A 52,884-nucleotide genomic window follows, 5' to 3' on the forward strand; every position below is an offset into this window, starting at 1 on the left:
CAGCTTCGGGAACAGGTGCCGTGCCCCTGCGGATCCGGCTGGGACGAAGACCAGGCGTACTGCCTGGCCGTTGGCGTTCCGCGCCGGTCGCTGTGCGGCCAACCACCCCTTGAACCGCCGGCAGAGGCCGCACTGCGCGTCGTACAGAACCGTCAACTGTCGCATCGGTCAGTAGCCCGACGGCATCGGCTGCTCGGTACCGGTGAGCGGGGGCGGCGTGAAGCCGTTCGGCGCGACCGGCGGGTTGGTCATCTCGTCGATCCGGCTGCGGCGGCGGATCGCGTTGAAGATCCACACGTTCAGCAGGTGCAGGACGCCGAGCACGACCATCACGATGCCGAGTTTCACGCTCAGCTGCTCGATCAGGCCGCGGGCGTCGATCACGGTGTCGCCGGTGCGCAGGAACAGCGTCACGAATCCCAGGTTGACCAGGTAGAACCCGACCACCAGCAGCCGGTTCACCGCGTCCGCGAAGTCCTCGCTGCCGTGGAACACGTCGACCAGGAAGATCCGCCCGTTCCGGCTCAGCGTGCGCGCCACCCACACCGTGAGCGGCACGGAAACCAGCATGTAGATCAGGTACGTCGCCACCGTCATGGCTTGCCTCAGCTTTCTTGAACACGTTCAAAACTCTGGCACTGCGAGACTAGACCTCAATTTTGAACATGTTCAAGTAGGGGCCCGGGTGAGCTGGGTCTCAGCGGATCGGGGTTTGTCCACAGGGAGGAAATTGCTGCGAAGAGTCCGGGCGTCAGGCTCGTATCTTCTCTGGTGACAGGCAGACAGCTACGATCTGGAGCAGGCACTCAGGGTGCCACCGGTCCGCGGGAAGGGCTCAGCCCACCTGAACACGAGAGTGTGCGACCCCTGGCTCACCTCCTTTCTCGCCTGACGACGCGGACAGCAGGCACACAGAGAGGAGGTCGCTATGCCGACCCGAAGACTCCCCGACGACCCCAACCTGGAACACCTGCGCAACCAGGCGAAAACCCTGCTCAAGCAGGTCCGCTCGGGCGATCCGTCAGCCGTTGCCCTGGCCGGCGAGTTCCATCCGGTCGACAACCTGGCCGACGCGCAGCTGGTGATCGCCCGCAGCTACGGCTTCCCGAGCTGGCCCCGATTGGGCCGCCACCTCGCTCTGGTCGACCAGTACAGCCGCTCGCCGCACCGGCAATCCGTCGGCGGACCATTGGAGACACCTGGCCAGCGCGCGGACGAGTTCCTCAAGCTGGCGACGCTGCACTACGGTCAGGACGATCCCGCCCGGCAGACCTCGGCCCGGCGGCTGCTGGACGAGTTCCCTGAAGTTGCCTTGAGCAACATCTACACCATGGTCGTCGCGGGCGAGCTGGAGACGGTCCGGGATGCGTTGGACCGGCAGCCGATTCTGGCCGGCCGCGAAGGTGGTCCGTTTCGCTGGGAGCCCTTGCTCTACTTGACATATTCGCGTCTCGAAATCACGCCGGGCGCCTCGGTGGAGATCGCTCGGCTCTTGCTGGCGCGGGGTGCCGATCCGAACGCGGGTTATCTCTGGCAGGGCCCTGCCGTCACCCTTCACCGCGTTGACCGGTGTCTTCGGGCGAGGCGAGGGCGACCAACCGCCGCATCAGGACCGGCTCGCACTGGCCCGCCTGCTGTTGGAGGCCGGCGCGAATCCGAACGACAGCCAGACGATGTACAACTGCGGGCCAGGCTGCCCACCGCCGTACGAGGACGACCATCTCGAGCTGCTGTTGGAGTTCGGCCTGGGACGTGGTGACGGTGGTCCGTGGCATGAACGCCTGACTGTGGCGCATCAGACCCCGCAGCAATTGCTCGAAGACGAACTGGTCTTCGCGTCGTCAGAGGGTTTGCTGCATCGGGTCGAGCTGGTTCTCGAGGCCGGCGTCGACGTCGAGGGTCGCGGCACCGAACACCCGATCTTCTGCGGTCACCGCGCCTACGAGTTGGCCGCGGTCACCGGTCACACCGAGATCGCCACCATGCTCCGCGAGCGGGGCGCGCCGCCGCTCGACGACGTCCATGAGGTCTTCGCGGCAGCCATGCGCGGCGAACCGGCGACCGCCTCACCAGAGCTCGCTCGTCGCGCGGTGGACCGCAACCCCTACCTTCCGCTCCGCGCGGCCGAGCTCGGCCGGACCGAGGCGCTCCGACCGCTGAAGGACCTCGGCTTCAACCTGAATGTTTGCGGCATGACCACCCCACTCCACCAGGCCGCCTTCCATGGTCACCTAGCCACAGTCCGCACGCTGATCGAGCTCGGCGCCGACCCCACCACACGAGACCCCCAATACAACGGCACCCCACGCAGTTGGGCCGAACACAACCACCAACAGGAGGTAGTCACCTACCTGGCCTCCCTAGAAGCCACCACCTCAGAACCCACCACCTCCTGACGCCACCAAGCGGCCCTCACGTCGCCGGCGGATCAGCCGTAGTGGTGGAACCTCGCCGGGAGGATCAGCCGTGGTGGTGGATTTCGAGCATGGTGCAGCCGTCGTCGGTGCGGTAGGGGCCGTGGGGCATGCCGGGGCGGCGGGCCGCGTAGTACCCGACGGTGAAGGTTTGGCCGAGGGTTAGGTCGGTGATCGAGCCTTCGAGCAGGTAGACCTCCTCGAAGTACTCGTGCCGGATCACCTCGTCGGTGGTCTGGGTCCCGGGCGCCCAGCGGGCCAGCCTGGTCAGCGTGCCGTCCTCGGGGTCATTGCTCAGCAGCCGCTGGGTGATCCCGGGGCCGGCCTCGGTCCAGGGGACCTGATTGATGGCGAAGAACTCGTGTTCCGACTTCACGGGCTCACCGCCAGGAAGACGAAGGAGCAGAACACCATCAGATGCACGACACCCTGCAAGAGCGTCGCCCGCCCGGTCGCCAGCGTCAGCATGCTGATCACCACGATCAGCGCGAACAGCACCAGCTCCTTGCCGCCCAGACCGAGAACCAACGGACCGCTCAGCCAGATCGACGCCACGGCGATCGCGGGGATCGTCAGCCCGATGCTCGCCAGGGCGGACCCGAGCGCGAGGTTGAGGCTGTTCTGCAGCCGATTCCGAAGCGCGGCACGGACCGCCGCAACCGTCTCAGGAAGGAGCACCAGCAGCGCGATGATCACCCCGACCACGGCCAGCGGAGCACCCGCCGATTCGACCGCGGACTCCAACTTCGGCGACACCGTCTTCGCGAGCCCCACCACCGCCACCAGACAGAGGAACAACAACCCAAGACTGCTCAGCGCCACCTTCCCACTCGGCGCCGCCGCAGGCGTCTCCTCCTCCTCCACGTCCTTCCCCTCGTCCCCCTCCACCGCGGCGCCGACCTCATCACTCGCCGCCGCTTTGGGCTCACCTCCCGCCGCGGTCTCGGACTCGTTGGCGCCTGCAGTTCCCACGACTGCCTGCGACGGCTCCACGGGGAGGAAGTAGTCCCGATGCCGAACGGTCTGCACGAACACGAACACGCCGTACATCACCAGCGAGACCACCCCGGCGAACGCCAACTGCGTCCCACTGAACGTCGGCCCCGGCGTCGAGGTGGTGAACGTCGGCAGCACCAGACTCAGCGTCACCAACGCGACCATCACCGCCAATGCACTCCCCGACGCATGCACGCGGAAGTTCTGCGTCCGATGCCGCAGCGAACCGACCACCAGCGACAACCCGAGGATGCCGTTGCAGGTGATCATCACCGCGGCGAACAAGGGTCCCGCGCCAGCGAAGCAGCCTTGTCCCCACCCGACGCCATCAGCGTGACGATCAGGGCGACCTCGATCACGGTCACCGCGAGCGCGAGGATCAGCGTGCCGAACGGTTCGCCGACGCGATGGGCGACCACCTCGGCGTGGTGCACCGCCGCGATGACAGCCGCACCGAGACCGGCACAGACGAGGATGAGGAGTACCGCCCCGAGATCACGACCCCAGGACAGCACCAGGACGACGAGAGCGAGCGGGGGCACGGCCAGACTCCAGCGCGGCAACCCATGGACAACGGTGTTTGTCATCCCCCGCGAGTCTATTCGGCCGGACCGCAAACCAGTTGGCATTCTCCGCTCAGAGCGTGATGCTTTTCGCACTCGCGCTGCCGCAGAACTGCCCGTACTGCGGCCGGAGTGCTCTTGTGCGATTAGGACCGGAGAGGGTTTGTGGAGATCAGGAACGCGACCGCGGACGACTGGCCGGCGATCTGGCCGTTCTTCCACGAGATCGTCACTGCCGGCGAGACCTACGCCTACGATCCGGCCCTCACCGAGGAACAAGCCCGGTCGCTCTGGATGTCACCCTCGTCAGCGGTACTGAGCCGGACCACCGTCGCGGTCGATGCCGACGGCACCGTTCTCGGCAGCGCGAACATGTACCCGAACCGTCCCGGCCCCGGCGCCCACGTCGCCAGCGCCAGCTTCATGGTCGACGCCGCCAGCCGCGGCAAGGGTGTCGGCCGCGTACTCTGCCAGGACATGATCGACTGGGCCACCCGGGAAGGCTTCCGCTCCATCCAGTTCAACGCCGTGGTCGAGACGAACCACTCCGCGGTCAAGCTCTGGCAGGACCTCGGCTTCCAGATCATCGGCACCGTCCCCGAAACCTTCCGCCACCCCACCCACGGCTACGTAGGCCTCCACGTCATGTACCGCCCACTCTGACCGGCCCACTCCCCGACGATGGTCAGCGCGGGGACCGGGGCCGGCGGCCGCAGACGTCAGCGGGCGCGGGGGCCGCGGAAGGTTACGTAGAGCAGGGAGACTCCGGCTGCGGCGATGATCGGGCCGGCGATGGACCAGAAGCTGCTGCCGGTCATCGAGCTGCCCTCGAGGTAGCCGAGTCCCTGCAAGGTAAACACCACCCCGGACGCACTCAGCAGCACCCCGAGCGCGACCAGCACAACCTTCTTCATCAAAGTCCTTCCAGCCACAGCCGGTATCAGTTGGTGGTGAGACGGGCGGCGATCAACTCGATCGCCTTGGCAAGATCTTCGCCCTTCGGCGCCTGAGCCGGATCGAACATCCACAGCGCGACAACCCCGAGCAGCAGCGCCTGCAGAAACGACCCGACCTGCTGGACAGTAACGGGATCCGTGTCAGAATCCACCGCCCCGAACAGAGTCGCCACGCCCTCCCGCGCCTCGGCCTGCATCGACGACAGCTCCTTCAACAAGTCGGGCATGTGCGCACCCTGACTCAACACCTCGAACTGCGTGGACCACAACGCCCGCGCACTCGGGTTCGACAACGTCCCCACAGCCAACCGCCAAGTCGCCACGAACCGATCCCGGGCAACACTGCCCGCCGCCCGAGCTCGATCCCCCTCAGTGTCCTGGCCGACGGTCATCGCGGTGGCGACCTGTTCGCCCCACTCGTTCAGCGCTTGCCGCATTGCCTCGTTCAGCAGCGCGTCCTTCGAGCCGAAGTGGTACCCGATCGCGGCCAGGCTCACCCCGGCGGCGGTCGCGATGTCTCGCGCCGTGGTGCGCGTGTACCCCTTCTCCCGCAGACACGTCTTGGCGCCCTCGATCAGCGCCTCCCGGTTGCCCATGGCCGGGATCCTAGTCGAAACGAACGTCTTGCACGTCCGTCTAAGACACCTGTACAGTCGACGGCATGACGACGACTCTGATCTCAGGTGCGAGCGTGGCCGGCCCAGCGCTGGCCTACTGGTTGCGGCGGTTCGGCTTCACCCCGACCGTCGTCGAACGAGCCCCGGCGCCCCGGCCCGGCGGTTACGCGGTCGACTTCCGCGGCGCGTCCTTGACGGTGCTCGACCGGATGGGCCTGCTCCCCGCCGCCCGGGCACGCGCCACCCGCATGGGCGGCATGGTCTACGTCAACAAGTCCGGCCGGCCCGTCGCCACGACAGCACCCGAGGCGTTCAGCGGTGAGCTCGAGCTCCTCCGCGGTGACCTCGTCGAGATCCTGTACGCCGCGACGCGGGCCGACGTGGAGTACCTCTTCGACGACTCGATCGCGTCGCTCGAGCAGGACGAAGACGGCGTACAAGTGGTTCTCGAACGCGGTGGGTCGCGCCGGTTCGACCTGGTGATCGGCGCCGACGGACTGCACTCGAACGTGCGCGCACTCGCCTTCGGTCCCGAGGAGACGTGCAGCCATCAACTCGGCTACTACGCGTCCGTCTACACAGTCCCGAACCACCTCGGCCTCGACCACACCGGGCGATTCCTCACCGTGCCGGGCAAGACTGTCGGTACCTACAGTGCCCGCGACAACACCGAAGCGAAGGCGATGTTCTACTTCGCCTCCCCGGAACCGGCGGTCGATCGGCGATGCGGGCTACTGTGCCTCACCGCTGTCGGGCATGGGTACCAGTCTCGGGATCGTCGGCGCCCAGTGCCCCGCGTCGGATGTCATTTGAGTGATTGCGGTGTCCAGGTGCGTGCATCGCAAGGCGGAGAAGCGTCCTCGATGCGGGGTTCATCGTGGATGCTTCTCCAACGCGGCGAGGTGCGTGCCTGGGCGCCGCAAGCGCCAAATGACATCCGACGCGGGGCACTACGTCCTGGCCGGCGAACTCCACGCGGCCGGCGGCGACCACAGGCGGGCCTTCACCAAATACGACGAGGTGATGCGCGGGTTCGTCGCGGCATCGCAGAAGCAAGCCGTCAACGGCGCCCGCTGGTTGATTCCTGGCAGCAGGGCATTCCTCGCGGTCCGGAATCTCACCTTCCGGCTACTGCCCTACCTGCCGTGGCGACGACTGATCGACGAGATGCCTTTGAAAGTAGGCAATGCGGTCGACCTCAAGGAGTACGAAGCCCTGCCTCCGCAGCCTGCAGCACCGCGTCGGTGAAGGCGGCCAGCACCGGCGAGTCGAGCTTCCAGTGCTGCCAGTACAGCGGCACGTCCACATACTTGCCCTTGGCAACCTCGACCAGGCGGCCGGCAGCCAGGTCGTCCTCGACCAGTTCCTCCTCGATCATCCCCCAGCCCAGCCCGAGCCGGATCGCGCGTACGAACGGGCCGGACGCCGGGATCGAGTGCACCGGCGGATCCAGCCGGCGCCGGGTGACCTTGCGGAGCAACCGATGCTGCAACGTGTCCTTCGAGTTGAACACCGTCATCGGGGCGACCGCGAGAGCCTCGGCGAGAGGCCGGCCGGCCAGCCAACGGTCGGCGTACTCGGGGGTGGCGATCGACAAGTACCGCATCCGTCCGAGCGCCTGCACCCGGCAGCCTTGAACCGGCCGCGGATCGGCCGTCACCGCCGCGAGCACCGTGCCGTCGCGGAGCAGTTCGGCGGAGTGATCCTGATCCTCCTGCCGCAGGTCGAACGCGGTCACCAGTTCCGGCGGTACGGCGAGCAGAGCGGGAAGGAACCATCCATTCAAGGAGTCGGCGTTCACCGCGATGGGCAACCGGAGTCCTTCCACCTTGCCCTTGACCGCCGCGATCGCCTCGACCTCGAGCAGCGAGACCTGACGCGCCAGCCGCAGCAACGCCTGACCGGCCTCGGTACTTCGCGTCGGTTTGCCGCGCTGCACCAGAACCTGCCCGAGTCTGCTCTCCAACGCTTTCATCCGCTGACTCACGGCCGACGGCGTGATCCGCAACCGCCGCGCGGCCGCCTCGAAACTGCCTTCGTCGATGATCGCCGCGAAGGTCTCCAACTGGGCCGAGTCGATCTGCACGTCATCCAGTCTATGAAGCTCTGCTAATCACGATGAAGAATCTTTAGCTGGAGCCTCAGCGCGAACGTTCCTACGGTTGACTCATGCCCCTCCTTGCCGGCTTCGCCACGTCGTTGTCCCTGATCATCGCGATCGGATCGCAGAACGCCTTCGTCCTGCGACAGGGCCTGCGCCGCGAACACGTGCTGCCGGTGGTCCTGACCTGCGCCCTCGCGGACGCCCTGCTGATCAGCGGCGGCATCGCCGGCCTCGGCGCCCTCTTCACCGGCGCCCCGCTCGCCCTCACCATCGCCAAGTACTTCGGCGCCGCCTTCCTGTTCGGGTACGCCGTGCTCGCGGCGCGGCGAGCGGTCGCGCCCGGGACCATGAGCCCCGCCGACCATGTCCCAGCCGCGTTGCGCAGCGTCCTCCTGACCTGCCTCGGCTTCACCTTCCTCAACCCACACGTCTACCTCGACACGGTCGTCCTGCTCGGCTCGCTCGCGAATCAACGTGGCACCGACGGCCGCTGGTTCTACGGCTTCGGTGCCGTGCTCGCGAGCTTCACCTGGTTCTTCGCCCTGGGCTTCCTGGCCCGCAAACTCGCGCCGGTCTTCGCTCGTCCCCGCGCCTGGCAGGTCCTCGACGGCACCATCGCCCTCCTGATGACCACCCTCGCCGCCTGGATGCTCCTCACCTGAGCCCGTTCACGTCCCGGACGGGTGAGACTTGGCGGGTGGATGTGACGGTGTTGTGCGATGCGGTGGCCGTGTTCCCCGAGGCGATCGAGGATGCCTTGCCAGGGTGGTCAGCGGAGCACCAAACGTGGACGGAGGCTCATCTGCCGGGCAACGTCGCAGCCGATGGCGGATGGTTGCTGCACTTCCACAGCTATCTGGTGACTTCTGAACGCGGTGCCGTGCTGGTGGATACGGGTATCGGGCCCGCGGGTGGTGAGGCAGCGGACTGGCTTGGGACCACCGGACGACTTCCCCGTCTGCTGGACGCGGCCGGGGTTGGCGTCGAGGAGATCGACACGGTGATCCTCACCCACATCCATCTCGATCACGCCGGCTGGAACACCGATGGCGATCGCCCGCGCTTCCCGAATGCGACGTACGTGGTGCAGCAGGCTGAGGTCGACCACGCGCACACCGGCGCGACGTACCGGAACCTGATCCAGCCGATCGCGGCGGCCGGGCAACTGCGGGCGGTCGATGGTGAGACCGAAGTAGGCGGACTGCGGTTGCTGCCGACGCCGGGGCACACACCTGGGCATCAGTCCGTCCTCACGGATCGCGCTGTGCTCGGCGGCGACGTACTGGTTCATCCGGCGCAGGCACGGTGGCCAGGGCTCACATATGTCTACGAGCGCGATGCCGCTGTGGCTGTCACCTCACGCCGCGACATCCTGCGACTCGCGGCCGCCACCGGCCTTCCGATTGCGGCCGCCCACCCACACCTGCCGCTGACAGACCAGGCCAAAGCGGTGCCCCTGTCAACGTCGGCGACCGGCGCCCAACCCTGTGGGCTTCATCGGATCTGATGGTCAGCGGTAGCCCGTGGTGTCGGCGGGTTTGCCCGGGTCCTGGACCTCGACCATGTACCGCCAGGCGTCGGGCCGGCTGCCGTCGAGGTCGGTGAAGCCGTACACCTTGGCGAGCTGTCCACTGGAGAGAGACTGGCCGTTCCACCGCGACCGGTCCGGATCCGCGGCGAGGGCGGCGACCGCGCGACCGACGTACGACGGGGACTCGGAGATCGCGAAGTGCGGGATGCGTTCGGTCGCGTCGCGCCAGTTCGCCTCGGTGACCCCGAACGCGTCGAGCATCGCCTCGGAACGCATCCAGCCCGGCGTCAGGGAGACCGCGGTCGCGCCGTACGGTTCGAGCTCGTGGGCCAGGGAGAAGCCCATCCGGTTCACCGTGGCCTTCGAGAGGTCGTAGAAGAAGGAGTTCCGGTAGTTCACCGCGTTGTACTCGTCGGTGCCATCGGTCATCTCGATGACCAGTCCGCCCGGCTCCTTGATCAGCAAGGGCAGCGCGAAATGGCTGGTGATCACATGGGTGTCCACCGCCAACCGGAACGTCCGCATCCCGACATCGAGCGACGACTCCCACACCGTCTTGTCCCACTCGATCGTGGTCGCCCCGAAGATGTCGTTGACCAGGACATGCAGCGCACCCTGCTCCCGCTCGATCCGCGCGACCAGCTCCCGGACCTGATCAGCCTCCAGATGGTCCACCTGTACGGCAATGCCGCGGCCGCCGGCGCGATCCACCAACTCGGCCGTCTCCTCGATCGTCTCCGGCCGATCCATCTCCGACCGCTGCGCCCGCGTGGTCCGGCCGGTCACGTACACCGTCGCGCCAGCCGCACCCAACTCCACGGCGGTCCCCCGGCCGGCGGCTCGAGAACCGCCCGTCACCAGCGCGACCTTGCCTGCCAGCGGCTTCGTCATGATCATCCTCCCACAGTAGCCATACACCGTATGATTTCTGTACCATACGACGTATGATTAACGCTCGCAAGCCGCACCGATCCGGCCGGCCCCGGGCGGGCGAGGGACGGTTGAGCCGGGAGGCGATCCTGCGCGCGGCGCTGCGGATCGTGGACGACGAGGGCGTCGACGCGATGACGATGCGGCGGCTGGCCTCGACCCTCGGGGTGAACCCGATGTCGATCTACCACCATCTGCCGAACAAGGCGGCGGTCTTCGGTGGACTGGCCGAGCTGGTCTTCGCCGACCTCGAGTCGGCCCCGCCCCGCGAAGACGTGCCGTGGCAGGAGGAGTTGAAGGCCGCGGCCCGCGCGTACCGCGATGCATTGCGAGCGCATCCGAACCTGGCCCTGCAGATCCTCTCGGACACCTCGGCCGTTTCGGAGGTCGTGGTCACCACAGTCGAGCCGTTCTACCGCGCGCTGGACCGGGGCGGACTCGCATCCCGGCAGATTTTCGAAGCGGTCAACACGATCGTCGACTTCATCCACGGCTTCATGCTCGGCGAGACCGCGGTCCGCGCCGACACGTTCGAGCTCGCCCCGGACCTACTCGACCGAGTCGACAACCTGCCTGCCGGCAAGGCACCGACGTTGAGCCGCGTAGTCCGGGACCTGGGTCGCGAGGGCCTGCACTACGACTTCGACACCGGCTTCGAGTCCGCCCTCACAGTCCTCGTCCACGGCATCCAGAAGACCTGGACCTGACCCACCGCCCTCAATCCGGCGCAGGCGCGGTTTCGTCGGCTGGGTGTGCGGTTCTCTTCGGCTTGAGGCGGGAGATGGCGACGCCGATCAGGCAGAGCGCGCCGCCCGCGTAGGCCAATGGCGCCGGGGATTCGTCCAGCAGCAGCCAGCCCAGGAAGATCGTCAACGGAGGCACCAGGTACGTCGTCGCGCCCATCCGGCCGGCACTCGTCCTCGCCAGCGCGAACGCCCAGGTGGTGAAGGCCAGGGCGGTCGGAAAGGCGCCCAGGAAGATGACCCACCAGATCGTTGCAGGACGTGCATCGCCTGCCTCGCGGATCAAGGTGGGAGCGAACGGGAGGCAACTGATCGCGCCGATGGTGCAGGCGAGCCAGGTGACTTCCAGGGCGGGCAGCCGGGCCAGGAGCGGCTTCTGCGAAACCACGCCGATCGCGTACGAGACCGCGGCGGCCACACAGAGCACCACACCCCAGGTCTCAGCGCGGCCCTCCGACGACGAGGTGCCGATCAGAACCACACCACCGAAGGCCGCGACGCTGCCGATCACCAACTGACGAGGGAAGCCCTCACCGAGCAGGAACCCCGCCAGTAGTGCGATCAGGAGCGGGCCGACGTTGACGAGCATCGCCGCGGTCCCGGCGTCGAGGCGTTGCTCGGCCGCGTTCAGCGCGACGTTGTAGACCCCGAACCAGAGCAGACCGCAGACGAGCAGCGGCTTCCAGTCCCCCTTCGCCGGCCACCTCCGCGGCCGGGTGAATACCATTGCCCCGAGCAACAAACTTCCCACCAGTAAGCGCCCGAGCGACAGCGCACCCGCCGAAAACTCGTGCCCCACATGCCGAATCGCCACAAACGCCGAAGCCCACAGCACCACCGTCACCACCGCAGCCCCGGCCGCCAACACCCCTTGCCGTCCTTCAGCCCGCCCCCGCGCCCCACCCATCGTCGTCACCCCAGGATCGTAGGCCGCCCCCACTTCGGCCAACACCGAATTGTCCGAACGCCTCGGGACCACCCGACACGTCCCATCGGTTTACACCTCGGCTCTCGCCTCCACCTCGCCTCGCCCCCTCACCCCACCCCTCACCTCTCGACTGGGGTGCGCGTGGAACCATGAACAAGTTGCCGAGACCTCGGACGAGGTATTTCGTGTTCACGGTCCCGCGATGTTGTTCAAGGTCCCCGGCGTGGCGACCGCGTTAAGCGCGACCCGACCTTGAGAACCCACCAGGCGCATCTCGGCGCGAAACGTGACCAGCCGGTGCCCAAGGTCGCCCCAGCAGCCTTCGGCCCCTCGCCCTGGGCCCACCCCCCACCCCCAAGGTTGAGCTGTGCTGGATATCAGTGGGCAGGTTCCTCAGACTCTGAGGGTTGCTCCTCTCGGTTGGCGGGTGCGGGTAGGGCGGATGGGGTGATTGCGGCGGTCAGGACCACCGGCACGGTGAGGGCGGCCATCAGGATTGGCAGGGTGAACCAGACCGATCCGAGGGCGAAGCCCGCGTAGACCGTGACCGCGAACACCTCAGCGAAGAAGCCTGACACCGACGTCACCGTGGCACGCGCCGGACCCTCGATCGAGTCCTGCAATCGCGCCTCGGCCACTACGATGACGAGCTGCATCACGCCGTAGCCGACCGCGATCGGCACGAAGCCGGCGGCCGTCCCGCTCAGCGAACCCCATGCGATCAGCGCGGCCGTCAGCCCCAGCCCGACCGCGAAGTACGACGCGCGCAGCGTGTACGCCGGTCCCGCGAGGGCACCGCCGATCGCCTGAGCCGCCACGGTTCCCGCGATCAGCAACGGCACCAACACGGTCGACGCGCCGACCTCCCTCGCCAGCAGCGGGAAGTACTCGTCGAACGCCAGGAATCCACCCAGCAACGCGACCAGCGCGACCGCCTTCCGAACGGTCCGGTTCGAGGCCACCTCGGTCAGACCCGAGCGCAGCATCAGCCGGTACCGCCCGAGCGCACCACGCCCGGTACCAGGCTCCACCTCCTCCGTCTCGTCGGCCGTGGCGACCTGGGCCGCCTCCGGCAAGGACATCGCAACAACAACCTGCAGCAGACAACTGGACACGCTCACCACACCGGCGAGCACGTATCCGCCCAGCTGGTACAACGGAGCCGCCAGCAACGTCGCGGCCAGGTTCATGACCAACGCGGCCGCCCGGGCCTTCCCGAGCAACCCCGCGTACTTCGAGGTCGACCCGCGCGCGGCCAACTCGTCGTACGCGAAGGCTTCGAAGGTTCCGGAGATCAGCGCGGAACTGGTTCCCCAGAGGACGAAGCCGAGCGCGAATCCGGCGAACGAGGGCAGCACGATCCACGCGGCGTACCCGAGACCGGAGAGGAACGCGCCGAGCATCAGCAGCTTGCGGCGCGAGAACACGTCCGCCCAAGCGCCCGAGGGCACCTCGAGCAGGAACGAGGTCGTCGACCAGATGATGAACAGGGTCGAGACTTCCGCGGCCGACAACCCGTGATCCGTGAACAGCAACTGGTACAGCGGATACAGCGGGATGAAGTCCTGCAACGCCTCGAAGGCGATGATCCGGGCGGACAGGCTCGACGGTACGGCGCTCATCGCACCCCTCCCGGTCGACGGACGAGTGGGTGCTGAGCGGCTAGGTTGTCTGGGCGTCAAAGGTGCGGGCTTGGGTATCTCATGCTTAGAAAATAACCGCGAAGTCAGCCGGCCAAAAGATCTTTTGTCCCGGGTGTGGATAAGTGCAGCACCTGGTAGCGGGTCCCCGGCACGATCCCGGGCTCGCCACTCCACAGCGTGAACTGCACGAGCTCCCATCGCGTCGGATCCAGCGCGATCGCCGAGCTGTGCACCCCGCCCATCGCCACCCGCTCACGAAGGGATTCGAGCGCCTCCCCGACCGGCAGAGCCGGATCCACATCGGGCTCCAACGACCAGGTGTGCTTCGTCGCCGCCACCGCCGGCTGATCCACATCCGGCCCGGCCAACGCCTGCGCACCAGTCCACTGCCGCACGATCGGTCGTCCGAACGACTCGCAGATCCCACTGAAGAACCCGCCCCCGAACAGGAACCGGCCCATTGCCGCCGACGAGTTCCACAGGTAGAAGGGCGCGTACTGGTTCACCATCGCCCCGTTCGCCCGATCCTGCACCAGGTACGCCTTCACCCCCAGCCCATCGAAACCGTCCGTGGCGGCCCCCTTTGTCTCCACCCGCCGCCGGATGATCCCCATGTCGTAGTCCGCCGGCAACGCCACCTCGTACTGCATCGCGTACATGCCCACTCCTCTCGAAGGACTCGTACATACTAGTTGGTACAGAGCATAAATGGGGGGGCACCAAGAGCGACCGATCGGTCAGGGTAGGCGTATGAGTGGTGCGAGCGAACGAGTCTGGCGCAAGCTGCCGACGAACCTCCGGGACAGTCTGGTCGACGGCCTGAGCCCGTCCGAGTTGCAGAGTCTCCTGCTGGATATCAGTCGGCAGCGCGCGGCGAAGGTGTCCCCGGCGCGCGTGATCGACAGGTGGCGAGCCGACCGCTTCGTGCAGCCGTCCACAACGGATCCGCGCAAACTGGCCCGGACCCAGGCGCGGCTGTGGGAGCTCCTACCGGATCAATTCGTCGGCTTGGAGCTGTCGCCACTGACTCCGCTCGGCACGTGCTCGGCCGTGGCGACGGTCAACCAGGACAAGGTCGTCAGCACCATCCGCAACACCGAAGTGGCCAGCGACCCGACCAACGTTCTCGCCCTCGAAGCCGCCGTACGACGCCGCGCGGGCGCGGACCGGGTGGACCTGGCGACCTGTCAGCGCGTGGTCCGTGCGCAGCGGGAGGACGCGCCGGGGTTGTTCGCCCACTTCCAGTTGTTCGCGTTGGTGTCGAGCGCACGGGACACCGGATCGGCCCGGACCGAGGCGCAACTGCTGCTCGACCACCTGGGCTTCTGGCATGACGTACTCGGGGAGCGGGCGCGGTTCAACTTCACCACGTTCGGGCCGAGCGCAGTACGAGAGCGGATCGTGGACACCGTGCGTCCGGCGCTGAAGACGGAGTTCGCGGAGGACACCGAGCGGGAGAAGGGTTCCAACTACTACGCGGATGCGGCGATCGGCATCGCCACGACCGATGGAGAACTCGGCGACGGCGGGTTCACGAGGTGGACCGCTGAGCTGCTCGGTGACGCCAAGGAGCGGTGCCTGATCTCGTGCATCTCCACCGAACGGCTGACCGCACTCAGGCCGAACGGCTGACCGCACTCAGCGGAGCTTGAGCAGCGCCGCCTCGGTCGGGGTGAAACCGCAGGCCTCGACGTAGAAGGCGGTGAGGTGTGGTTCGTAGTCGACGTGCAGCCATTCGCAGCCGGCTGCCCGGGCTTCCTCGGCCGCGGCCGCGACCAGTTCCTTGCCGATGCCCTTCCGGCCGTATTCCGGGTGCACTGCCGTGTCCAGTACGAAGGCGTGCGCGCCGCCGTCCCAGCAGACCTGGACGAAGCCGATCAGCCGATCGTTGCTGAAGGCACCCACCCAGGTGAGCGCGTGCCGTTCCAGCCGCGCTCCCCAAGGCTGCACCGAGACCGGCGACTCGAAGGCGAGCGCGTGCAGAGTCGACAGTTCGCGATCGTCGACAGGAAAGCGGACTCTGAGCTCCATGGTGCGAGCCTGCCCGATCGGGCGTCCGGCTGTCGATCCAGTTCCGTGCTGACCACTAGCTTCCGTCCTGGCGGCCTTCCGTGCTGATGAGGACGACGGTGCTGCGGACGTCGAGGTCGAGCGCGTCGCGGGCCGCACGCAGGCCGGCCAATGTCGCGGCGCCACTCGGTCCGGACGAGATCCCAGCCGCTTCGAGGTCCTCCACTGCCTTGATCGCCTCCGCCTCCTCAACTGTGACCGCGGCGTCCAGCCCGTCGCGCAGTACAGGCCAAGCGAGGCTGGACGGAGTACCGCAGTTCAGTCCGGCCATGACGGTCGTACCGGTGTCCACAGTTACCAACTCCCCTGCCAGCAGGCTGCTGGTGACGCACGCGGCTCGCGCAGGCTCCACCCCGAGCACAGCAGGCGCTACAGGACCACTGCGGTAGTGCGTGACTGCCGCCTGCGCCGCCGACCCGACACCCATCGGTACGACGACCAGGTCGGGCGACACGTCGATCTCGCGGAACAGCGTCGAGTAGCCGTCGACGATGTACTGCGGGATCACCTCGTAACCAGGCCAGGCCGAATCCTGGATCAAGAGACTCTGGTCGGTCGCCTCCGCAGCGGCGGCAACCACAGCATCGTCGTACGAGCCGGGTAGGACTGTCACGGTGGCGCCCTCCAATCGGATCGCCTCAACAGCTGGATCAGGTACGACGGAGGGGATGAACACGTGCGACCGCAGTCCGAGCATCCGGGCTCGCCGGGCGACAGCGCGACCGTGGTTGCCATCGGTGGCCGTGACGAGCTCCGCGGCCTCCGGGTGTTCTGACAAGGCGCAGTGGATCGCCCACCACGCACCGAGCGCCTTGAACGCCGGCAGACCGAGCCGACGAGACTCGTCCTTCACCAGCACGCGGCCGACTCCCAGCTCGCGGGCCAGTGCGGGCACCTCGTGCAGTGGGGTCGGGCGGTAGTCGGCCAGGCTCTGGTGGAAAGCCAGCACCTCGGCCGGCGCAGGCGTGGTCCGCCACGACCTCGCGGACGGGTTGCTGTACAGGAGCACGTCCTACGCGACGAGAGCGAACGCCTGAGCGGAGGTGGAGACCGACGACGGGGACGACTGGATGCGCTGTGGAGTGGAGTCGGTGACCCGGATCGCGGCAGTCTGCAGCCGGACCGGCAGGGTCGCGCGGACCGCGGTGGTCAGGTCGAACTGCACCTCGGCGAGCAGGTCGGTCAGCTCAAGTTCGAGGGCCCGGCAGATCGCCGCGAGGATCTCCGAGGACGGTTCCTTCCGGCCGCGCTCGATCTCGGACAGGTACGGCACCGACACCTGGGCGAGCTCGGCCAGCTCGCGCAGGGTGATCCCCCGCTCGCGCCGCAGTCGGCGGAAGACGTTCCCGATCACCTGGCGTAGCAACACGTCTGGCCTCCTCGGCTCCTGTTCGTCCTGTACCGAGTGTGCCATCCCGGTCAGGTCTGCGGTGGGCAGATCTGCCACGGGCAGATTTCGGCGTACTCCGGCCGGTCCCGGCCCAGGCTGGAACCCATGAGCGAGACCAAAGCACCGAATGCCCTCGAGAACCACATCTACCAGCGGCTGCTCTGGCAGCGGATCCTCGTCCTCGGCGAGGAGATCAAGGACGAGAACGCCAACGCCCTGTGCGCCCAGTTGCTGCTGCTGAACGCCGAGGACCCGAAGGCTGACATCTCGCTGTACATCAACTCGCCGGGCGGATCGGTGTCGGCCGGGCTGGCGATCTACGACACGATGAACTTCATCGGCAACGACGTCGCGACGTATGCGATGGGGCTGGTCGCCTCGATGGGACAGGTGCTGCTGACCTGCGGTACGCCGGGCAAGCGGTTCGCGCTGCCGCACTCGCGGATCATGATGCACCAGCCGACCGGCGGAATGGGCGGGACGGCGACGGACATCAAGACGCAGGCGGAGCAGGCGCTGCTGGCCAAGAAGGACCTGGCCAGGCTGCTGAGCGAACGGACCGGGCAGCCGATCGACCGGATCGAGACCGACTTCGACCGGGACCGCTGGTTCACCCCAGCCGAGGCACTCGACTACGGAATCATCGACCAGGTCCTGACAACCCCGGCACCGGTCGCCGCCTGAGCCTGCGGCTCGCGGGCGGTCGGGTGGACCGGGCTCGGTCGGGGCGCGCGGCGGGGACGGGCTCAGGCGAGGGCCTGGTGGAGGTCGCGGACCAGATCGTCGGGGTCTTCCAGGCCGATGCTGAGGCGGAGCAGGTTGCGGCCGGGTCGGGCCTCGTCGGCGACCAGGCGGTGGGTCAGGCCGGCCGGGTGCTGGATCAGGGTGTCCACGCCGCCCAGGGACACCGCGTGCGTAATCAACCGCAGTCGGCTCAGCACCTGCTCGGCGGCGCTCGTGGTGAACGCCAGTACCGCGCCCGGCCCCGCCTGCTGCCGCCCGACCAGTCCCTGTGGATCGCACTCGGCCAGGCCTGGGTAGTACGCGTTGTCCACAGCCGGATGGGTGCTCAGCCAGTCGGCGACCTTCGCCGCTCCCGCCTGCTGCGCCCGCACCCGGATCGGCAGCGTCTGCAGTCCCCTGTGCAGCTCGTACGCCGCCAGCGGGTACAGCAGCGCACCAGTGATCGCCCGGACCTGACGCAGTCGCGCGACCCACTCGGTTGTCCCCGCGACCACGCCGCCCATCACGTCGCCGTGACCACCCAGGTACTTCGTTGCCGAGTGCAACACCATCGCGGCACCCTGCCGACGCGGCTGCTGCAGCACGGGCGTCGCGAACGTGTTGTCCACAACCACGGCGACGTCACCGGCCTGGCGGATCACGTCCGCGATGTCGACGAGGTCAACGGTCGGGTTGGCCGGCGTCTCGACCAGTACCAGCCCCCGTGCTGGATTCCTCCCCTACCCCACCGCCCCGGTCGTTTCGCCGGATCGCGTCCGCGACTGTGGATGGCGTCGCCCACGTCACCGTCGTACCGAGGATGCCTGTGGATAACAGGTGGTCGGTGCCGCCGTACAAGGGGCGGACGGCGACCACGTGGGGTTTGCCGGCGACGACCGTAGCGAGCAGGCAGGCGGAGAGCGCGGCCATTCCGGAACCGAACGCGACCGCGCCGTCGCAGTACTCGAGCTCGGCGAGGGCCTGTTCGAAGCGGGCGACGTTCGGGTTCCACAGGCGCTGGTAGACGAGGCTGTCGGGCTGCCGCGGCGCGTTGCCCTGCGCCAGCCAGTCGTACGCCGCGCCGCCAGCGGCGACGTCGGGCAGCGGGTACGTCGTGCTCAGGTCGATCGGCGGGACGTGTACCCCGAGAGCGGTCAGGTCGTCGCGGCCGGCGTGAACCGCGCGGGTGTCGGGCTGAGACATCGGGCATCCTTCCGGTCGCACACAGAGTGGAATCTTCTGCGAAAGATGCGCAAGAGTTCCGAAGAAAATTCGTCCACAGGTCTGTCCACACGCTGTGGATTCTGTGGATGGCGCCTACAGTGGAGTCATGCCGAAGGATCGTCGGACGCCCGGACCGGCCCCTCGGGCGGCGCCGGCCGGGCTCGACGAGGTCGACCTGGAACTGGTCCGGCTGCTCGCGGCGGACGGCCGGATGCCGAACAACGCCCTCGCCGAGGCGACCGGGATCGCCCCGTCGACCTGCCTGGCCCGGGTCCGGGCACTCCGCGATCGCGGGGTGATCCGCGGTTTCCACGCGGACGTCGACCTCGGCGCGCTCGGCCAACCGCTGCAGGCGATGATCGCGATCCGGATCGGCACCCACTCACGCGAGGACGCGGATCGCTTCCGGGCACAGGCGACGCGGCTGCCCGGCGTACTCGCGCTATTTCATGTCAGCGGCGCGAACGACTACTTGCTGCACGTGGCGGTGGCGTCGTCGGACGCGCTCCGCGACTTCGTGCTGGATCACCTGACCACGGACCCCGCGGTCGTCCACGCCGAGACGAGCCTGATCTTCGAGCACGTCCGCGTCACCTGACATCCATGTGGACAACCAGCTCGTTCGCGCGGTCGAGGTTGATCTGCGGACCGCCAGCACATCAATACGCCCCGGTCCTGGGGTCGACCACGCTCACCCAGCCAGCGCCTCGCCGATTGTGATGGCCTGGCGGTCCGGCCGACCACGAGTTACCGGGGCTTGAGGCCCCAGGTGGTGGCGAGGAGTTGGTAGGAGTGGCGGCGTTCGGTGGGGTTGTGGATGTTGGTGGTGATGATCAGTTCATCGGCACCGGCAGCTTTGGCGCGGCGGGCCAGGTCGGCGGCGACCTGGTCGGGGGTGCCGACGGAGACCAGGCCGGCCCACTCCTCGACCGCGGCTTCCTCGGCCTCGGACCACGGGTAGGCCGCGGCCTCCTCGGGTGACGGCAGCGGTCCGGGGCGACCGGACCGGAGGCGGAGCATCGAGAGGGCGTTCGCGCGGGCCAACTGGGCGGCGCGTTCCTCGGTCTCGGCGACGATCGCGGCGAGGGCGAGGATCGCGTGCGGCTCGGACTGATGGTCGGACGGCTGGAAGTTTTCGCGATAGGCCTGCATCACCTCGGCCGGATCGAGGTTGCCGAAGTGTCCGGCGTACGCGAACCCCGTGCCGAGCGCGGCGGCCGCCTGACCGCCGTACGCGCTGGAACCGAGGATCCACACCGGCGGCAGCGGTACGTCGCTCGGCTGCGCCGAGATCGGGGCGAACGGGTGACCGGCCGGGAATCCCTCCGCGTATGCGCGCAGTTCGGCGTACTGCTCGGGGAAGTCGTCGGCGGTGAGCGCCTCCCGGCTACGGCGCAACGCGAGCGCGGTCCGCTGGTCGGTGCCGGGCGCGCGGCCGAGACCCAGGTCGATCCGGTCGGGGTGCAGGCCGGCCAGGACGCGGAACGTCTCGGCCACCTTCAACGGTGAGTGGTTCGGCAACATGATGCCGCCGGAGCCGACCCGGATGGTCGACGTCGCCGCCGCCACGGCCGCGATCATCACCTCAGGACTCGAACTCACCACGCTCGCGATGTTGTGGTGCTCGGCCAGCCAGTACCGGTGGTATCCGGCGGCCTCGGCGGTCCGGGCGAGTTCGAGGGTCTCGTGCAGCGCCTGCGACGGCCGGCTCCCCGTCGGTACCGGCGAGAGGTCGAGCACGGACAGGGGCATGGGTTCACCGGTCACGTTCAAGCCTCAACAGCGGCGGTTCGGTACCTATTCCTTCGATGGTTCGAGGTCTAGCGTTTGAACTGCCAGGTTGACGGACGGGGTGTCGGCTGGGGAAGGGGATCACGATGGCTGATGTGGTCGAGAGTGTGGCGATCGATCGGGCGCCGGAGGATGTCGCCGCGTATGTGGAGGATCTGGCCAGGCACGGCGAGTGGCAGGCCGCGATCGTCGAGGTCGAGATGCTGACCGAGGGGCCGATCCAGGTGGGGACGCGCGGGATCGAGACGCGGCGGGTCGGACCGGGGATGACGGTGAAGGCGCCGTACCAGATCGTCGAGTACGAGCCTGGGAAGAGCTTCCGGTTCCAGGTGACCACGGGGCCGGTTCGTCCGGACGGCACGCTCCGGGTCGAACCGTCTGGCACGGGGACCCGGGTCACGCTCGAGCTGGATTTCGTCGGGCGGGGCGTCGGCAGGTTATTCGCGCTGATTGCCCGGCGGCAGGCGGCCAAGGACTCGCCGGCCAACCTGCAGGCTCTCAAGCACCGGCTGGAGAGCGGTTAGGCGGGGTAAGGGGTTGCGGCGCGGGCGTCGCGGAGGGCTCGGGACCACCAGGCGAGATGGTCGAGCAGGGTGGTGGCGGCCTCGGTGGTGCCGGGTTCGGTGGGCTCGCCGGATTCGGTGAAGCAGCCGGGGAGCTGGTGGAAGCTGAGGGTCTCGCGCAGGGTGACGGCGTGGAGTTCGCCGAAGACGAGGCGGAGTTGTTCGGCCGCGCGGAGTCCGCGGGAGCGGCCGCCGTACACGATGAAGGCGATGGGCTTGCCGTACCACGGTCGGCGGACCGCGTCGATCGCGGACTTGAGTTCGCCGGGGTAGGCGTGGTTGTACTCCGGAGTGATGATCACGACCGCGTCGGCCTCGGCGATTCGCCCGGGCAACGCGGTGTGTGGAGTGCGGGCGAGATCGATGAGGTCGAGCTTGAAGTCGCTGCGCTGGTCCACCAACCCTGAGAACCAATCGGCGATCGTGGTGCCGAAACGGCCGGCCTCGGCACTGCGCACCAGCAGCGCGAGCCGGAGGGGATGAACGGTCACGGACCGGACCGTATTACCTCAACAGAACTTGAGGTCAATTCGCCGTCTCACCGGGCGGCTCGTCGGTCGCCGGAGGTTCCGGGGTCGAGTCGGGCGGACTCGGGGGCGCTGGAGTTGGCGGGCTTGGCGCCGAGTCACTCGGGGTCGGCGGGGTCGAGGTCGGGGGGGTCGAGGTCGGGGGGGTCGAGGTCGGGGGGGTCGGGGTCGGCGGGGTCGGGGTTGGAGTGGGCGTGGGAGTTGGGCTGGCGGGGGCTGGTGGGGTGCTGGTGTCTAGGCCGGTTTGGGCGGCGCGCATCAGGTCGATCGACTCGGTGCGGCTGGGCGTGGCGGTAGGGAGTACGCCGACCTGGGTCCAGGCGGTGGTTACTGCTTGGGCTTGGGGGGATTCGGGGCCGAAGAGGCTTTCGGCGGTTTGCTGGGTTGCGGCTGCGAACTGGGCGAAGGTGCAGGTCGCGGGGAGGTCGCCGGAGGTCAGGGTCGTGTACCAGATGCGGCCGGGGTCCTCGTATGCGTTGCCGCCGAGCGTGGTGGCGACCAGGTAGAAGGCGTGGTTGGGGATTCCGGAGTTGAGGTGTACGCCGCCGTTGTCGTCTTCGGTGTCGACGTAATCCGACATGTGGGACGGCTGCGGATCACGGCCCAACCGCGGATCGTCGTACGCCGAACCGGGCTGGGCGAGGGATCGGATGCCGACACCGGCGACCCCGTCGGTGAAGATGCCGGCGCCGATGATCCAGTCGGCCTCGGTGCCGGCTTGGCCGAGGTGGTGTTGTTTGGCCAGCGATCCGAAGACGTCGCAGAGGGACTCAGTGAGTGCACCGGCCTGGCCTTCGTAGGCCAGACCGGCGGTGTGCTGGACCACGCCGTGGGTGAGTTCGTGACCGGTGATGTCGATCGAACTGGTGAACGAGCGGAAGATCACGCCGTCACCGTCGCCGAAGACCATCTGCTCGCCGTTCCAGAAGGCGTTCACGTAATCCCGGTCGAAGTGGACGGTCGAGATCAGCGGGACGCCGGCGCCATCGATCGAGTCGCGGCCGAAGCACTCGTGGAACAGCGACCAGGTCGCGCCGAGTCCGTCGTACGACTCGTTGACCGCGGTGTCAGGCACGTCGGGATCGCCTTCGCTCCGGACCAGGTTGCCGGGGAGTGCGGTCTCGTGTTCGGCATCGTGGATGGCTCGTTGCGGACTGGGCGCCGCTGCCTCACCCTGGGCCTCGGACGCTTCGGCCCCTTCGGCTGCAGGTGCTTCGGTTGTTGGAGCCGCAGGTGCTTCGGTGGTTGACGCTGCGGGCCTGGTCCGGAACATCGCGTCATGGTCGAGCGACTGCCGGTAACGAGCCCGCAGGGTCGGGTCGTCCGCGGTCTGCTCGAGGCGTTCGAGCAGGTACGGCGGGACGATGTGATGGACCGTCATGCCCAGATGGTGCCCGTCCGGGCAGGTGGTGAAAAGGGCGGAATGCGATAAACTCAAGGATTTGTGGCTGGATTTTGCGGCTACTACCGGGGAATTACCACAGCCGATGCTTTCAAATATCAGCTGGGCTCTCCGGGAACCGGCGCAGCGTAGTTTATCACAAGGGGTTGGAATTGCAGAATCCGGTCCAGGCTGAACAGGTTCACCTGACGACTTTCTACGAAACCCTCGACCGCGAGCGGGAGCGGACCGAGGCGCGCCGCGGCGACGAGCAGGTGGCCGGGACCCGGAACAGGCAGGCCCTGCACCAGCGGGACGGCCGGGTCCGTGATCTGGGCGCCCGGCTGGCCCGGCTCAACGCCGCCGAGGAGGGCCTGTACTTCGGCCGGCTGGACGACGTGGACGGCGAAGTCCTGCATATCGGCCGGATCGGTCTGCACGACGAGGACTACGAACCGCTGCTGGTGGACTGGCGTGCCCCGGTCGCCCGGCCGTTCTACGTCGCCACCGCGGTGCACAACCAGGGCATCGTTCGCCGCCGGCATATCCAGACCCGCCTGCGCCGGGTGGTCGACATACAGGACGAGCAGCTCGACCTCGAGCGGACCGCGGCCGGCGCGTCCCAGGCCGGTACCGGCGTGATCGGCGAGGCGGTGCTGCTGAAGGCACTCGAAGCTCGCCGGACCGGGACGATGGAGTCGATCGTGCAGACGATCCAGGCCGACCAGGACCGGATCATCCGTTCCGGGCTGGCCGGAATCCTCGTCGTCCAGGGTGGTCCCGGCACCGGCAAGACCGCGATCGCGCTGCACCGGGCCGCATTCCTGCTGTATACCCATCGGGCCCAGCTGGAAAAGCGCGGAATTCTGGTCGTCGGCCCGAATCCGACGTTCCTGAAGTTCATCGGCCAGGTGCTCCCGTCCCTCGGTGAGGACGGCGTCCGGCTGGTCACGATCGCCGAGCTGTACCCCGGACTCACGGCGAGCCGGCCCGAATCCGCCGAGGCCGCCGAGGTCAAGGGCCGCGCCGAACTTGCCGAGGTGATTGCCAAGGCGGTCGCCGACCGGCAATGGGTGCCCGACCAGCCCGTCCACGTCACAGTCGAGCGGACCGTACTGCGGCTGGATCCGACCGTCGTCGCCGAGGCAGGCGGCAGGGCCCGCGCCCGCAGGCTGCCGCACAACCAGGCGCGCCCGTTCTTCCTGACCGAGATCATCGACGCGCTCACCGACCAGTACGCCGACATCATCGGCGCCGACCCGCTCGGCGGGGAGAACCTGCTCGACGACTACGACCTGGAAGAACTCCGCAACGAGGTGACCGCCGAGCCGGCCGTCCAGGAACTACTGCACCGGCTCTGGCCCAACCTCAGCCCGCAGCAGCTCCTGCTCGACCTGTACGGCGACGAGGATCGCCTGGCCGCGGCGGCTCCGCAGTTGAGTCCACTCGATCGCGAACACCTGCTCCGGTACGGCGACGACTGGAGTCCCGCCGACGTTCCGCTTCTCGACGAGGCGGCCGAGCTGCTCGGCGACGACGGCCAGGAAGCGGCCCGGCTGCGCGCGGAACGAGCCCGCGAGATCGCCTATGCGCAAGGGTCTCTCGATCTCCTCAGCGGTTCGGGTTCGACCGACTTCGACGAGGACGACGAGTCGGAGATCCTGACGGCCAAGGACATCCTCGACGCGGAGGCACTGGCCGCGCGATACGAGGCCGAAGACGACCGCACCCTCGCGGAGCGGGCCGGCGCGGATCGGCGCTGGACCTACGGGCATGTGATCGTCGACGAGGCCCAGGAGTTGTCGCCGATGGCGTGGCGGGCCATCGCCCGGCGGTGCCCGCTGCGCTCGATGACGCTGGTCGGCGATGTCGCCCAGACCGGTGCGGCCGGTGGGGGGACGAGTTGGCGGAACGCGCTTGCGCCGATCTTCGCCGATCGCTGGCGGCTGGCGGAGCTGACGATGAACTACCGCACGCCGGCCGAGGTGATGGATTTGGCCGGCCACGTACTGCGTGAGATCGACCCCACGGCGAAGGCGCCGCAGTCCGTCCGGTCAACGGGGGTGAAGCCGTGGCATGTCGACGTCGCGGCCGCGGACCAGGCGGCGTACGTGAGCAAGGTCGCTGGTGAGGAGGTCCAGCACGGGCAGGTCGGGGTGATCACGTCGCGGCTGCGGCTGGAGCTGGTCCAGGAGGCGGTCGGCGGGTTGGCGGACGTCACCGTGCTGACGGTCGCGGGCGCGAAGGGTCTGGAGTTCGACTCGGTTTTGGTCGTCGATCCCGAGGGCATCACGCTGGAGTCGCCGCGCGGCTTGCGTGATCTCTACGTCGCCCTGACCCGCTGCACCCAACGATTAGGTGTCATCGGCGAGCTTCCCGACGTACTGCGTGACGCGGGTGCCTGGGACGCTCGCCTCTGAGCTGTTCCCACATCCGGAACGCGGACCTAGCGTCGAAAGATGAAGAAGCCGCTGCAGTGTCTTCTCGGCTTACACAGCTGGAAGAACATGCGAAACGAGGAAGGCCAGCGCTACCAGCTGTGTCTGCCGTGCGGAGTCAGCCGCGACAAACTGTCGCTCAACGACTTCGGCGGTGGCGGTGCCGGGGGCGGTTAGTGGTCCGCGCAGCAGTTCTGATTTCGGAGGGATGAGGCGTTCGAGGTCAGTGGAGTCCTATTGTCATAGTCGTCAAGTCAGCTTGCGGGCACCGATCAAGGCGCTCGCTGGGACCAGGACCATCAGGCTCACGGTGACCGTGAGCACGATCGACCAGCCGGGCTCGCCGCCTTCCAGATGGCCGAGGTGGAAGACCAGGTGCGACACCGTGAATGCGAGATAGGCCAGCAGAGCGATTCCCGCGAGGTAGCGGTCGAGGCGGATCGCGGCAGCGGCCAGGACGATCCCGAGACCGAGGGACGTACCACCGAGGTCGTGGAACAGGTGGTCGTTGTACGGCGGATCCCAGTCGACTGTCGGCACATGGTCGTAGAACGTCCTCGGGGCGAACGTGAGCCAGAGCCCGAGGACCAGCTCGAAGACGGCGAAGATCACCAGCACGGTTCGCACGTAGGTCTTCATGCCAAGTACTCGCCGAAGGTGATCCGCCCGTACGGCGGTCCGTCGACGAGCGCGGCGCCGTCCCTGAAGGCCCGGAACATCTTGCCCGGGACGCGCACCGGCACCACCGGCCGCCGTGATCCCCGCGCGGCTCTCCAGGCACGGGCGAGCTCCGGCAGCGGCCGGCTTTCCGGCCCACCGATATCCGGCGCCCGGCCGCTGACAGGCTCGGCGACGAGCTCGGTCAGGCGTACGGCGACATCCTCGACCGCGATCGGCTGCAGCGTGGCCGCCGGCGCCAAGATGGCCGGCACCTTCAGGCTGAAGACCCGGTCGAGCAGGTTGTGGAACTGGGTGGCCCGCAGGATCGTGTGCGCCGCCCGGGATTCGACCAGCCGCTCGGCCTCGAGCTTGTAGCGGTAGTACGACAGGGGGATCCGGTCGATGCCGGCGATCGACATGTACACGACGGGCGTCGTCGCCGGAGCGGCAGCGAGCAGGTTGCGGGTCTGCTGGACGTCCCGCCGTCCGAGCCCAGTCGCGAGGTGGACGATCGTGTCGACGCCGTCGACAGCCGCGCCGATGCCGTCGCCCGTGGTCAGGTCGCCGGTGACGAGGCCTGGTCCGGTCCGGCGGCTGAGGACCCGGACCGTGTGACCGGCGGCGCGGAGGTGTTCGACGGTCGGCCGGCCGAGTGAGCCGGTGCCGCCGGTGACGAGGAGGGTTTTCATCGGGTGTCCTTTCGGTTCACCAGCCCAGACCAGGTCGCCCTCCGATTTGTGACAACTGTCTTCCCGACGCCGGTGCGGACCTGGTGACTAGTGGTCCGCGCAGCACTTTTGTTGGTGTTCTGGTTCGAAAGGGATGAGGACGCCTCCCGCCGCCGGTTGGACCTGGAGGACGACGCGGCCTGCGCGGCGGATCGGGCGGACGAAGTCGCGGGTGTCGATGCGGGAATCGTCCTCGACCGGGAGGTTGCCGAGGGCTTCTACGTCGTCGATTCCGCACCGATCGCGGAGTTCGGCTGCGGTGAGGATTCCTTGGGCCTGCTCCCGGCCGGGCCACCTGACCAGGCGGCCCGTCGTCCCGAGGGCGCACTCGACTGCGGCCAGGTAGGCGCCGCGGACGAGTTCGCTTGGGCCGGCCAACTCCGGTTCGGATGCGCCCGGGTGGGTGATGGCCGAGCCGACGGCGCGGTCGGCGCACCACGTACGAACGTGGTCGCTCAGGTCCGTAGTACTGGAGATCGAGACAGCCAGGTGCGGCCGGTCGCCGCCCGACACCACGTGGGTGCAGGCGACGACCGGCATGGACACGGAGCCGGGAAGAGGGCTCAGCAATTCGTGCAACAGATGCTCGGCCTCGACGGCGTCGCGGCTGTTCGCGTCGACGGCGATGATCATTTTTCAGGGATCACTTCTTCGGCAGCACCCAGATCGGGTTCGTGTAGAACCACAGGTCGACCCACGGGTCCGCGTCGCCGACCACGTCGAGCTTGGGGCCCGCCGGGTCGATCGCCGCGCCGAGGTAGCCCGGCTGGCTGCGGTTCCCGTCGGTCCCGCGGACGCGGACGTAGAACGGCTCCTCCGCCTCGCCGAGCGGCAGCACCAGCTCGAACGTGCCGCGCTTGCCGGAGGTGTCCCACTGCCGGACGACCTTGGTGTCGGGCGCGGTGAAAGTGTCCCGGTCGCTCACCGCACCCTTGACCGCGCCGCGGATCGCATCCACCCGGTTCAGGGTCGGCAGGAAGTTGGCCCAGTTCGGCATCGTCTGGGTGGTGATGCGGACGACGAGTTCGACCGGGCGGCCCCGGCGGACCAGGAGCGCGCCGCCCAGCGACTCGCCGTACTTGCGGCCGACCTCACGGACCTCGACCTCGACGCCCTTGGCGAGCATGCCGTGGTCGACCCACATCCGGCCGGCCCGCAGGCCCTCCATCACCGACAGGTAGTCGCGCCGCTCGGTGCCGACGTGGGTGCGGCTGTAGTAGCCGGGCCAGAAGTCGCCCGCGGTCTTGTTGGCGGCGTTGCCGTAGACGGGGTCCATGTACCGGCCGTCGCGGTTGAACTGGTCCTGGCTCGACCCGTCGGGGCGGCGAGCGGTCTCGTTCCAGTTCGTGTGCGAGTCGGAGTTCGCGCTGATCCACCACGGCTTGCCCTCGGCCAGCAGGCTGTCCCACAGACCGCCGACGGTCGAGGTGAACCAGTCGAAGCCGCCCCAGGTCCGGTACGACTCGGCCGGGTAGCCGGGGAAGGAGTTCGCGTTCGGCGAGTTGCCGTAGAAGCCGCGAGCCGACGCACCGCCAATCGAAGCAGGCAGACCCGCGGCCTGGTGACCCGGTGCACCCTCGAAGCCGACGGCGATTCGCGGGTCGGCGTCGCGCCAGTTGCGGATCTCGTGCGGGCTGTCGATACCGTTGCGGGCCGGGTGGTTCGCCAGGAACAGCGCGTCCTGCACCCGGCGCTGGTCAACCTGCTGGCCGAGCCACTGGATGCCGGAGACCGCGAGCGCCTCGTTGGCCGGGCTGTTCGAGCTTGCGTTCTTGACGCTGCCGTCGTAGTCGTTCTCGAACTGCTTCAGGACCTCGACCTCACGACTGCCCGGCGCGACGAAGATCGTGCCGTGCTCGGCGGCCGGGATGTTCCACTCGAAGCCCTGGAAGATCAGCGTGTCCCGCAACTCCGACCGGGCCGCCTTGATCTGCGGGTTCACCAGGTCGACGCCGATCCGCGCGTGCGTGGCGCCGCCGTGGTCGGTGATGACGAGCCAGTCCAGCCCGTACGCCGCGGCGTGGCGGGCCTGGTCGATCACCCGGTACATCGCATCGGAGCTGAACTGGGTGTGGATGTGGTGGTCACCGGCGAGCCAGTGGTTCGGCCGCTTGCCCTCCTGGAAGATCCAGCCGGGCACGGTCTGCGGGGTCGCGGCGGCAGCGGCCTGGGCGCCGGTGACGGCGAGCGCGGCGGTTCCGCCGAGGATGCCGGCCGAGCGCAGCAGCGTACGGCGGCTCACCTCGGTCGGCGAGAGGTCCTGGTCCGGGATCGACTCGTCCAGCGCGGCCAGCGTCGCGGCGTCCAGCTCCGTGTTCGGGTGATCGTGATCGTGATCGTGCCCGCAGGTGTGACCGTGGGAATGGTCGTGGGCGTGACCGTGCGCGTGACTGTGACCGTGCTGGTCGTGGGAGTGTCCCATCGTGCTTCCTCTCGGATGGCGGAATCCGCCGGGATCATCGCCCTTTCCGATGACCATGAGATGTTCTTCGGATGAACCGTTTCCGCTACGGACTGGCGGTCGTGACAGTTGTCGCGATCGGGCTCGTCGTGCTGGCTGTTGTCGGCAGGTCGAGGTCGTCGGAGCAGGTGGAGTCGCCGGTCAATTCGGAGCTGCCTCGGACGGTCACGGTTGCCCCGACCACGCCATCGCAGGTTGTCACGCCGACGCGTGCTCCGATCTATGTGTTTCCGATTCAGGGGTGTTCGGCTTCGGCGTCGGCTTCGCATCATGACTATGCGGCCGCTGACATCTTCGTGCGGGTTGGTTGCCGGTTTGTCTCGCCTGTTGACGGTCAGGTGGACGAGGTCAGCCGGGTGGATCGATGGGATCCGCGGACGAATGTCGGGAGCGAGCGCGGCGGGCTTGCGGTGTCGGTCGTCGGGCGGGACGGCGTTCGGTATTACGGCTCACATCTGTCGACCATCGGCGCGGGGATCCGTCCCGGCGTACAGGTCCGGGCCGGGCAAGTACTCGGGCTGACGGGACAGACCGGCAGCGCACGTTTCACGCCTGCGCACCTGCACTTCGGGATCAGTTGGCCTACGCCCGCCGAGCGGTGGTGGATCCGTCGCGGCACGGTACCTCCGCAGGCTTTCCTTGCCGGGCTTCGGGTTGGACGACCGGCTTCTCCCGTTGCAGCAGTCAGTCGTGCGAAGGCGACCTTCGGTTCTGATGTCAGGTGCCGTTCCTATTGCTGAGACCTCAGCCGGCTGAAAATCTGGTGCGGGTGCGGTGGGCGGGCTGGCAGGGTGGGGCTGGTGGACGTCGCCGGGGTGTTGCTGGAGCGGTGGGATCTGAAGCCGACGCAGGTGGAGGCCTTGACCGGCGGGATGAACTCGGCCGTGTGGCTTGCCGCCGCGGACGGTTGGCGGGTGGTGGTGAAGTCCGTGGACGCGGCGGATGAGTCCTTCGCGGCGGGTCTGGAACTCGCAGCCAGGCTGGCTGATGCGGGGCTGGTCACAGGGCGTCCGGTGCCGAGCAAGTCGCGGCAAACGGTCGAGCGGGTCGAGGACCGGCTGATCGGGGTGCTGGAGTACGTCGGCGGCCAGCCGCTGACGGGGACAGTCGAGGATCAGCGGACCGTCGGGGATCTGCTCGGGCGGGTGCACCGCGTGTCAGCCACTCCGCCGGGAGAGCTGGAGGACTGGCTTCACCTGGTGACGCAGTTGGACGAGTACCTGGACCTGGAGGAGTGGATCCGCCCAGCCGTCGAGGGCGCGCTCGAGGGCGTCCGAGCGCTCGACGGGGTGTCCTGGGCCTGGCTGCACGGAGATCCGGCCGCGGAGGCCTTCCTACGGCAGCCCGACGGTGAGGTCGCCCTGATCGACTGGGGATCCGCCATGCGCGGTCCGCTCCTGTACGACGTAGCGTCGGCCGTCATGTACGCCGGTGGCGCACCGGACCACGTCGTACCGGCGTACCTCGATCAACGCCCCGGGTTGGCCAACGAGGTCGAGACCGGCCTGACCGCGTTCCTCCGCATCCGATGGGCCGTCCAGGCCGCCTATTTCGCCTGGCGCTGCTCGAACGACATCCGCACTGGCATCGCCGACCCCGCCGAGAACCGCGAGGGCCTCGACCACGCCCGCCGCGCCTTCGACGCGGCAGACTACTGAAAGGCCGGAGTGGACGAACAGAACCTCGCCTGGACGGGTCCGGACGGCCACCAGAACATCGCGTGGACGGGTCCGGACGGCAACTTCAAACTGCGGGGCGCGGCCATCGTTCGCGACGGCGACCGGATCCTGCTGTGCACGACCGACGGGCTGGACGGCTGGTACCTGCCCGGCGGGAAGGTCGAGTTCGGCGAGAGTGCGGCGACCGCCGTCGTCCGTGAGCTCCGCGAGGAGATGCATCTCGAGCTGACCGCCGGTGAGCTGCTGCTGGTCACCGAGGACATGCTGACCTTGAACGGCACGCTGCACCAGGAGATCTGCTTCTACTACGCGGTCGAGTGGCCGGAGGGGCTCTCCCCGGAGCTACCGAAGGAGAACGCTGCCCACGAGCACCACTTCCGCTGGGTTCGCATCGCTGACTTGGTCGACGTGCAGCTCCTGCCTCCGCAGATCGGGCCGTATCTAATGGAGGAAGCGGCCGGCCTCCGCCACCTGGTCTTCGATCGCAGAAGCTCAGACGCCCGCTAGATCGCGCGCAGTGCGCGGAAGAAGGTGCGGATGTCGCTGACGAGGAGGTCGGGGGCTTCGAGGGCGGCGAAGTGGCCGCCGCGGTCGTATTCGGTCCAGTGGGAGATGGTGTGGTCGCGCTCGAGCACGTGCCGCATGGCCGGATCGGTCGGGAAGACGGCGACACCGGTGGGCACTGCAGATCGCGCGAGCGACGGCTGCGGTTGCGGTGGGTGGCGGTTTTCGTAGTACAGGTTGGCTGAGGTTGAACTGGTGTTGGTGAACCAGTACAGGCAGACGTCGGTGAGAATGTGGTCGAGGGCAACGGCCTCCTCGGGGAGCGACCTGGCGGGATCCGTCCAGTCGTGGAACTTCTCCAGGATCCAGGCCAGCTGGCCGACCGGGGAATCCGCGAGCGCATGCGAGACGGTTTGCGGCTTGGTCGACTGCAGTTCGGCGTACCCGGTGCCGGTCGCGCGGATGTGTTCGGCGAACTCGAGCTTGGCCTGATCACGGGGGCCGAGCTCGCCGAGATCCCCAGCCGGGAAGGCGAGACCGCCGTTGATGTGTACGCCGATGACGTGGTCCGGGGCGATCCGGCCGAGCAACGGGGACACGACCGAACCGGTGTCGCCGCCCTGCGCGCCGTACTGCTCGTACCCCAGGAGGCTCATCAGGTCCGCCCACGCGTGCGCGATGTGGAGGTGGTTCCAGCCGGGTTGGTCGAGTGGGACGGAGAAGCCGTGGCCGGGGATGGATGGGGCGACGATGTGGAACGCGTCGGCGGGGTCGGCGCCGTACGAGCGTGGGTCGGTGAGCGGTCCGAGAACGTCGAGGAACTCCGCGATGGATCCGGGCCAACCGTGGGTCAGGATCAGTGGGAGCGCATCGGGTTCGGGTGAGCGGACGTGCAGGAAGTGGATGCGTTGGTCGTCGATGACGGTCGTGTACTGAGGGTATGAGTTGAGCCGGGCCTCCCAGTCGCGCCAGTCGTAGGAGTCCAGCCAGTAGCGGACGACGTGGCGCAGGTACGTCGGTGGTACGCCGCGGTCCCAGCCATCGCCGGGCAGGGTCCGTGGCCAACGGACACGGGCGAGCCGGTCCCGCAGGTCGTCGAGCTCGGCCTGCGATACTTCGATCCGGAACTCCTCGATCACGTCACCCAGCATTCACCAACGGTCGGACAGTCCTGGTGAGCGGAACGATCGCGGCCAGTAGCAGCGCACCGCCGAGCGGCATCAGGTCGAGGTTGACGGTGATCACTACGAACCCGAGGACCAGCAGGAGGGGCGACCAGATCGGCAACCGGTGAGCTCTCACCAACAGGATCGCCAAGGTCAGGAGGCCGAGGAGGAAGAGCACCGGGCCGACTGTGTACGCCAGGTCGTAGATGCCGAGGTTGCCCGGCCAGCGGTCGTACTCGTCGCCGATCCGCGACATCTCCGGCCGGTCGGCGGCCCGGAATCCGACGATCAGGTCGATCACGATCACCCGGACAAAGGCCAGCACCCCGATCAGGCCGGCCGTCATCGCGACCGAGGCCTGCCACCGAGGACGCCGCACCAGACCGCGCAGGTGCACCAGCACCACGGCGTACAGGAGGAATCCGAGCAGCATGAACATGTGGCCGACGGTCCAGGCGAGACCGGGGCCGTGACTTCCGTCGATGCCGTCGATCAGCCGGACGATGCCGTAGGCAACCAAGAGGGCCGGTGCGGTGAGAAGGATCTTGTTCATACCCGCCATGCTTCGGCCGGACGCGTGCCGTCCACATCGCCGGAGCGAGCGAGATCCCGCCGGCATCTAGCCCGTTGGAGTGATCAGGCCGGTTTCGTACGCCGCGATGACGGCTTGGACGCGGTCGCGGAGGCCGAGTTTGGTCAGGGTGTTGCTGACGTGGGTCTTCACGGTGTGCTCGCTGACCGTGAGCGCGGCGGCGATCTCGGCGTTGGAAAGGCCTCGGCCGATCAGCAGCAGCGTCTCGCGTTCGCGGGCGGTGAGGACGTCGAGCTGGGCGGCCGGCGTACTGCGGGGGCGGTTGCGGGTGAGGTCTGCGATCAGCCGGCGCGTCACGCTCGGGGCGAGGAGGGACTCCCCTGCCGCGACCACTCGAACGGCGTGGACGAGGTCGTCGCGGCGGACGTCCTTGAGCAGGAAGCCACTCGCCCCCGCGTACAGCGCGTCGTACACGTAGTCGTCTGAGTCGAACGTGGTCAGCATGATCACCTTCGTCGCTGTGCCGGCGCAGATCGTCCGGGCCGCGGCGAGTCCGTCGGTTCGCGGCATCCGTACGTCGAGGAGCGCCACCTCGGGCCGTAGTGCGCGCACCAACTCCACCGCCTGGGCGCCGTCACCCGCTTCGCCGACCACCTCGATATCGGGCTGTGCGTCGAGGATCATCGCGAATCCGCTCCGCACGAGTTCCTGATCGTCCGCCAGCACCACCCGGATCATCGGTCTCCTTCTAGGTAGGGCAGTCGCGCGCGGACCTCGAAGCCGCCTTCTGGTCGTGGACCGGCCTCCGCGGTACCGCCGCACGCCGCCGCCCGTTCCCTGATCCCGACCAACCCGTGGCCACCGGCAATTGTTGCCTGCGGCCCCTGACCGTCGTCGGTGACGAACAGCTCGAGCTCATCCGGCGCCCAGCTCAGCCGTACTGCGACGTGCTGGGCGCGGGCATGCTTGACGGTATTGGTGAGCGCCTCCTGGACGATCCGGTACACCGCGATCTCGGTGTCCGGCGTCAACGGCCGCCGTTCACCGGTCTCGGTCAGCGTGGCCCCGGGGTGAACGAGCGCCGGCAGCTCACCCAACGTCGGCTGAGGCAACCGCTGCGCCTCGTCGGCCTTCAGGACACCGAGCAGCCGTCGCAGCTGGGCCATCGCGTCCCGCCCGGCCTCCGCGATCGCGTCGAACGACCGCTCGGCCTTGTCCGGATCGGTCCGTACGACGACGGGTCCGGCCTCGGCCTGTACGACCATGAGACTGACCGCGTGCGCCAGGATGTCGTGCATGTCCCGGGCGACCCGGGCCCGCTCCTCGGCAGCGGCGCGGGCGGCCTCGGCCCGGCGTTCACGCTCGAGCTGATCGGCCCGCTCGCGCAGCGTCTCGGCATGCTGGCGAAGGGTCTCGGCGTGCTCGCGCCGAGTGCGTTCGAGCGAGCCGAGCAGGAACGCGGCCAGCGGAAGCAACATGGTGAACATGAACTCGTCGAGTTCGTTGTCCTTCAGCAGCAACGAGGCCGGCGGGAACGTGATCACGATGACGACCAGCACCCCGATCCGCTGCCAGCGTTTCCGGCCCAGGCTCGCAACGGTGTAGATCGCCAGCAGACCGGCGTACTGCAGATTCTGCCCCGGACGGTGATGCAGGGAGACGAGCGTCGCCGCGATCCCGACGATCACCATCACCGCGAACGGCGCCCGCCGCCGCCAGAGCAGCGGGACCACCGTCGCGACGTTGAACACCACCCCGTACGCCGTGACCGTGCCTGGCCCGCGATCGACGAAGGGCACCGCCGAGGCGATCGCGACCGCGAGGACGAGACCGATGTCGATCGCACGGTCCATCGGGCGCGGTCCGGGGATCCCCAGCCGCGCCAGCCACCCGTCGACCACTCCTGCCACGGCCCCAGTCTGGCTTATCGGGTGTGCCCCGAATTCCCTCCGACGACCGAGCCGGGCGGATCAGCTCGCTCGCGGGGATGACTCGCGGGGCTAGGTCGTGGGAGTGCGGGGTTCAGCGGTTGGCGTAGTACTCGGGTTTCATCTGGATCAGCTGGACATAGTTGCCGTCGGGGTCGACCAGGGTGGCGAAGAGGCCGATGCCGCGGTCCTCGGGTTCGACCAGCCAGGTGACGTTCAGCGCGCGCAGGTGAGCGGCGGCGGCGTGGATGTCGTCGACCGCGAAGTTCACGATGAACCGGCCGGGCTCGGGTGCGCTGGCGGCGACGTCGTCCCGGTGTTCGATCACCAGGCCGAAGCCGCCCAGATCGAGGTTGCCGTAACCGTCGACCTTCGCGTGGAAGCCGTCGCGGTACCAGGTCTTCAGCCGCTCGGGATCGGTGCTGCCCAGCAACATGCTGTTCAGAACGGGGCGTTCCATCTGCTCTCCTCGGGTTCCGGAGCTGCCGATCAGCTCCCACCCCCAACGTCGGAGCAACCCGACACACCTCGACACCCGGCGGGAAAAGAAACGTCCGCACCGAGAACATGGGGAGGGCTCGGTGCGGACGTTCGGTGGTGCTGCGGTGACAGGGAATCCGCAGTACCGGCTTGATCAGCTCAGGCGCATTCAGGGGAGAGTTGGCGGCAAGCGGGGAGCAGAACGCCAACGCCCGCTTGCCGCCGACCAGTTCGCACTGGCCTGGGTGCCTCGAACGAGGTCACGAGTGGCTCAGCGGGGTGCTACGTCCCACATGCGCTCGCCGGGCAGGGGGTCGGGGAGACGGTCGGTGATCGGCATCGGGTCGTTGGTGACCCGCAGTCCGGCGAACCGTCGGCTCATGGCGTGGGCGTACCGCTCGGCCAACGCGGGCTCCGCGTTGTAGTCGGCGATCACGTGCTCACCGAACCAGACTCGGACGCGTCGGCGCTCAGACGTCTGGGTGGCGGTGGCGGTTGTCACTGGTCCTCCTGTGTAACTCGCGGGGTGGTCGGCCTACGACGCGGAGCGAGCGCGGTGGCGGTGCGCCGTGTGTTCACCGTCACGTCAGATGCAACGGATGAGTCGGACCCGAGGTCACGCTTCGATTCCGATTTGTGCCCGGGAAATCCAAAATTAACGAACCGGCCGTTCGAAGATTTGTTCCCTTGTCGGTGATAGGTAATTCACAGCGTTTCCTCAGGAACGACACGCCGAAGGCTCAGCCAGACTCCGTAGGCTGGACGACGTGACCATCGAAGACGCTGGAACGAAGACGCTGGCGGTCCCCGACCGGGTTGTTCAGCCGACGGGTATCGCCGCAGTCCAGACCGAGCACCTGATCGGTGACATCGGCGACGCGCTCCGGTTGCTGGACGCGGTGGAGCGCGTCCGCGGCCACGCCCACCCCCTCGTCCTCGGGCTGCAGGACGCCGTCGGGATGAAGATGCCCGCGGTTCTGGTGCTGAGCGCGATCTCGAACGGCCGCGACACCGCCGCCGACGTCGCCGACCAGGTCGGCATTACCCCGGGCGAGGCCGAGCTCGCCATCGCCGACCTCGAGTCCCTCGGCCTGGTCCGCACCAGCCCGGAGCTCCAGGTCACCGGGATGGGCCAGGCCCGGCTCTCCCAGCTCGACGGGCTGACCGTCCGCGTTCTGGACGTCGTCACCGGCATCCTCGGGCCGACCGACGCGGCCCACCTGGTCCGGCTCCTGCACACCGTTGCCGACGGCCTCGAATCCACCACCCTCGCCACCACCCGCGTCGTCCCGCAGGCCATCCTCCACAACTGAGTGTCATGTCGAAGCCCAGGGGTTGACGTCGACGTACTCGGTGAGAGTGCATCGACATGGAGGTATGGACATGTTCAGAGAGACGAAGGCGTACAGCGGGTTCTCGGTGGACGACATCCCGACCGCGAAGAAGTTCTACGGCGAGACGTTGGGCCTGGACGTGACCGAGGAGCACGGGATGCTCGGGTTGCGGATCGCCGGCGGGAATCCGGTGCTGGTGTACCCGAAGGACAATCACGTCCCGGCCGAGTTCACGATTCTGAACTTCCCGGTCGACGACATCGAGGCCGCCGCGCGGGAGTTGGCTGCGCGAGGTGTGAGCTTCGAGCGGTACGGCGATCGGGCCGACGAACTGGGGATCCATCGGGGTGAGGGACCGCCCATCGCCTGGTTCAAGGATCCGGCGGGCAACATCCTGTCGATCCTCGAGGAGTGACCTGGTTCAGCTCGCGGGGATCGCGTCGTCGTACTTGCCGAGTTTGCCCTCGTACCGCTGGTTGTCGCGGTAGGGCCAGGCGTAGGCGACGCACCCGTGCAGGCCGAGGGTCTGTTGCTGCATGACGGGAGCCGGCCGGCCTGGGCCGGGGCAGAGTTCGTGTGCCTCGCCCAGCCGGTGGCCGGTCTCGTGGTTGAGCATGTACTGGCGGTACGCCGTCAGCGATGCGCCGTAGTTCGGTACGCCGTGCGCCCAGCGGGCGATGTTGAGGACGACCCGATCGCCGATACGGCAACTGGTGTAGCGGTCGTAACCGCCGCCGCAGTACGTGTCGCGGGTGGCCGGCGTGACGAACATGACCCGGAAGTCCGCGTGCTGACCGGGTCCGACCTGCTTGAACCGCCAACGACCACCAGCCGTCCAGCCTTGCGGTGCTCCATAGGTGTCGCGGACGAAGCGGGCCAGGGCAGTGCGGTCGATTCCGGCGATACCGCCTTCGATGCCGATCTGGTAGGTGAGCAGGCGGCCGGAGGTTCCGATGGTCGTCGGGTCGCCGGGGAGAACCGCGAAGGAGACCGTGCCTCGCGCGGGATACGTGACGGTGGGTCCGGTCGGTGCGGAGGACGACTTCGCCGGGGCGGTCGGTTTCGTGGTTTCGCGCTGTCCGGCGTACGGCTGGTCAGCGCTCGGCGTGTTGGCGGCCGTGATGACAGGCCGGTCCGGGTAGGCGTTGCGGGCGAACGGGCTGGCCGGCAACTGGACCAGCGCTCCGGCCACGACCGCGGCGGCAAGACCCAGGCCGGCGATCCTCAACTTGCGCATCAGGCTCCTCACACCGCGCCCGCAGTGGACGCGTCCTCACCTGGTTCTTGCCTGCAAGCTCGATAACCCTTCTCGTCCCGGAGTTTGCACAGACAGCGCGGGCCACGCCGAGCTCAGCGAGCTCGGCGTGGCCAGGTTCGCGCTCTGGTCAGCCCGCGGCCTGCCCGTCGCAGAAGACCTGCTTGAGGAGTTCGGGCAGTGCTTTCTGGTATGCGCTGGCTGGGTCGATCGCGGCGTCACCCATCGTTATCGAGGCGGTCAGGGTCTTGCTGCCGTCGGCCGTGCTGTACATCAGCGCCCCGTAGCCCCCAGGCGGGCTGCCGTTGTGCTGGTAGATGGTGCCGCCGCAGCTCGGGCCCAGGTCCTGCACCCACAGCCCGAAGCCGTAGCCGTACGGCCCCACCGGCTTGCGCATCTCGGCCAGCAGCGGGGCCGGCAGGAGCTTTCCACCCATCAGCGCGGAGATGAACGTCTGGAGATCCTGCGTGGTCGAGATCATGTCACCGGCGCCGGCCAGCAGGGAGAGGTTCTGGCGGGCGACGTCGACGACCTTCCACTCGCCGGCGTCCTGGTAGCGGTAGTAGCCGTGGGCGTGCGGCCCGGGGAGGTTCGTCCGGTTGCCCGGCACCACGGTGTCCCGCATCCGGAGCGGCCGCAGGATCCGCCGCTGCATCTCATCGGCGTACGAGTGTCCGGTGACCTTCTCGATCAGCAGCAAGGCCAGCGTGTAGTTGGTGTTGGCGTACCTCTGGTCCGTCCCTGGCTCGAACCGCGGCGGCTTCGACAACGCCAGCCGTGCCAGCTGCTCCGGCGTGTAGGAGCGGAACCGGTTGTCCACCCAGTCCTTGCCAGCCGCGGGGATCCCCAGTTCCCACGTCCCGTCGTCGTTGAAGTCACCGGTGTAGTTGAACAACCCGCTGGTGTGCTGCAACAGCATCCGAACGGTGATCCGCCGGTCCAGCCCGAGCTTGGGCAGGTAGTTGGCTACCGGCGCGTCCAGCCCGACCTTGCCCTCGGCCACCAGTTGCAACACGACGGTCGCGGTGAAGGTCTTGGTGGTGCTGCCGATCCAGAACCTCCCGTTCGTCGGCGGCTTCGCTGTCTGGCCCAGCTTCCGCACCCCGGCGCTGCCGACCCAGTCGCCCTGCTGATCGTGTACGCGCATCTGCATCCCGGCGAAACCGGCGTCGACCCAGGTCTGAACAGCCTTCTGCAGCTCCGGGCGATCCTGCCCGGTAGCGGCCTTCGGCACGGGCCTGCTGTCCGCGGTGGCCACGCCGGGCGCGGCTGCTCCGGCCAGCAGCGCGGCCGCCAGCGTCGTGACCGCCACCCGCCGGAAGACCCGTGGCATCCGGACCCTGTTGTTATCGGTACCCCTGGTCGTTTTTGTCATGGCACCCAGGTTCACGAACCGTCCTGACACCGGACCGTCACTGTGCTGACGCGGCCGCCGAGACGGTGTCACCTGCGGCCAACGGCAGGTGTCAGCGAATGACGCGCAGCCGTTGCGAGGGGTAGCCGTTGTCGACGAAGCCAAGGGATCGGTAGAGGTCCTCGCCGTCCTGCGTGGCGTGCAACTCGACCTGGCCCACCTCGGTCTCGTCGCGGAACCAGTCCAGCAGGGCGATCACGCAGGCCCGGGCAAGCCCCCGACGCCGGTACGCCGGTTCGGTGCTGACGTTGTAGAGGTGACCGCGCAGGGTACTCAGATCCTTGGGGCCGGGCGGATGGACATTGCAGTTCCCGACTGCACCGGCGACCACGCCGAAGTCGGGATCATCCACCACGAAGGCCGCGAACGTCTCCGGCGAGTCGAGCTGCTCCACGAAGTACCGCAATGCAACCTCACGCCAAGCCGCATCCGGCCCGCCGACCTCCACCCCCATCCCCTCAAGCATCAACCCCCGCAACCTGACCAACGCCTCAGCATCATCCGACTTAGCCCGCCGAACCCGAATCTCCGTCACACAGCCAATTCTCCCGAGACCCCCGCCCACCCCTTCCGCCGGGTGCGTAACCCAGAACCAGGTTGGCTTGGAGTGAGTTAGCAAGTACCTTTGAAGTATGCCCGAATCGCAGGATGTGACCTTCTCGGATCTGCTCCAGCACCCCAACCAGACCGTGGCGAAGCTGAAGTCGTCGAGAAGCCGTGCCTTGCGCGTCCACCGGCGGGGCAACGAGGACGACCTGATCCTCACCACCGCCAGCCGGGCAGCCCAGGACGACGAATTGGTCGATGTTGCGACCCGGGTGCTTCGTGCGGTGATGAGCAACCCGTCAGTGCGTTCCCAGTACCTGCTCGACATCCTGCCGCAGGTCTTTCCGTGGATCCGCTTCCTACCGGCCGACGACCGGATCGGTTTCGTGCAGGAGCTGATCGATGTAATGGAAGCCAGTGGACAGGTGGACTCCCCGGTGCCTGTGCTGCACCTCATCGCACAGTGGCAGCACACAGCCGAGATCTACGCCGATCCCGAACTGCTCGCCGCCCTGCGCTCTGGCGAAGATGGCGACTTCGGTCCCGTTCCCCGGCCTGGCGAGTGAGCCCAGGTAAGCGCGGCGACCGGGTCGCTCCACCCGCGCCGCCCGGTCAGTGGGAGTTGAGGTTCGACAACTCCGATGCCGGCAAGGGCTGGGAAGAGCTCTGCCGTCAGGCGCCGGGCAACACCCTCCGGGCCTACGACGCCATCCGGACCGAGCCGCGCCCTTTCCCGCAGACAGATCGCCAGCACCGCCTCAAGGGGTCCGAATTGGCAACGGTCAAAGGGCTTGAACAATGGCAGTACGAAGTGACCGGCGGCGGTCGGATCTGGTACTTGGTCGATCCGGACCGGAAGGTCGTCTGGATCAGAGTCGCTGCCACCGGTCACCCCAAGGCCACTGACTAGCCGGTAGTTCTCTACCCCATCTGTCGCGGTTAGGCGTAGCGGATGCTTAGGCCGCCGTCTACGGACCAGTTGGCGCCGGTGACGAAGGCGGCGGCTGGGGAGGCTAGGAAGCAGACGACCTCTGCGACGTTTTCGGGGGTGCCGATGCGGCCGAGGGGGTGGACGGTGAGAGCCTTTTCGCGTTCGCCGGGAATGGTGTCGAAGAACTCTTCGAGGAGGTCGGTGCCGATGTAGCCGGGGCTGACGGCGTTGACGCGGACGTTGTGCGGGGCGACGTCCAGGGCGAGGCTGCGGGTCATGCCGACCAGGCCGGACTTGGCCGCGGCGTACGGGAACATGCCGGCGGTCGTGAGGCTGGAGTGGATCGAGGCGATGTTGACGATGGCGCCGTGGCGGGCCTCGATCATCGGCGGGAGCACCTCGCGGGCCATCAGCCAGGCGCCCTTGAGGTCGACGTCGAACACGCTGTCCCACTCCTCGACGGTCATCTTGGTCGCGTTGGCGTAGGCGTTCTTGCCGGCGTTGTTGACCAGGACGGTGATCGGGCCGAGGTCGGCGGCCAGCTCGCCGACGGCGCGGCGTACGGAGGTCTCGTCGGTGATGTCGCCGACCGCGGCGGCGACGCGGGCGCCGGTCTTGCGGATCTCCTCGGCGGTCTCGTCGAGCCGGTCCGCGAGCACGTCGAGGAGTGCGACGACAGCGCCCTCCTCGGCAGCCTTGAGGGCAATCGCGCGGCCGATCCCGCGAGCGGCGCCGGTGACCAGTACGACCTCGTCCGTCAGGCGTCCAGACACTGTTGCCTCCTTCATCGGGGGTAGAGGCAGACTAGCCTCGGTAGATCCCGGCCTTGGCGGCTGCGGCCGAATCTCTCGCGTACTGGTCAGCAACAGCGCGCCTCAGCGGCTGACGCAGCAGGACCAGTTGGTGATAGAGCGGCGCGGTCGCGGCCATCAGGACACGGTCTACCGACGTGTCAGCCGGTACTTCGCCACGAGTGGGGCGTTCCCGGCGATGATCACGAGTCTGGGCGACGAGGTGTGGTTCACGCTCAACGCCGGCAACGCGATCGGGCGGATGTCGACCGACGGTGAGTCACGACCTTCCGGCTGGACGCCATCGGGTCGGTCGTCGAACCGTTGCCCTGGGCGACGGATCGGAGCCGCATGGGTTGGCTGTGGCGGACGACGGGTCAGTGTGGGTGGCGTTGGAGCAGGGTTCCGTTGCTCACATTCAGCCTGGAGGGTGAGCTGACTCACCCGCTGGGGTGATGCCGGTACCGCCCACCGGGGAGGAGTGTGGAGACGTGACCACACTCGTGGCGGTACGGGCTCATCCAAGCGCCAGGGATGTGCTCGCGGTAGGCCGGCCCGCGTTCTGGATCGTGTCGGTTGTGCCCTATTACGTGGGGATTCTGCTGGCAACGCATCGCCTGGTACCGCCGGTCGAGCTGTGGCCGCGTCTGCTGCTCGGGGCTGTCGTGATGGGCCCGCTGCTCTGGCTGGCCGTGCTCGCGATCAACGACGCGTACGACCTGCCGGGCGATCTGCTGAACCCGCGCAAATCCAAGTCCCCGTTGCTGGACGGACGGGTATCCCTCGCCGCGGCGAAGCGGCTCGCGATGGTCGCTGGTGCTGCTGCGCTTGTGGTCGCAATGTTCGTCGGCTTGGTGTTTTGGCTTGGTGTGATGCTGGCGCTCGCGCTGGGCTGGGCGTACAGCGTTCCGCCGGTTCGGTTGAAGACGCGCGCCGGTTTCGACGTCGCCGTGAACGCGCTGGCGCTCGGTGCCTTCGGACCACTGGCCGGATATGCCGCGGTCACACCCGACCTGAGCGGCTTCCCCTGGGTGATGGCACTCCAGGGCACGCTGGCCGCGATCGGGCTGTACCTGCCGACCACGCTCGCCGACCTCGCCGCGGATCGCGCCGCCGGGTACCAGACGATCGCGGTCCGCCTCGGCGCGAGTACGACGTACCGGCTGGGGTTCGCCGCCTGGATCGCCGCGGCCGGCCTGTCCGTGGTGCTCGCCGCGCTGGACCACGTCCTTCCCCGCAGCATGCTGCCCCTGGAGATCGTGATGGTCCCGGTCCTCGTCGCGGCGTACCGGCGGCTGATCGGCTCCGGCCAGGGCTTCAAGCCGGTCGTGATCCTGGCAAGCCTCTTCCTGATCCCCTGCGGCACGTTCGCCCTGACCTACACCGGCGTCCTCACATAACTGGACGCGCCGCCGTTCCACCACCATGAACTTCGACTGGAACGCTGTGACGGACGACCTGGACTCGGTCGGCTGTGCGCTGACCCCACCGCTGTTGACGCCGGAGCAGTGCAAAGAACTCGCCGGTCTGTACGACGAGGTCCACCGGTTTCGCGCGACCGTCGACATGGCGCGCTACCGCTTCGGATCCGGCCAGTACCGGTACTTCGACCACCCGCTGCCGGACGTGGTCGCGGAGTTGCGCGCGTGGTTCTACCCGCAACTACTGCCGATCGTTCGGGAGTGGGCCTTGCGGTTGGGTCGCCCAGCGCCTTGGCCGGATTCGCTCGAGGAGTGGCTCGACGAGTGTCATCGCGCGGGCCAGACCCGACCCACGCCGATCCTGCTGAAGTACCAAGCCGATGACTGGAACGCGCTGCACCGGGATCTGTACGGCGACCTGGTGTTCCCGCTGCAGGTGGTGATCGGGCTCGATCGGCCAGGCGTCGACTACGAAGGCGGCGAGTTCCTCCTCATCGAACAGCGGCCGCGGGCGCAGTCGCGTGGCACGGTGACGTCGTTGCCGCAGGGGCACGGGCTGATCTTCACTACGCGAGACCGGCCGGTGAAGTCGTCGCGTGGTTGGTCGGCGGCGCCAGTGCGGCATGGGGTGAGCACGGTGCGATCAGGACTTCGGCACACCCTCGGGCTGGTCTTTCACGACGCCGCTTGAGTGATCCGCGATGCGGACCGGTTCGTTCCCGGCGGGGAAAGTTGATCGCTCAGGAACCTTTACAACGATAGATGTGGCCGGGACCCTGGTGGGATGACGCTGGCAGGGACTGAGCTGGAGACCGGCTACTCACTCGGCCGGGACGCGATCGCGCACTTCGCCGAGCACGGATTCGTCAAGCTGAAGAACGTGCTCACCGCGGCCACCATCGCGGAGTACGAGCCCGAGATCACCGGCAAGGTGATCGAACTGAACACCCAGCACCTGCCGTTGGAAGAGCGGGACACCTACGGCAAGGCGTTCCTGCAGGTGATGAACCTGTGGCAGGACAGCGAGCGGGTGCTGGAGTTCGTCTCGTCGCCACGGCTGGCCAGGATCGCGGCGCAACTGCTCGGCGTCCGGTCGGTCCGGCTGTACCACGACCAGGCGCTCTACAAGGAGTCCGGCGGCGGTGTCACCCCGTGGCACGCGGACCAGTACTACTGGCCGCTCACGACCGACCGATGCGTGACGGTGTGGATCCCGTTGCAGGAAACGCCGATGGAGATGGGGCCACTCGCGTTCGCGGCGGGCAGCCATACCTTCGAACACGGACGGGACCTGCCGATCAGCGACGAGTCGGAACGCGTTCTGCAGGAGGCGCTTGCCGAGCAGGCGTTCCCCGACGTCGCCACGCCGTACGAGCTGGGTGAGGTGAGCTACCACCTCGGCTGGACGTTCCACCACGCGACGGAGAACCGGACGGACATCCCGCGCCGGGTGATGACGATCATCTACGTCGACGCAGAGATGGAGATCGCGCCGCCGGCGAACGCGTTCCAGCAAAGCGACCTGGAAACCTGGATGCCCGGCAACGCCCCCGGCGACCGCGTGTCCTCACCCCTGAACCCCGTCCTGTACTCCACCTGAAGCCTGCCCATCTCCCTCACCACTCCCCGCCGCTGATTTCAGCTGCCGCTTCTGTGGATAGACCGTCTCGCCGCGGGCCAACTGGTCGACGTACCGCTCGATCCAGCGGGCCCGGGTCTCGGGCCGCTTGGCCGCGAACAGGCGGTAGAGGATGGCGTACTTGTTCTGCTGGGTGAGGATGGCGAACATCGCCGCGGCGGCCGGGTTCGCGGTGAGTGCCGCGGCCAGATCGTCCGGCACCTGCTGAGCCGCGGATTCGCCGTATGCCGCCTCCCAACGTCCGTCCGCCCGCGCCCTCTCGACCTCTGCCAATCCGGCCGGGCGCATCCGGGCCTCGCGCTGCAGCCGGTCGACGATGCCGACGTTGCGCAGCGACCAGTTGCTCCTCGTGCGGCGTGGCGTGAACCGCTGCTTGAAGGTGTCCTCGTCTCGCGATTTCCGCTGGCCGTCGATCCAGCCATGACAGAGCGCCTCCTCCAACGCTTCGTCGTAGCTGAGGCTGGTCGGTTCTGCGACCCCCTTCTTCGCCAGCACCAGCCAGATACCGTCCGATGAGGTGTGGTGTTCCGAGAGCCACGCGTGCCAGGCGGCCGCGTCGGTGACGATGTGTTCGTCCATCATCACGAAGCTGCTGCTGTGTAGCGGGCGGCGAGGTGGTGGGCGGCTTCCATGAGTTCGGGTGGGCCGATGAACTCGAGGTCGCATTCGAACATGCCGTAGCTGGCGGCGAGACCGTTCCACGACCAGGCGGACAGGATCAGCCGGCAACTGGTCGGGGTGACTTCCTCGACGATGGCTTCGCGGCCTGCCCAGCGGGCGATGTCGGCCGCCTTCGCCTGGAGGATCGCCTCGCCGCGGCACGGCCACTGGTCCTGGCGGGTGAACGTTGAGGAGATGTACGTCGCGACGTCGGGTGCCGGCAGTTCGCGAGGGGTGAAGCGCGGACCGGTCGGCGTCTTCGGACTCATCCGGTCGACGCGGAACGTCCGCCAGTCCTTCCGGTCGAGGTCCCAAGCGACCAGGTACCAGCGGCCGCCCCACGTGACCAGGTGATGCGGCTCGACCTTCCGCGGCGGCACCCACTCGTCCGAGTCCGCGCCCGGTGACTTGTAGTCGAACCGGAGTACTTCGCGCGCGCGGACCGCCGTACCGATCGCGATCAGGTGCTCGGAGTTCACCTTGGTGCGCCGTGAGTCGGCGTACCGGTCGACGGTGGTGACGTGCAAAGCGTCGACGCGTTGGCGAAGGCGCGCGGGCATCACCTGGCGCACCGTGGCGAGGGCGCGAAGAGCGCCTTCCTCGATGCCGGTGACCGTGGTGGTGGCGGTCTGCAGCGCGACGGCCACGGCGATCGCCTGGTCGTCGTCGAAGAGCAGCGGAGGCAGATCGGCGCCCGCGTCGAGACGGTAGCCGCCATCGGGACCCTTGCTGGCGCGCACCGGGTAGCCGAGATCGCGCAGCCGGTCGACATCGCGGCGGACGGTGCGCGGACTCACCTCCAGCCGTTCGGCCAGCAGGGCACCCGGCCAGTCGCGGCGGGCCTGGAGCAGCGACAGCAGCGCGAGGAGTCGAGCCGAGGTTTCGGACATGGCTCCAGATTGCCAGAAGTAACGGCCAGAACCTGTCCTCTACTCCTGGAAATGTGGTCCTCATCAAGCCCGAGAACAGCCTCAAGATCAGCCCCGATGAAGGAGACATCCCGTGATCAGCACCCGAGAGCTCACCAAGGACTTCGTGGTGAGCCGTACCGAGACCGTGCACGCGGTGCGCGGCATCAGCCTGGACGTCGAACCCGGCGAACTGGTCGCCGTCCTCGGCCCGAACGGCGCCGGCAAGACCACGACCCTGCGGATGCTCACCACCCTGATCGCCCCGACGTCCGGCACCGCCAAGGTCGCCGGGTACGACGTGACCACCCACTCCAGCCAGGTACGCCGCCGGATCGGGTACGTCGGCCAGGGCAACGGCGCGGGTCACTCCCAGCGGGTCGGAGACGAACTGCTCGGTCAGGGCGTCATCTACGGACTCGACCGGCGCTCGGCGAAGCGGCGTACCGAAGAACTGCTGGAGTCGCTCGAGCTGAAGGACCTCGCCCAGCGCAAGGTGTCCGACCTGTCCGGTGGTCAGCGCCGGCGGCTGGACGTCGCGATGGGTCTGGTGCACGCGCCCGGGCTGTTGTTCCTGGACGAGCCGTCGACGGGACTCGATCCGCAGAACCGGGCGAACCTGTGGGACCACATCCTGCGGATGCGCGAGCAGTACTCGATGACGATCGTGCTGACCACGCACTACCTGGACGAAGCGGACTCGATGGCCGAGCGGGTGGTCGTGGTCGATCACGGCGAGGTGATCGCGGACGACACCGCGGACGCGCTCAAGCGCAAGCTCGCCGGCGACCGGCTGCACCTGACCGTCGGCCCGAGCAACCAGTCCCGAGTTCGTGAGCTCGCCGCGCAACTGCCTGGCGCGGGCGAGATCCAGGTCGATGGCGACCAGGTCCTCGTCCGGGTCGCGGACGGACCTGCCGCGTTGCCGATCCTGATCGGCGCGGCCCAGCAGAACGGCGTACCGGTGGCGACGGCGCAGGTGCATCGCCCGACGCTCGACGACGTTTTCCTCAACCTCACCGGCCGCAGCCTGCGCGAGGCCGACTCGAACGGAAAGGCCGCAGCATGACCACCCTGATCGCTTCCACAGTGAAGATCGACGCGCCCGCGATCGGCCGAAGGAGCCTGCTCCGCGACATCGGGATCGTGATGACGCGTGAGTTGAAGCCGGTCCTCCGGGATCCGTTCTCGTTGCTGTTCGGGATGATCCAGCCGCTGTTCTTCCTGGCGCTGTTCGGGCCGCTGCTCGCCGGGTCGATGGGCGGCAGCCTCGGCGGGGGCGTCTGGCAGTGGTTCGTGCCGTCGATCCTGGTGATGACCACGCTGTTCGGTACGTCGACGACAGGCGCGAACCTGTTGTTCGAGTTCCAGACCGGTGCGCACGAGCGGATGCTGGTGACGCCGTTGTCCCGGTCGTCGCTGCTGATCGGGCGGGCGCTGAAGGAGATGGTGCCGCTGTTCGGGCAGGCCGTGATCGTGATCGCGGTGATGATTCCGTTCGGGCTCGAGTTGCACGTGGACGGTGTGCTCGTCGGGCTGGCGTTGCTGGCCGTGTTCGGGATCGGGCTGGGCGCGTTCAGCTACGCGCTGGCGATCGCGGTGCGGAAGCAGGACTGGATGTTCTGGATGGTGCAGCAGACGTTCCTGTTCCCGTTGATGATCCTGTCCGGGATGCTGCTACCGCTGGAGACCGGGCCCGGCTGGATGCAGGTCGCGTCGAAGTTCAACCCGCTCTCCTACCTCGTGGACGCCGAGCGGACGCTGTTCGCCGGCGATGTGTGGTCGTCGGCAGTGCTGTGGGGTTGGCTCGCCGCACTGGTGACCGCCGCCCTCGGGCTGACGGTCGGCATCCGGACGATGCTGCGCTCGGCGGACTGATCGACCTTGGTTGCGCGAGGCAACGAGCGGAGATCGACCAAGTAGTCGCGATACGGCACCCGGTCGAGAGTGTGCTCATTGTTGCCGGGTGCCGCGAAGTCGACTGGCCGTTCCACCTCGGCGGCATCACGCCGTACCTGGATCGCTCGGGCATCACCGAAAGGTCAACGGCTCGCGTTTCTTGCCGAAGGGTCGCCGGCCTGGCCTGACCAAGAGCCGCTCGGGGTTGGTGCGGAGCCGGAAGCCCGTTCCGGCCCCAGCAGCTTGTCGGACCTTCAACACCAACGCGGGAGCTTGACCAACATCGCGGGACCTTGAACACCGCACGCCTTGTTCAAGGTCCCCGTTTGTTGGTCAAGGTTCGGTGGAGCCAGCTCTACCTCGGCGGCGCCGTGTGCTCGAGGATCGCGGGGATGGCGACGTCCCAGACAGGCTCGGGGAGCTCGTGGCCGGCGCCCTCCAGGAGGATCAGCCGGGCGTCGCGGATCTCGCGGGCCAGGGTCTCGCCGTGCGCCGGTGGGAACAGCGGGTCCTCAGTCCCGTGCAGGATCAAGGCCGGTACTGCGATCTCGCCCAGGCGCGGCCGCATCGGACTGTCGTCGTCCCCGGCGAGAATCCAGGGGTTGGTCGTCGCGGCCGCGAGATCGTTGGTCCGCTCGATCACGTGCCGGAGCAGCTCACGCCGCGCGGGTTCGTCATACGGGAGGGTGCCGGCGTAGAGGCGCTCGTCCGCGATCAACGCCGTGAGCGCGGCTTCGGGGTCGGACCAGTCCGTCGGCGGCCCCTCGGCGGTGAAGCTAGCCTGGATCCGCTCGGCGGGCGGTGGCAGATCGTCGCCGAGCGGACTGGTGGCGATCAGGGTGACAGTGCGGACCACGTCCGGGAAGTCGAGCACCAGCTGCTGGGCGATGCCGCCGCCCGCCGAGAGCCCGACGATGTGGGCCTTCTCGATGCCGAGCGCGTCCAGGATGCCGACCGCGTCGAGGACCAAGTCGCGGCCGGTGTACTGCGGTTCGCCGGCCGGGTAGTGCACCGAGCGGCCCGTATCCCGGTGGTCGTACCGGATCACGTACCGCGGTCCGGCGGCGAGCCGCTCGCAGAACGGGGTCTCCCAGTAGTCCATCGAGGCGGAGAGACCGTGGATCAGCAGCACCGGCGGGTCAGCCGGATCCCCGAACGTCTCGACACAGAGCTCGACCTCGTTCGCCTTCACCAGTTGCTCAGACATGCGGCCCATCCTTCACTGACTCACCGGCATCTGCCAGCCCGGATTGCTGTACGCCGCCGCGGCGGGCTGGGGTTGGGCAGTCGACCGATCCGTGCACGCGGTCAGCCCGAGTCCGAAGGCGATGACGCCGAGGACACACGCCACCGCGCGCAGGTGGTTCGCCGGAGTCCATCGGTCCAGGTACTTCGACCACTCCGCGGCGCCGGCCGTCGTCGTCGGATCAACGGCGGCGAGCTGGTCGTTCAGCGGGATGTTGATCGCGAAGCTGACCACGATCACGCCGACCAGGTACAGCGCCGAACCCGCGACCAGCCACCACTTGCCCGGGGCGTCGCGAACGAGCGCGAGGATCGCGAGCGCCATGCAGACGAGTGCCGTGCCCACGAAGACCAGCAGGAACAACGGGTTCTGGATCCGGACGTTGATCAGGTTCATCGCCGCGGCGCCCTGCCCGGCCGGCATCCGTTCCAGCGAGCCCATCACAGCGGTACTGAAGGCGAAGAACAAACCACCCATCAACGCCGTGCCGGTGAGAGCCGCGAAGGTGAGGATCCTGGTCATGCCGACCACGCTCCGCTCTGCGCGACGCTCCGCGCCCAGTCGGTGAAGTCCCGCGGCTCCCGGCCAAGAACCTCCTGGACGCCGTCGGAGATGTACTCCGACCGGTGGTTCCGGATCACGGCGAACAGGTCCCGGACAGACTCGGCGTCCTCAAGGGTCAGGAAGTCCGACAGCTCCGCGACATGTTGCTCCGGTTCGAGGTCGACGTTTGCGATCGGCCGGCCGGTCGCGGCGGAAAGCTCCTCGGCGACCTCGGTCATGGTGAGGGTGCGCGGTCCGGACAGCGAGTAGGTCTTGCCGGTGTGGCTCTCGTCCAGGAGGACGGCGGCCATCACGTCGCCGACGTCGTTGGTGTCGATCCACGCCTCGGCGCCGGTGCCGGCGGAGACCCGGATCTCGCCGGCCATCACGTAGTCGTAGAGGAAGTCCTCGCTGAAGCCCTGCATGAACCAGGCGGGCCGGATGATCGTCCAGTCGGCGCCACTCTCCTTGACTGCGTACTCCAGTTCCAGGCTGCCCTCGTAGACGGCGAACTCGCGACCAGGACTGCCGACGCCACGACCGGACAGCAGGACCACTCGGCGCAGCCCTTCGGCGGCCGCCTGCTTGATGAACCTGCCGGCCTGCGCAAGACCGGTCGGCCCGACCGGCGGTGCAAGGTAGGCCGTGTCGATACCGGCCGCGGTGCCTGCCCACGTGCCCTCGTCGTACCAGTCGAAGCGCTGCTCGCTCGAACGCGAAGCCAGCCGGACCGGGGTGCCGTTCGCCTCGAGCTGCGCGACGACGCGGCGGCCTGTCTTGCCCTTACCACCCAGGATGAGAATCGGTGTCGTTGTCATGGCATAAGTTCAGCTCGACCGAGTGAGACAAACCATGGTTGTCTGGCGCATTTCCATGTCTGAAAGTCTCAGCTAGGCTTTCGGCATGGACGTGCTCGACGATCTGCTGGCCGGCACCCGGGCCCGGGGCGGGGTCTTCAACCTGACCATCCTGGATCCACCGTGGGGCCTGCAGATCCGCGACGAGGCACCACTCGCCCTGGCGACCCTGGTCCGCGGCTCGGCCTGGATCATGCGCGACGGCCTGGCCCCGGTCCGGCTGGAGGAAGGTGACGTCGCGGTTCTCCGCGGCACCGAGCCGTACGTCGTGGCCGACGAGCCGGACACCGAGCCAAACCTGAGGATCCACCCGGGCGGCATCTGCGAACCGTTGCCAGGGGCACCCATCGACTACAGCGCCCGACTCGGCGTCCGGACGTACGGCCGCCGTCCCGAGGGCGAGGCAATGGTTGTCAGCGGCACCTATCAGCTGGAGGGCGACGTCAGCCGCCGACTGCTCGCGGCACTGCCTCCCGTGCTGGTGGTCCCGGCGTCCGAGGTCGCCGGACACGTGATGGACATGGTGCTCGGTGAGATCCAGCGCGACGAACCAGGCCAGCAGAGCGTGCTCGACCGATGGCTCGACCTAGCGCTGATCACCACCCTGCGGGCGTGGTTCGCCAGGCCCGAGTCACACGCGCCGGGTTGGTACCAGGCGCAGAGCGATCCCGTGGTGGGCCTGGCGTTGCGGTTGCTGCACGAGGACCCGGCGTACCAGTGGAGTGTTGTCGAGTTGGCCGCGCGCACCGGCGTATCGCGGGCCAGCCTGGCTCGTCGCTTCACCGCTCTGGTCGGCGATGCCCCGATGTCGTACCTCACCGGCTGGCGGATCACCCTCGCTGCGGACCGGCTGAGGGAGACCAACGACACCGTCGAATCCATCGCCCGCCGCGTCGGCTACGCGAACGCCTTCGCCTTGTCGGTCGCGTTCAAGCGAGTCCGCGGTATCAGCCCGACCGCTCACCGTCGGGCTTCAGCTGCTTGATTCGTTTGCTCGCAGCATGCGGAAGCCGGCGAGGTTCACGAGAGCCAGGATCAGTACGGAGAAGATCAACAGGGCCAGCTGATCGGGCAGCAGCACGATGCCGATGCCGATGGCAAGGACCGGGATGATCAGGCCGGCGTAGGCGATCAGGAAGAGCGCCGCCAGGACCTCGCCGCGCGACTCCGGTTCGGCCAGGCCGGCGGCGGTGGCGACCGCGGCGCGGAAGACCAGGCCGACACCCGCGCCGGCGCCGATGCCACCGACCAGGAAGAGCCACAACGCCGGCAGCAGGCCACCGACCGCGAGGGCGATCAGGCCCGCCGACATCAAGGCGATGCCGAGACGAAGTTGGCGAGCACGGGTGAGACGGACGAAGAGGACCTGACTCGTCGCACCGGCCACGAAGACGGCGAACGTGACGCCACCAGCGAGCAACCGCGACGGTTGATGCAGCGTGCCGGCCAGGAAGGTCGGGGCGAGTGAAGTGAACAGCGCAAGGATCGCGAAGGCCGCGAACGCCCCACCGCCGGTCGCGAAGAACAACGGTTTCGAGGCCGCCGGCAACGCCACCCGCTGCGGCCGGTACGCCGGCCGCGTCTCCCGGCGTTCGACCGTCTCGGGCACCAGCGCGACACCCACCGCACTCAGCAGGATGAGCACCAGGAACAACTCGTACGGCCGGTGCAACGGCCTAGACCCGTACTCCGCGAGCAGACCGCCGACCAGTGGTCCGAGCGCGAGCCCACCGAGGTTGACCATGCTGGAGATCAACGCCGAACGGCTCG

General features: G+C 68.0%; 67 protein-coding genes and 1 pseudogene (2 of these 68 only partly in view). 27 read left to right on the forward strand and 41 right to left on the reverse strand.

Annotated elements, in window-relative coordinates:
- Positions 1–165 carry the 5' portion of a thiol-disulfide oxidoreductase DCC family protein gene (locus EV643_RS02405; protein WP_133798256.1) on the reverse strand. 282 nt of this gene lie to the left of the window's left edge, so 165 of the gene's 447 nt are visible here — the first part of the coding sequence; the start codon lies at positions 163–165; its stop codon lies beyond the left edge, outside the window.
- A 3-nt stretch (positions 166–168) separates the two neighbouring features.
- Positions 169–597 (reverse strand): hypothetical protein, encoded by a 429-nt coding sequence (locus tag EV643_RS02410; protein ID WP_133798257.1) that lies wholly within the window; start codon positions 595–597, stop codon positions 169–171.
- Between the two features lie 331 nt (positions 598–928).
- Here EV643_RS02410 and EV643_RS45345 point away from each other — a divergent pair, with 331 nt between their 5' ends.
- Together EV643_RS45345 and EV643_RS45350 are read left to right on the forward strand one after the other, a co-directional pair.
- On the forward strand, positions 929–1,759 hold the full coding sequence (locus EV643_RS45345; RefSeq protein WP_238165300.1) for a hypothetical protein: 831 nt from the start codon (positions 929–931) through the stop codon (positions 1,757–1,759).
- Between the two features lie 28 nt (positions 1,760–1,787).
- A complete protein-coding gene (locus tag EV643_RS45350; protein ID WP_238165301.1) occupies positions 1,788–2,396 on the forward strand; it encodes an ankyrin repeat domain-containing protein in 609 nt (202 codons plus the stop codon).
- A gap of 64 nt (positions 2,397–2,460) precedes the next feature.
- On the opposite strand, the gene EV643_RS02420 is transcribed toward EV643_RS45350, so the two are convergent.
- The 3 genes from EV643_RS02420 to EV643_RS45355 are packed head-to-tail and all read right to left on the reverse strand — an operon-like array spanning position 2,461 to position 3,997.
- Positions 2,461–2,790, reverse strand: coding sequence for a cupin domain-containing protein (locus EV643_RS02420; RefSeq protein ID WP_133798258.1), 330 nt, complete (start codon positions 2,788–2,790; stop codon positions 2,461–2,463).
- Entirely contained in the window at positions 2,787–3,680 is an 894-nt protein-coding gene (locus EV643_RS02425) for a calcium:cation antiporter (RefSeq protein WP_238165302.1), read from the reverse strand. Before EV643_RS02425 ends, EV643_RS02420 begins: the two co-directional genes overlap by 4 nt.
- The gene (locus tag EV643_RS45355; protein ID WP_238165303.1) at positions 3,680–3,997 is read right to left on the reverse strand and encodes a calcium:cation antiporter family protein; all 318 of its coding nucleotides are present in this window, start codon (positions 3,995–3,997) and stop codon (positions 3,680–3,682) included. The genes EV643_RS02425 and EV643_RS45355 overlap by 1 nt, the downstream gene beginning before the upstream one ends.
- Positions 3,998–4,138: 141 nt before the next feature.
- Between EV643_RS45355 and EV643_RS02430 the strand changes: the two genes are divergently transcribed.
- A complete protein-coding gene (locus EV643_RS02430) occupies positions 4,139–4,636 on the forward strand; it encodes a GNAT family N-acetyltransferase (RefSeq protein WP_133798259.1) in 498 nt (165 codons plus the stop codon).
- A 56-nt stretch (positions 4,637–4,692) separates the two neighbouring features.
- Here the strand turns inward: EV643_RS02430 and EV643_RS02435 are convergent, their stop codons facing one another.
- Complete coding sequence (locus tag EV643_RS02435) at positions 4,693–4,887, reverse strand: hypothetical protein (protein ID WP_133798260.1); 195 nt, start codon at positions 4,885–4,887, stop codon at positions 4,693–4,695.
- Positions 4,888–4,913: 26 nt separating this feature from the next.
- On the reverse strand, positions 4,914–5,525 hold the full coding sequence (locus EV643_RS02440) for a TetR/AcrR family transcriptional regulator (protein WP_133798261.1): 612 nt from the start codon (positions 5,523–5,525) through the stop codon (positions 4,914–4,916).
- Between the two features lie 65 nt (positions 5,526–5,590).
- On the opposite strand from EV643_RS02440, the pseudogene EV643_RS46810 reads away from it, so the two are divergent.
- Together EV643_RS46810 and EV643_RS02450 are read left to right on the forward strand one after the other, a co-directional pair.
- Positions 5,591–6,010 (forward strand): annotated as a pseudogene (locus tag EV643_RS46810) (FAD-dependent monooxygenase); the annotation flags it as partial.
- A gap of 466 nt (positions 6,011–6,476) precedes the next feature.
- Positions 6,477–6,794, forward strand: a complete 318-nt coding sequence (locus tag EV643_RS02450; protein WP_133798262.1) for a Rossmann-fold NAD(P)-binding domain-containing protein — start codon at positions 6,477–6,479, stop codon at positions 6,792–6,794.
- On the opposite strand, the gene EV643_RS02455 is transcribed toward EV643_RS02450, so the two are convergent.
- Complete coding sequence (locus tag EV643_RS02455) at positions 6,745–7,632, reverse strand: LysR family transcriptional regulator ArgP (protein WP_133798263.1); 888 nt, start codon at positions 7,630–7,632, stop codon at positions 6,745–6,747. The genes EV643_RS02450 and EV643_RS02455 overlap by 50 nt on opposite strands.
- Positions 7,633–7,715: 83 nt before the next feature.
- Between EV643_RS02455 and EV643_RS02460 the strand changes: the two genes are divergently transcribed.
- Positions 7,716–8,312: a LysE/ArgO family amino acid transporter gene (locus EV643_RS02460; RefSeq protein WP_133798264.1), complete on the forward strand. Its 597-nt coding sequence runs from the start codon at positions 7,716–7,718 to the stop codon at positions 8,310–8,312.
- Positions 8,313–8,347: 35 nt separating this feature from the next.
- The gene (locus EV643_RS02465; protein WP_133798265.1) at positions 8,348–9,157 is read left to right on the forward strand and encodes an MBL fold metallo-hydrolase; all 810 of its coding nucleotides are present in this window, start codon (positions 8,348–8,350) and stop codon (positions 9,155–9,157) included.
- Between the two features lie 3 nt (positions 9,158–9,160).
- On the opposite strand, the gene EV643_RS02470 is transcribed toward EV643_RS02465, so the two are convergent.
- The gene (locus tag EV643_RS02470) at positions 9,161–10,072 is read right to left on the reverse strand and encodes an SDR family oxidoreductase (protein WP_133798266.1); all 912 of its coding nucleotides are present in this window, start codon (positions 10,070–10,072) and stop codon (positions 9,161–9,163) included.
- A 53-nt stretch (positions 10,073–10,125) separates the two neighbouring features.
- Between EV643_RS02470 and EV643_RS02475 the strand changes: the two genes are divergently transcribed.
- Positions 10,126–10,818: a TetR/AcrR family transcriptional regulator gene (locus EV643_RS02475; RefSeq protein ID WP_133798267.1), complete on the forward strand. Its 693-nt coding sequence runs from the start codon at positions 10,126–10,128 to the stop codon at positions 10,816–10,818.
- Between the two features lie 10 nt (positions 10,819–10,828).
- Here EV643_RS02475 and EV643_RS02480 read toward each other — a convergent pair whose 3' ends face one another.
- The 3 genes from EV643_RS02480 to EV643_RS02490 all read right to left on the reverse strand — a co-directional run bounded on the left by EV643_RS02480 (position 10,829) and on the right by EV643_RS02490 (position 14,084).
- Positions 10,829–11,761 (reverse strand): DMT family transporter, encoded by a 933-nt coding sequence (locus tag EV643_RS02480; protein WP_133798588.1) that lies wholly within the window; start codon positions 11,759–11,761, stop codon positions 10,829–10,831.
- A gap of 398 nt (positions 11,762–12,159) precedes the next feature.
- Complete coding sequence (locus EV643_RS02485; protein WP_238165305.1) at positions 12,160–13,404, reverse strand: MFS transporter; 1,245 nt, start codon at positions 13,402–13,404, stop codon at positions 12,160–12,162.
- 104 nt (positions 13,405–13,508) lie between these two features.
- Entirely contained in the window at positions 13,509–14,084 is a 576-nt protein-coding gene (locus tag EV643_RS02490) for a DUF4865 family protein (RefSeq protein WP_133798268.1), read from the reverse strand.
- Positions 14,085–14,175: 91 nt separating this feature from the next.
- Here EV643_RS02490 and EV643_RS02495 point away from each other — a divergent pair, with 91 nt between their 5' ends.
- Positions 14,176–15,057, forward strand: coding sequence for a hypothetical protein (locus tag EV643_RS02495; protein WP_133798269.1), 882 nt, complete (start codon positions 14,176–14,178; stop codon positions 15,055–15,057).
- Positions 15,058–15,063: 6 nt separating this feature from the next.
- Here EV643_RS02495 and EV643_RS02500 read toward each other — a convergent pair whose 3' ends face one another.
- The 3 genes from EV643_RS02500 to EV643_RS02510 are packed head-to-tail and all read right to left on the reverse strand — an operon-like array spanning position 15,064 to position 16,864.
- The gene (locus EV643_RS02500; protein ID WP_133798270.1) at positions 15,064–15,456 is read right to left on the reverse strand and encodes a GNAT family N-acetyltransferase; all 393 of its coding nucleotides are present in this window, start codon (positions 15,454–15,456) and stop codon (positions 15,064–15,066) included.
- Between the two features lie 55 nt (positions 15,457–15,511).
- Entirely contained in the window at positions 15,512–16,504 is a 993-nt protein-coding gene (locus EV643_RS02505; RefSeq protein ID WP_238165306.1) for a pyridoxal-phosphate dependent enzyme, read from the reverse strand.
- A gap of 3 nt (positions 16,505–16,507) precedes the next feature.
- The gene (locus EV643_RS02510; protein WP_133798271.1) at positions 16,508–16,864 is read right to left on the reverse strand and encodes a helix-turn-helix domain-containing protein; all 357 of its coding nucleotides are present in this window, start codon (positions 16,862–16,864) and stop codon (positions 16,508–16,510) included.
- A gap of 117 nt (positions 16,865–16,981) precedes the next feature.
- Here EV643_RS02510 and EV643_RS02515 point away from each other — a divergent pair, with 117 nt between their 5' ends.
- Complete coding sequence (locus EV643_RS02515) at positions 16,982–17,569, forward strand: ClpP family protease (RefSeq protein ID WP_255512926.1); 588 nt, start codon at positions 16,982–16,984, stop codon at positions 17,567–17,569.
- 62 nt (positions 17,570–17,631) lie between these two features.
- Here the strand turns inward: EV643_RS02515 and EV643_RS46365 are convergent, their stop codons facing one another.
- Positions 17,632–18,270 (reverse strand): trans-sulfuration enzyme family protein, encoded by a 639-nt coding sequence (locus EV643_RS46365; protein ID WP_255512918.1) that lies wholly within the window; start codon positions 18,268–18,270, stop codon positions 17,632–17,634.
- A gap of 19 nt (positions 18,271–18,289) precedes the next feature.
- Positions 18,290–18,811, reverse strand: coding sequence for a PLP-dependent transferase (locus tag EV643_RS46370; protein ID WP_255512919.1), 522 nt, complete (start codon positions 18,809–18,811; stop codon positions 18,290–18,292).
- Positions 18,812–18,938: 127 nt separating this feature from the next.
- Between EV643_RS46370 and EV643_RS02525 the strand changes: the two genes are divergently transcribed.
- Positions 18,939–19,430, forward strand: a complete 492-nt coding sequence (locus EV643_RS02525; protein ID WP_133798273.1) for an Lrp/AsnC family transcriptional regulator — start codon at positions 18,939–18,941, stop codon at positions 19,428–19,430.
- 149 nt (positions 19,431–19,579) lie between these two features.
- Here EV643_RS02525 and EV643_RS02530 read toward each other — a convergent pair whose 3' ends face one another.
- Positions 19,580–20,599 carry an LLM class flavin-dependent oxidoreductase gene (locus EV643_RS02530; protein ID WP_238165307.1) on the reverse strand — a complete coding sequence of 340 codons (1,020 nt, stop codon included), beginning with the start codon at positions 20,597–20,599 and terminating at the stop codon, positions 19,580–19,582.
- A 110-nt stretch (positions 20,600–20,709) separates the two neighbouring features.
- Between EV643_RS02530 and EV643_RS02535 the strand changes: the two genes are divergently transcribed.
- Positions 20,710–21,147 carry an SRPBCC family protein gene (locus EV643_RS02535; protein ID WP_133798274.1) on the forward strand — a complete coding sequence of 146 codons (438 nt, stop codon included), beginning with the start codon at positions 20,710–20,712 and terminating at the stop codon, positions 21,145–21,147.
- Here the strand turns inward: EV643_RS02535 and EV643_RS02540 are convergent.
- Positions 21,144–21,677 carry an NADPH-dependent FMN reductase gene (locus EV643_RS02540; RefSeq protein WP_133798275.1) on the reverse strand — a complete coding sequence of 178 codons (534 nt, stop codon included), beginning with the start codon at positions 21,675–21,677 and terminating at the stop codon, positions 21,144–21,146. The genes EV643_RS02535 and EV643_RS02540 overlap by 4 nt on opposite strands.
- Positions 21,678–21,711: 34 nt before the next feature.
- Complete coding sequence (locus EV643_RS02545; RefSeq protein ID WP_133798276.1) at positions 21,712–23,094, reverse strand: M4 family metallopeptidase; 1,383 nt, start codon at positions 23,092–23,094, stop codon at positions 21,712–21,714.
- A 173-nt stretch (positions 23,095–23,267) separates the two neighbouring features.
- Between EV643_RS02545 and EV643_RS02550 the strand changes: the two genes are divergently transcribed.
- Both EV643_RS02550 and EV643_RS43985 read left to right on the forward strand, forming a co-directional pair.
- Entirely contained in the window at positions 23,268–25,514 is a 2,247-nt protein-coding gene (locus tag EV643_RS02550; RefSeq protein WP_133798277.1) for a HelD family protein, read from the forward strand.
- Between the two features lie 39 nt (positions 25,515–25,553).
- The gene (locus EV643_RS43985) at positions 25,554–25,709 is read left to right on the forward strand and encodes a hypothetical protein (RefSeq protein ID WP_166665287.1); all 156 of its coding nucleotides are present in this window, start codon (positions 25,554–25,556) and stop codon (positions 25,707–25,709) included.
- Between the two features lie 72 nt (positions 25,710–25,781).
- Here EV643_RS43985 and EV643_RS02555 read toward each other — a convergent pair whose 3' ends face one another.
- From EV643_RS02555 to EV643_RS02570, 4 genes are all read right to left on the reverse strand, one after another.
- Positions 25,782–26,171, reverse strand: a complete 390-nt coding sequence (locus tag EV643_RS02555) for a DUF4345 family protein (protein WP_133798278.1) — start codon at positions 26,169–26,171, stop codon at positions 25,782–25,784.
- A complete protein-coding gene (locus EV643_RS02560) occupies positions 26,168–26,881 on the reverse strand; it encodes an SDR family oxidoreductase (protein WP_133798279.1) in 714 nt (237 codons plus the stop codon). The genes EV643_RS02555 and EV643_RS02560 overlap by 4 nt, the downstream gene beginning before the upstream one ends.
- 87 nt (positions 26,882–26,968) lie before the next feature.
- A complete protein-coding gene (locus tag EV643_RS02565; RefSeq protein ID WP_133798280.1) occupies positions 26,969–27,553 on the reverse strand; it encodes a hypothetical protein in 585 nt (194 codons plus the stop codon).
- A gap of 10 nt (positions 27,554–27,563) precedes the next feature.
- A complete protein-coding gene (locus tag EV643_RS02570; protein ID WP_133798281.1) occupies positions 27,564–29,342 on the reverse strand; it encodes a PHP domain-containing protein in 1,779 nt (592 codons plus the stop codon).
- 71 nt (positions 29,343–29,413) lie between these two features.
- Here EV643_RS02570 and EV643_RS02575 point away from each other — a divergent pair, with 71 nt between their 5' ends.
- Genes EV643_RS02575 through EV643_RS02585 form a run of 3 tightly spaced genes read left to right on the forward strand, consistent with a single transcriptional unit; the run spans position 29,414 to position 31,567 of the window.
- Positions 29,414–30,121: a M23 family metallopeptidase gene (locus tag EV643_RS02575; protein ID WP_202869353.1), complete on the forward strand. Its 708-nt coding sequence runs from the start codon at positions 29,414–29,416 to the stop codon at positions 30,119–30,121.
- A 60-nt stretch (positions 30,122–30,181) separates the two neighbouring features.
- A complete protein-coding gene (locus tag EV643_RS02580; RefSeq protein WP_133798282.1) occupies positions 30,182–31,039 on the forward strand; it encodes a phosphotransferase enzyme family protein in 858 nt (285 codons plus the stop codon).
- 9 nt (positions 31,040–31,048) lie between these two features.
- Entirely contained in the window at positions 31,049–31,567 is a 519-nt protein-coding gene (locus tag EV643_RS02585; protein ID WP_133798283.1) for an NUDIX hydrolase, read from the forward strand.
- On the opposite strand, the gene EV643_RS02590 is transcribed toward EV643_RS02585, so the two are convergent.
- The 6 genes from EV643_RS02590 to EV643_RS02615 form a co-directional block, all read right to left on the reverse strand.
- Positions 31,564–32,715, reverse strand: a complete 1,152-nt coding sequence (locus tag EV643_RS02590) for an epoxide hydrolase family protein (RefSeq protein WP_133798284.1) — start codon at positions 32,713–32,715, stop codon at positions 31,564–31,566. The genes EV643_RS02585 and EV643_RS02590 overlap by 4 nt on opposite strands.
- Positions 32,705–33,283, reverse strand: a complete 579-nt coding sequence (locus EV643_RS02595) for a hypothetical protein (protein ID WP_133798285.1) — start codon at positions 33,281–33,283, stop codon at positions 32,705–32,707. The genes EV643_RS02590 and EV643_RS02595 overlap by 11 nt, the downstream gene beginning before the upstream one ends.
- Before the next feature lie 66 nt (positions 33,284–33,349).
- Positions 33,350–34,000, reverse strand: coding sequence for a response regulator (locus EV643_RS02600; RefSeq protein WP_133798286.1), 651 nt, complete (start codon positions 33,998–34,000; stop codon positions 33,350–33,352).
- Positions 33,997–35,172 (reverse strand): sensor histidine kinase, encoded by a 1,176-nt coding sequence (locus EV643_RS02605; RefSeq protein ID WP_202869354.1) that lies wholly within the window; start codon positions 35,170–35,172, stop codon positions 33,997–33,999. Before EV643_RS02605 ends, EV643_RS02600 begins: the two co-directional genes overlap by 4 nt.
- 112 nt (positions 35,173–35,284) lie before the next feature.
- Positions 35,285–35,650: a VOC family protein gene (locus EV643_RS02610; RefSeq protein WP_133798287.1), complete on the reverse strand. Its 366-nt coding sequence runs from the start codon at positions 35,648–35,650 to the stop codon at positions 35,285–35,287.
- 291 nt (positions 35,651–35,941) lie between these two features.
- The gene (locus EV643_RS02615) at positions 35,942–36,172 is read right to left on the reverse strand and encodes a hypothetical protein (protein ID WP_133798288.1); all 231 of its coding nucleotides are present in this window, start codon (positions 36,170–36,172) and stop codon (positions 35,942–35,944) included.
- Positions 36,173–36,437: 265 nt separating this feature from the next.
- On the opposite strand from EV643_RS02615, the gene EV643_RS02620 reads away from it, so the two are divergent.
- Positions 36,438–36,983, forward strand: a complete 546-nt coding sequence (locus tag EV643_RS02620) for a winged helix DNA-binding protein (RefSeq protein ID WP_133798289.1) — start codon at positions 36,438–36,440, stop codon at positions 36,981–36,983.
- 70 nt (positions 36,984–37,053) lie between these two features.
- Positions 37,054–37,419, forward strand: coding sequence for a VOC family protein (locus tag EV643_RS02625; protein WP_133798290.1), 366 nt, complete (start codon positions 37,054–37,056; stop codon positions 37,417–37,419).
- A 6-nt stretch (positions 37,420–37,425) separates the two neighbouring features.
- On the opposite strand, the gene EV643_RS02630 is transcribed toward EV643_RS02625, so the two are convergent.
- The 3 genes from EV643_RS02630 to EV643_RS02640 form a co-directional block, all read right to left on the reverse strand.
- Positions 37,426–38,241, reverse strand: coding sequence for a DUF3152 domain-containing protein (locus EV643_RS02630; protein WP_133798291.1), 816 nt, complete (start codon positions 38,239–38,241; stop codon positions 37,426–37,428).
- Between the two features lie 148 nt (positions 38,242–38,389).
- Positions 38,390–39,634: a serine hydrolase domain-containing protein gene (locus EV643_RS02635; protein ID WP_133798292.1), complete on the reverse strand. Its 1,245-nt coding sequence runs from the start codon at positions 39,632–39,634 to the stop codon at positions 38,390–38,392.
- A 91-nt stretch (positions 39,635–39,725) separates the two neighbouring features.
- Positions 39,726–40,208: a GNAT family N-acetyltransferase gene (locus tag EV643_RS02640; RefSeq protein ID WP_238165308.1), complete on the reverse strand. Its 483-nt coding sequence runs from the start codon at positions 40,206–40,208 to the stop codon at positions 39,726–39,728.
- A 97-nt stretch (positions 40,209–40,305) separates the two neighbouring features.
- Here EV643_RS02640 and EV643_RS02645 point away from each other — a divergent pair, with 97 nt between their 5' ends.
- On the forward strand, positions 40,306–40,785 hold the full coding sequence (locus EV643_RS02645; RefSeq protein ID WP_133798293.1) for a hypothetical protein: 480 nt from the start codon (positions 40,306–40,308) through the stop codon (positions 40,783–40,785).
- Complete coding sequence (locus EV643_RS02650; RefSeq protein WP_133798294.1) at positions 40,782–41,129, forward strand: hypothetical protein; 348 nt, start codon at positions 40,782–40,784, stop codon at positions 41,127–41,129. The genes EV643_RS02645 and EV643_RS02650 overlap by 4 nt, the downstream gene beginning before the upstream one ends.
- Before the next feature lie 29 nt (positions 41,130–41,158).
- On the opposite strand, the gene EV643_RS02655 is transcribed toward EV643_RS02650, so the two are convergent.
- Positions 41,159–41,923, reverse strand: coding sequence for an SDR family NAD(P)-dependent oxidoreductase (locus EV643_RS02655; protein ID WP_133798295.1), 765 nt, complete (start codon positions 41,921–41,923; stop codon positions 41,159–41,161).
- Between the two features lie 31 nt (positions 41,924–41,954).
- On the reverse strand, positions 41,955–42,080 hold the full coding sequence (locus EV643_RS46375; protein ID WP_255512920.1) for a hypothetical protein: 126 nt from the start codon (positions 42,078–42,080) through the stop codon (positions 41,955–41,957).
- A 352-nt stretch (positions 42,081–42,432) separates the two neighbouring features.
- On the opposite strand from EV643_RS46375, the gene EV643_RS02670 reads away from it, so the two are divergent.
- The 3 genes from EV643_RS02670 to EV643_RS02680 all read left to right on the forward strand — a co-directional run bounded on the left by EV643_RS02670 (position 42,433) and on the right by EV643_RS02680 (position 44,962).
- A complete protein-coding gene (locus EV643_RS02670; protein WP_133798296.1) occupies positions 42,433–43,341 on the forward strand; it encodes a UbiA prenyltransferase family protein in 909 nt (302 codons plus the stop codon).
- 46 nt (positions 43,342–43,387) lie between these two features.
- Positions 43,388–44,053 (forward strand): 2OG-Fe(II) oxygenase, encoded by a 666-nt coding sequence (locus tag EV643_RS02675; protein ID WP_238165309.1) that lies wholly within the window; start codon positions 43,388–43,390, stop codon positions 44,051–44,053.
- A gap of 93 nt (positions 44,054–44,146) precedes the next feature.
- Entirely contained in the window at positions 44,147–44,962 is an 816-nt protein-coding gene (locus EV643_RS02680) for a phytanoyl-CoA dioxygenase family protein (protein WP_133798298.1), read from the forward strand.
- On the opposite strand, the gene EV643_RS02685 is transcribed toward EV643_RS02680, so the two are convergent.
- Positions 44,930–45,580: a YdeI/OmpD-associated family protein gene (locus EV643_RS02685; protein WP_238165310.1), complete on the reverse strand. Its 651-nt coding sequence runs from the start codon at positions 45,578–45,580 to the stop codon at positions 44,930–44,932. The two genes, EV643_RS02680 and EV643_RS02685, sit on opposite strands and share 33 nt — an antisense overlap.
- A gap of 2 nt (positions 45,581–45,582) precedes the next feature.
- Positions 45,583–46,551 carry a helix-turn-helix transcriptional regulator gene (locus EV643_RS02690; protein ID WP_133798300.1) on the reverse strand — a complete coding sequence of 323 codons (969 nt, stop codon included), beginning with the start codon at positions 46,549–46,551 and terminating at the stop codon, positions 45,583–45,585.
- Between the two features lie 112 nt (positions 46,552–46,663).
- On the opposite strand from EV643_RS02690, the gene EV643_RS02695 reads away from it, so the two are divergent.
- Both EV643_RS02695 and EV643_RS02700 read left to right on the forward strand, forming a co-directional pair.
- Positions 46,664–47,638, forward strand: a complete 975-nt coding sequence (locus EV643_RS02695) for an ATP-binding cassette domain-containing protein (protein ID WP_133798301.1) — start codon at positions 46,664–46,666, stop codon at positions 47,636–47,638.
- Entirely contained in the window at positions 47,635–48,447 is an 813-nt protein-coding gene (locus tag EV643_RS02700; protein WP_133798302.1) for an ABC transporter permease, read from the forward strand. Before EV643_RS02695 ends, EV643_RS02700 begins: the two co-directional genes overlap by 4 nt.
- 376 nt (positions 48,448–48,823) lie before the next feature.
- Here EV643_RS02700 and EV643_RS02705 read toward each other — a convergent pair whose 3' ends face one another.
- The 3 genes from EV643_RS02705 to EV643_RS02715 are packed head-to-tail and all read right to left on the reverse strand — an operon-like array spanning position 48,824 to position 51,075.
- A complete protein-coding gene (locus tag EV643_RS02705) occupies positions 48,824–49,675 on the reverse strand; it encodes an alpha/beta fold hydrolase (RefSeq protein WP_238165311.1) in 852 nt (283 codons plus the stop codon).
- A gap of 12 nt (positions 49,676–49,687) precedes the next feature.
- Complete coding sequence (locus EV643_RS02710; protein WP_133798304.1) at positions 49,688–50,236, reverse strand: anthrone oxygenase family protein; 549 nt, start codon at positions 50,234–50,236, stop codon at positions 49,688–49,690.
- The gene (locus EV643_RS02715) at positions 50,233–51,075 is read right to left on the reverse strand and encodes an NAD(P)H-binding protein (protein WP_133798305.1); all 843 of its coding nucleotides are present in this window, start codon (positions 51,073–51,075) and stop codon (positions 50,233–50,235) included. Before EV643_RS02715 ends, EV643_RS02710 begins: the two co-directional genes overlap by 4 nt.
- A gap of 85 nt (positions 51,076–51,160) precedes the next feature.
- On the opposite strand from EV643_RS02715, the gene EV643_RS02720 reads away from it, so the two are divergent.
- On the forward strand, positions 51,161–52,099 hold the full coding sequence (locus tag EV643_RS02720) for an AraC family transcriptional regulator (RefSeq protein WP_133798306.1): 939 nt from the start codon (positions 51,161–51,163) through the stop codon (positions 52,097–52,099).
- On the opposite strand, the gene EV643_RS02725 is transcribed toward EV643_RS02720, so the two are convergent.
- On the reverse strand, positions 52,088–52,884 hold the 3' portion of the coding sequence (locus tag EV643_RS02725) for an MFS transporter (protein ID WP_133798307.1). The gene runs 436 nt beyond the window's last position; 797 of the gene's 1,233 nt are visible here — the last part of the coding sequence; the start codon falls outside the window, past its right edge; its stop codon occupies positions 52,088–52,090. The two genes, EV643_RS02720 and EV643_RS02725, sit on opposite strands and share 12 nt — an antisense overlap.

Source organism: Kribbella caucasensis (genome assembly GCF_004361855.1).
Taxonomy (GTDB): Bacteria; Actinomycetota; Actinomycetes; order Propionibacteriales; family Kribbellaceae; genus Kribbella; species Kribbella caucasensis.

Excerpts from the sequence above, each read along its gene's own strand:
- EV643_RS02705 (WP_238165311.1), bottom strand. The coding sequence starts at position 49,675 with ATGTCTGAGCAACTGGTGAAGGCGAACGAGGTCGAGCTCTGTGTCGAG.
- EV643_RS02535 (WP_133798274.1), top strand. The coding sequence starts at position 20,710 with ATGGCTGATGTGGTCGAGAGTGTGGCGATCGATCGGGCGCCGGAGGAT.
- EV643_RS02595 (WP_133798285.1), bottom strand. The coding sequence starts at position 33,283 with ATGAACAAGATCCTTCTCACCGCACCGGCCCTCTTGGTTGCCTACGGC.
- EV643_RS45345 (WP_238165300.1), top strand. The coding sequence starts at position 929 with ATGCCGACCCGAAGACTCCCCGACGACCCCAACCTGGAACACCTGCGC.
- EV643_RS02480 (WP_133798588.1), bottom strand. The coding sequence starts at position 11,761 with ATGGGTGGGGCGCGGGGGCGGGCTGAAGGACGGCAAGGGGTGTTGGCG.
- EV643_RS46375 (WP_255512920.1), bottom strand. The coding sequence starts at position 42,080 with ATGGCCGCGACCGCGCCGCTCTATCACCAACTGGTCCTGCTGCGTCAG.
- EV643_RS02545 (WP_133798276.1), bottom strand. The coding sequence starts at position 23,094 with ATGACGGTCCATCACATCGTCCCGCCGTACCTGCTCGAACGCCTCGAG.
- EV643_RS02685 (WP_238165310.1), bottom strand. The coding sequence starts at position 45,580 with ATGGACGAACACATCGTCACCGACGCGGCCGCCTGGCACGCGTGGCTC.
- EV643_RS02635 (WP_133798292.1), bottom strand. The coding sequence starts at position 39,634 with ATGACAAAAACGACCAGGGGTACCGATAACAACAGGGTCCGGATGCCA.
- EV643_RS02625 (WP_133798290.1), top strand. The coding sequence starts at position 37,054 with ATGTTCAGAGAGACGAAGGCGTACAGCGGGTTCTCGGTGGACGACATC.
- EV643_RS02710 (WP_133798304.1), bottom strand. The coding sequence starts at position 50,236 with ATGACCAGGATCCTCACCTTCGCGGCTCTCACCGGCACGGCGTTGATG.
- EV643_RS02630 (WP_133798291.1), bottom strand. The coding sequence starts at position 38,241 with ATGCGCAAGTTGAGGATCGCCGGCCTGGGTCTTGCCGCCGCGGTCGTG.
- EV643_RS02470 (WP_133798266.1), bottom strand. The coding sequence starts at position 10,072 with ATGACGAAGCCGCTGGCAGGCAAGGTCGCGCTGGTGACGGGCGGTTCT.
- EV643_RS02575 (WP_202869353.1), top strand. The coding sequence starts at position 29,414 with ATGAACCGTTTCCGCTACGGACTGGCGGTCGTGACAGTTGTCGCGATC.
- EV643_RS02700 (WP_133798302.1), top strand. The coding sequence starts at position 47,635 with ATGACCACCCTGATCGCTTCCACAGTGAAGATCGACGCGCCCGCGATC.
- EV643_RS45355 (WP_238165303.1), bottom strand. The coding sequence starts at position 3,997 with ATGACAAACACCGTTGTCCATGGGTTGCCGCGCTGGAGTCTGGCCGTG.
- EV643_RS02565 (WP_133798280.1), bottom strand. The coding sequence starts at position 27,553 with ATGATCATCGCCGTCGACGCGAACAGCCGCGACGCCGTCGAGGCCGAG.
- EV643_RS02435 (WP_133798260.1), bottom strand. The coding sequence starts at position 4,887 with ATGAAGAAGGTTGTGCTGGTCGCGCTCGGGGTGCTGCTGAGTGCGTCC.
- EV643_RS02645 (WP_133798293.1), top strand. The coding sequence starts at position 40,306 with ATGCCCGAATCGCAGGATGTGACCTTCTCGGATCTGCTCCAGCACCCC.
- EV643_RS02525 (WP_133798273.1), top strand. The coding sequence starts at position 18,939 with ATGCCGAAGGATCGTCGGACGCCCGGACCGGCCCCTCGGGCGGCGCCG.
- EV643_RS02560 (WP_133798279.1), bottom strand. The coding sequence starts at position 26,881 with ATGAAAACCCTCCTCGTCACCGGCGGCACCGGCTCACTCGGCCGGCCG.
- EV643_RS02460 (WP_133798264.1), top strand. The coding sequence starts at position 7,716 with ATGCCCCTCCTTGCCGGCTTCGCCACGTCGTTGTCCCTGATCATCGCG.
- EV643_RS02715 (WP_133798305.1), bottom strand. The coding sequence starts at position 51,075 with ATGACAACGACACCGATTCTCATCCTGGGTGGTAAGGGCAAGACAGGC.
- EV643_RS02555 (WP_133798278.1), bottom strand. The coding sequence starts at position 26,171 with ATGAAGACCTACGTGCGAACCGTGCTGGTGATCTTCGCCGTCTTCGAG.
- EV643_RS02680 (WP_133798298.1), top strand. The coding sequence starts at position 44,147 with ATGACGCTGGCAGGGACTGAGCTGGAGACCGGCTACTCACTCGGCCGG.
- EV643_RS02690 (WP_133798300.1), bottom strand. The coding sequence starts at position 46,551 with ATGTCCGAAACCTCGGCTCGACTCCTCGCGCTGCTGTCGCTGCTCCAG.
- EV643_RS02485 (WP_238165305.1), bottom strand. The coding sequence starts at position 13,404 with ATGAGCGCCGTACCGTCGAGCCTGTCCGCCCGGATCATCGCCTTCGAG.
- EV643_RS02440 (WP_133798261.1), bottom strand. The coding sequence starts at position 5,525 with ATGGGCAACCGGGAGGCGCTGATCGAGGGCGCCAAGACGTGTCTGCGG.
- EV643_RS02720 (WP_133798306.1), top strand. The coding sequence starts at position 51,161 with ATGGACGTGCTCGACGATCTGCTGGCCGGCACCCGGGCCCGGGGCGGG.
- EV643_RS02590 (WP_133798284.1), bottom strand. The coding sequence starts at position 32,715 with ATGCTGGGTGACGTGATCGAGGAGTTCCGGATCGAAGTATCGCAGGCC.
- EV643_RS02610 (WP_133798287.1), bottom strand. The coding sequence starts at position 35,650 with ATGGAACGCCCCGTTCTGAACAGCATGTTGCTGGGCAGCACCGATCCC.
- EV643_RS02500 (WP_133798270.1), bottom strand. The coding sequence starts at position 15,456 with ATGGAGCTCAGAGTCCGCTTTCCTGTCGACGATCGCGAACTGTCGACT.
- EV643_RS02600 (WP_133798286.1), bottom strand. The coding sequence starts at position 34,000 with ATGATCCGGGTGGTGCTGGCGGACGATCAGGAACTCGTGCGGAGCGGA.
- EV643_RS02570 (WP_133798281.1), bottom strand. The coding sequence starts at position 29,342 with ATGGGACACTCCCACGACCAGCACGGTCACAGTCACGCGCACGGTCAC.
- EV643_RS02450 (WP_133798262.1), top strand. The coding sequence starts at position 6,477 with ATGACATCCGACGCGGGGCACTACGTCCTGGCCGGCGAACTCCACGCG.
- EV643_RS46370 (WP_255512919.1), bottom strand. The coding sequence starts at position 18,811 with ATGTCTCAGCCCGACACCCGCGCGGTTCACGCCGGCCGCGACGACCTG.
- EV643_RS02490 (WP_133798268.1), bottom strand. The coding sequence starts at position 14,084 with ATGTACGCGATGCAGTACGAGGTGGCGTTGCCGGCGGACTACGACATG.
- EV643_RS02425 (WP_238165302.1), bottom strand. The coding sequence starts at position 3,680 with ATGATCACCTGCAACGGCATCCTCGGGTTGTCGCTGGTGGTCGGTTCG.
- EV643_RS43985 (WP_166665287.1), top strand. The coding sequence starts at position 25,554 with ATGAAGAAGCCGCTGCAGTGTCTTCTCGGCTTACACAGCTGGAAGAAC.
- EV643_RS02475 (WP_133798267.1), top strand. The coding sequence starts at position 10,126 with ATGATTAACGCTCGCAAGCCGCACCGATCCGGCCGGCCCCGGGCGGGC.
- EV643_RS02410 (WP_133798257.1), bottom strand. The coding sequence starts at position 597 with ATGACGGTGGCGACGTACCTGATCTACATGCTGGTTTCCGTGCCGCTC.
- EV643_RS02495 (WP_133798269.1), top strand. The coding sequence starts at position 14,176 with ATGAGTGGTGCGAGCGAACGAGTCTGGCGCAAGCTGCCGACGAACCTC.